The organism is Pseudomonas sp. Xaverov 259, from assembly GCF_019352915.1.
GTDB lineage: Bacteria > Pseudomonadota > Gammaproteobacteria > Pseudomonadales > Pseudomonadaceae > Aquipseudomonas.
This window is the reverse complement of record NZ_JAAAFV010000033.1, coordinates 110010-167680: the sequence shown is the minus strand read 5'-3', so window position 1 is coordinate 167680 and position 57671 is coordinate 110010. Positions and strand designations below refer to the sequence as shown.

The following is a 57671-nucleotide window of genomic DNA, read 5'->3' as shown; positions in this document are numbered from 1 at the left end:
CCCGACAGCGGCCACCACCACCAACGCCCAAACGGCAACGTGCCGGTGCCCATGCCGGCCGGTTGATCATGCTGCCAGGCCCAATCGGCGGCAGCGCGTTCGGCTTCGGTGAGGTTAAGCGCGGCGCCGGTTTCAACCTTCCAGTCGCCCTGGCCGTCACGGTTCAACAGGCACAGGTCCAGGTCGCTCCAGCCTTGCAGGTGATGGGCCGCCGCACTGATCACCGCCTGGCGATCGGTGGCCGCGGTGAGTTTGCGCGACAGGTCGAGCAATTCGCTGGTTTCTTCCTGGGTGTCGCGCAGGGCCTGCAACTGCCGACGCTGACGCGCCGCGAGGTTGCCGGTGAGCGCCGCCATCAGCAAGAAAAACAACAGGGTCAGCACGTCTTCTTCGCGCTGGATAGAAAAGGAGAAATTCGGCGGGATAAACAGAAAGTCATAGGCCAGGAACGACAGCGCCGCACACAGCAGCGACGGCCCCAGGCTGCTGCGCACGCCGACCAGCAGTACCGCCGCAAGAAACACCAACGAGATATTCGGCAGCGGCAACACACTGGCCACCGCCCAGGCCAATGCTGCCGCGACGATGGTTGCAACCACCGCCAGCCCGTAGTCGAACCACACCAGCCCGCGCACATCCGGCAAGCGTGGTGGTGCAGGCATATCGTCGCTGTCGAGGACGTTGATCTCCAAACCCCGCGCATTGCGCAGCAAGCGTGCTGCCAAGCCACCCCCGAACAACCGGCGCCGCCAGCGCATCCGCGACTGCCCTACCAATACCAGGCTGGCGCGGCGTTCGGCAGCATGCTGGATCAGCGTTTTGGCCACTTCGCCGGCGCGCAGCAACACCACCTCGCCGCCGAGCCGCTCAGCCAGTTGCTGGGCATTTTGCAGGCGCAGGCGCGATTGCTCGTCGCGTGCGCGGCCGTTATCGATGTGCACCAGGCTCCACGGCAAATGCCGGCGCTGGGCCACGCGGCTGGCGTGACGCACCAGGCGTTCGGCCTGCGCATCGCCATCCACGCCCACCAGCAAACGCCCGCGCACCGCCGGGGCAGCCTGGCCGAGCTGGCGGTAGCCTTGGGCCAAATCGTCATCGACGTGGGCAGCGGCGGTTTGCATGGCCAGCTCGCGCAGGGCCATGAGGTTGGTCTGGGTGAAGAATGCGTCGATGGCGGCGCGGGCCTGTTCCGGCACATACACCTTGCCGTCGCGCAGGCGCTCCAGCAATTCACGGGATGGCAGGTCGATCAGCAGCAGCTCGTCGGCCTCTTGCAGCACCCAATCCGGCAAGGTTTCACGCACTTGCACGCCGGTGATGCCTCGCACCTGATCGTTAAGGCTTTCCAGATGCTGGACGTTGACCGTGGTGAACACGTTGATGCCGGCGGCAAGCAGTTCCTGGATGTCTTGCCAGCGTTTTTCATGGCGGCTGCCGGGGGCGTTGCTGTGGGCCAGCTCATCCACCAGCACCAGCTTGGGCTTGGCGGCGAGCAGGCCGTCGAGGTCCATTTCTTCGAGCATCACGCCCCGGTATTCGCTGCGCAGCAAGGGTTGCTGCGGCAAGCCGCTGAGCAAGGCTTCGGTCTCGGCGCGGCCGTGGGTTTCAACCACGCCAGCGATCAGGCGCACGCCCTGGCGCAGTTGGGTGTGGGCGGCCTGGAGCATGGCGTAGGTCTTGCCCACACCGGGCGCGGCGCCGAGGAAGACTTTGAGCCGGCCACGGCCGTCCCGTGGCAGATCGGCTAACAGGGCATCGGCGCGGCCGGAGTCGCTCATGCTTTGGGGTTCCTTCAGGTGTTTATTTGGAGTCCTTCAGGCCCTCATCGCGGGCGAGCCCGCTCCCACATTTGGAATGCATTTCCCTGTGGGAGCCGGGCTTGCCCGCGATGAGGGCACCACGGCTTACAACTTTTCCAGCGCCATGTTCAGCGCCAGCACATTCACCACCGGCGGCCCCACCAGCGGGCTTTCGATGTGCTCATCGAGCAAGCGCTGCAGTGTAGACACCGGAACATTTCGCGCCGCCGCCACTCGCGCCAGTTGATAGGCAATCGCCGCCGGTGGCAAGTGCGGATCAAGGCCGCTGCCGGAGGTCGTCAGGGAAACCAAAGGCACCGGCCCCTGGCCTGGCACCAGTTGTTTATTGGCGTCATCAAAAATGCGCGTGGCCAATGCCGGGTTGCTTGGGCCCAGGTTGCTGGCGCTGCTGGAGACCGTGGCGAACGCGCCGGCCGATGGCCGTGGGTGGAACCAGCTGTCACCGGTAAAATCCTGGGCGATCAGGCTGGAGCCGCGCACTTTGCCCTCGGCGTCACGCACCAGGCTGCCGTTGGCCTGGTCGGGGAACGCAACTTGGGCGACGCCGGTGACCACCAGCGGGTAGGCAACGCCGGTGATCAGGGTCATGAGGACCAGCAGGCTCAGGGCCGGGCGGATCAGGGTGGACATTTCAAATTCCTCGATTCATTTATCAGCGCAGGACGCGGAGCGTCCGGGGCGGCATTCCCACGCGGAGCGTGGGAACGATCCAGTTACACCAGGTGCAGTGCGGTCAGGAGCATGTCGATCGCCTTGATGCCCACGAACGGCACCAGGAGCCCGCCCAGCCCGTAGATCAGCAGGTTGCGGCGTAGCAACGCCGCCGCACTCGCCGCCTGTACGCGCACACCGCGCAGTGCCAGGGGAATCAACACCACGATAATCAGCGCGTTGAAGACGATGGCCGAGAGAATCGCGCTCTGCGGGCTCTGCAAGTGCATCACGTTGAGCACGCCCAGTTGCGGGTAGATCGAGGCGAACAGCGCCGGCAAAATCGCGAAGTATTTGGCCACGTCGTTGGCGATGGAAAAGGTCGTCAACGCGCCGCGTGTCACCAGCAGTTCCTTGCCGATCTGCACCACGTCCAACAGCTTGGTCGGGTCGCTGTCGAGGTCGACCATATTGGCCGCTTCGCGAGCGGCCTGGGTGCCGTCGTTCATCGCCATGCCGACGTCGGCCTGGGCCAGCGCCGGGGCGTCGTTGGCGCCGTCGCCGCACATCGCAACCAGGCGACCGTCGTTCTGCTCGTGGCGGATGCGCGCGAGTTTTTTTTCTGGGGTGGCTTCGGCCAGCACGTCGTCCACACCCGCTTCAGCGGCAATTGCGGCGGCAGTCAGCGGGTTGTCGCCGGTGACCATCACGGTGCGAATCCCCAGTTTGCGCAATTCGGCAAAACGTTCGCGGATACCCGGCTTGACCACGTCTTTGAGGTGAATCGCGCCGAGCAGTTTGCCATCGGCGCATACCAGCAATGGCGTGCCGCCGCTCTGGGCGATCTTGTCGATTTCCCGCGAGAGTGCCGGTTGCAGGTCACCGCGTTGTTGGCCGATAAACGCCAGCAGTGAATCGACCGCGCCTTTGCGGAACACCCGGCCTTGATAGTCGACACCGGACAAGCGCGTTTCAGCACTGAACGGCACGGAGGTCAGCTCGTCCAGGGTTGGCTCGGCCTGAGGATGCAGCGCGCGCAGGTATTCAACGATTGATTTGCCTTCCGCCGTGTCGTCCGCCAGGGACGCCAGCAACGCGCCTTCAGCCAGGTCGCGACCACTGACGCCAGGCGCGGCGATCACGGCTGCACAACGACGGTTGCCGAAGGTGATGGTGCCGGTTTTATCCAGCAGCAACACATGCACGTCACCCGCTGCTTCCACGGCACGCCCGGATTTGGCGATGACGTTGAGGCGTACCAGGCGGTCCATACCGGCAATACCGATGGCCGACAACAGGCCGCCGATGGTGGTCGGAATCAGCGTCACCAGCAGCGCGACCAGGAACACCAGCGGCAAGCTGCCATTGGCGAAGTGGGCGAACGGCTGCAGGGTGACCACCACCAGCAGGAAGATCAGCGTAAGGCCGATCAGCAGGATATCCAGCGCCACTTCGTTGGGGGTTTTCTGGCGTTTGGCGCCTTCCACCAATGCAATCATGCGGTCCAGGGTGGACTCACCCGGGTTGACGGTGATGCGCACCAGCAACCAATCCGACACCAGCCGCGTGTTGCCGGTAACGGCCGAACGGTCGCCGCCGGATTCACGGATGACCGGCGCAGATTCGCCGGTGATTGCCGCCTCGTTGACGGCCGCAATACCTTCGATGACCTCGCCGTCACCGGGGATCATCTCCCCGGCGGCGACGCGCACCACATCGCCTTTGCGCAGGCTGGTGGCCGGCACGACTTTGAAGCTGCCGTCGGCCTCTTTGCGGCGTGCGCTGAGGCCTTCGCTGCCAGCCTTGAGGCTGTCGGCGCGGGCCTTGCCGCGACCTTCAGCCAAGGCTTCGGCGAAGTTGGCGAACAGCACGGTGAACCACAGCCATACGGCGATCTGTACGGCGACAAAGGTCGGCACCGCCGTGTCCGGCACAAAGCACAGCACGGTGGTGAGGATGGCGGTCAGTTCGACCACCAGCATCACCGGCGAGCGCTGCAGTTGGCGTGGGTCGAGCTTGACGAACGCCTGGACCAGCGCCGGGCGCCACAAGGCGGAGATCGCAGTTTTTGGCGGTTCCTGGGTGTTCACAGGAGCGGCGTTTTTTGCAGGCATATTCATTTTCATATCCCCTTTAGCTCTTTATTTAGGAGCAGCCATGCTCAAGTGTTCAGCAATGGGGCCCAGCGCCAGCGTTGGCAGGAAAGTCAGGCCGCCCACCAGCAAAATGGTCACGGTCAACAGGGTCACGAACAGCGGGCCATGGGTGGGGAAGCTGTTCTGGCCAATCGGTGCGGTTTTCTTCATCGCCAGGCTGCCGGCCAGGGCCAGTACCGGCAGGATGTAACCAAAGCGGCCGAGCAACATCGACAGGCTCATCATCAGGTTGTGAAAGGTGGTGTTGGCGCTGAAGCCGCCGAACGCCGAACCGTTGTTGGCACTGGCCGAGGTGTAGGCGTACAGCAACTGGCTGAAACCGTGCGGGCCAGGGTTACTGATGGCGCCGGCCGGGCCAGGCAGGCTGGCGGCAATGGCGCCGAGCACCAGCACGCCAACCGGCATCACCAAGAGAGTCACCACCAGCAATTGCACTTCCTTGGCCTGTAGCTTCTTGCCCAGGTATTCCGGGGTGCGGCCGATCATCAGGCCGGCGAGGAACACCGCGATCAACACGTTGAGCAACATGCCGTACATACCGGCGCCGACGCCGCCGAAGATCACTTCGCCGACCATCATGTTGACCAGCGACACCATCCCGGTCAGCGGGTTGAGGCTGTCTTGCATGCCATTGACCGAACCGTTGGACGCCGCTGTGGTGGCCACCGACCACAGCACCGTGCCGGTGGTACCGAAGCGCGCTTCTTTGCCTTCCAGCGGTGCGGTTTGTTCAACCGCCGGGTTATTCAGCGTCGGGTTGGGCTGGTATTCGGCCCACATCGACGTCGCGCCGCCGATCAGGAACAGCGCCAGCATGCAGCCGAGAATTGCGCGGCTCTGACGCAGGTCCTTCACGTAGTGGCCGAAGGTGAACACCAGCGCCACCGGGATCAGGATGATTGCCGACAGCTCGAACAGGTTGGCCCAGGCTGTCGGGTCTTCAAACGGGTGCGCCGAGTTGACGCCAAAGAAGCCGCCGCCATTGGTGCCCAGTTGTTTGATCGCAATCTGGCTGGCGGCCGGGCCGAGTGGGATCACTTGGTCCACGCCCTGCATCGTCACGGCATTCGCATAATGCGCGAAGGTTTGCGGCACGCCCTGCCACACCAGGAACAACGCGAACACCAGGCACATCGGCAGCAGGCCGTAGAGGGTGGCGCGGGTCATGTCGACCCAGAAGTTGCCCAGGGTCTTGGTGGACTTGCGCCCGATACCACGGCACAGCGCGACCAGCACAGCCAGGCCGGTGGCGGCGCTGACGAAGTTCTGCACGGTGAGGCCGATCATCTGGCTGAGGTAGCTCAGGGAGGCTTCACCGCTGTAGTTCTGCCAGTTGGTGTTGGTCATGAAACTGACCGCGGTGTTGAAGGCCAGCGTCCACTCCTGACCCGGCAATTTCTGCGGGTTGAGTGGCAGATATTCCTGGAACAACAGCACAGCAAACAGCAACACAAAACCGGCCAGGTTGAACGCCAGCAGCGCCAGCGCGTACTTCTGCCAGCTCTGTTCCTGGTGCTCGTCCACGCCGGACAGGCGATAACACGCGCGCTCGACCGGGCCGAGCACCGGCGAGAGCCAGGTGCGCTGGCCTTCCATCACCTTGTAGTAGAACCGCCCCAGGAACGGTGCCGGCACCAGCACCACGGCAAAGAAGGCGATGATCAGCCAATAGTCATAACTGTGCATAGCCTGCTCCTAGTTCCGATCCGCGCGTAACAGCGCAACCAGCAGATAAATGAACAGTGCCACGGCCAATAGCAGTGACACCCCGTCCAGAACGCTCATGGAAGTCTCTCCGTTTTGCGGCGATTGCCGCGTGTGAGGCAATTGTCGGCAGGAGTGGCGTAAAGGAACGAGAGCGAGGGTATGGGCGGGGCGTAAAGACGGCGTAAAGAGTGGGTTTATGCGGGGTTTACAGGGGGATTTTCAGCGTCTTGGCGGGCCTCATCGCGGGCAAGCCCGGCTCCCACCTTTGATCGCTGCCCACCAAGCCACCTCGGTCACCTGTGGGAGCCGGGCTTGCCCGCGATGGCGTCAACAAGGTCACCACTGCCCCCATCTGGTGCGATCCCGAAAAAATTCAAACGTCAAACCGTCCCCGTGGCGACAGTTCAGCGCCTTTACGACATGAGTTCCGGCGATGGCATGGCCGCTGCAACACCCACAACCATTCCAACCAGTTCAGGGAGCGCGACACGATGAACACACAACTCAAACCCACCTTGGGCACCCTGCATTTGTGGGGCATTGCCGTCGGGCTGGTGATTTCCGGCGAATACTTCGGCTGGAGCTATGGCTGGGGCGTGGCCGGTACGCTGGGTTTTCTGGTGACCTCGTTGATGGTCGCCGCCATGTACACCTGCTTTATATTCAGTTTCACCGAGCTGACGACTGCGATCCCCCACGCAGGCGGGCCGTTTGCCTACAGCCGTCGCGCCTTTGGCGAAAAAGGCGGCTTGATCGCCGGCCTGGCGACATTGATCGAATTTGTCTTCGCACCGCCCGCGATTGCCTTGGCCATTGGCGCTTACCTGAACGTGCAGTTCCCGGCACTCGACCCGAAACACGCGGCCGTGGGTGCCTACATCGTGTTCATGGGCCTGAATATTCTGGGGGTGAAGCTTGCCGCCACCTTTGAACTGGTGGTGTGCGTGCTCGCCGTTGCTGAATTGCTGGTGTTTATGGGCGTGGTTGCGCCGGCGTTCAGTTTCAGCAATTTCGCCCTGAACGGCTGGGCCGGCTCCGACACCTTTGGCGCGCCGGCCATTGCCGGGATGTTCGCCGCGATCCCTTTCGCCATCTGGTTCTTTCTCGCCATCGAAGGCGCGGCCATGGCGGCTGAAGAGGCGAAAGACCCCAAGCGCACCATTCCAAAAGCCTACATCAGCGGCATCCTGACCTTGGTGATCCTGGCCATGGGCGTGATGTTCTTCGCCGGTGGCGTGGGCGACTGGCGCACCCTGTCGAACATCAACGATCCGTTGCCGCAAGCGATGAAAAGCGTGGTGGGCACCGGTTCCGGCTGGCTGCACATGCTGGTGTGGATCGGCCTGTTTGGCCTGGTGGCGAGCTTTCACGGCATCATCCTCGGCTATTCGCGCCAGTTCTTTGCCCTGGCCCGCGCCGGTTACTTGCCGCCGTTCCTGGCCAAACTCTCGCGTTTTCAAACACCACATCGGGCAATCATTGCCGGCGGTGTGGTCGGCATCGCCGCGATCTACAGTGATGGCCTGATCAACCTGGGTGGCATGACGCTGACCGCAGCGATGATCACCATGGCGGTGTTCGGTGCCATTGTGATGTACATCATGAGCATGCTCAGCCTGTTCAAGCTGCGTAAGACCGAACCGCTGCTGGAGCGCACCTTCCGTGCGCCGGGCTACCCGATCGTGCCGGCTGTTGCGCTGGTATTGGCGCTGGTGTGCCTGGTGGCCATGGCCTGGTTCAATGCGCTGATCGGCCTGATATTCCTCGGTTTTATGCTGGCGGGGTTCATCTACTTCCAGCTGACCGCCCAAGACCGTGCCGATGCACCCGCTGACGCGATGTTGACCGGGCTCTAAGGTTAACGAGGCGGAACAGGCCTACAATGAACTACTCAGAAAGCCTGTTACTCAAAGCCGTTATTAGCGTGGGAACATCCTCCCACGTTAGTCCGCCTCAAGGAGAGCCTTATGCCGTGGTATGCGTGGTTGATTTTAGTGGTAGCGATCGGGTCGATCGTCGGTGGGCTGCTGATGCTGCGTGACAGCGCCAACAAGGTGGAACTCACCGACGACCAACGCAAACGCGTGGCCGAGCGCAACGCCCAGGCGGATGCCAAGGACGCGCAAGACCGCTGAAGCGGGTTATTCCCAGTCTGCCTTGGCAATATGCAAGCCGTGCTGCCCCTTGTAGGCAGCACGCTCTGGCTGGCTCCAGCCGTTGAGCAACTCATCCTCCAAGCGATAGATCTCTACGCCCAGCGGCCGGCACACGGTCAATGGGTCTTGTGCGTCCGGCCCCCACATCGGCAGCGACAGGTCCCCGCCCGGGCAGGTCGACAATGCACACAGCAAATCAATCTCGGCAAAAAACTCCAGGTAATCGCCCTTCTGCGCCGGGCAAGCTTTCATGAAGTACATATCGTCGTGATTAAGGCCGGTGCACTGGAAAATATTCAACACGTCGTGCACGTCAAACTCGGTCAGGCCATGGGGCAGCACGGCGCGGGTCAAATTGGAATGGCAGTGGTGATGGAAGTCTTCGCCGGTGAGCATGCGGTTCACATACGGATCACAACGGGTGCCGAGCAGATCGTGCAGGCGCCCACCGTGTTCATCGATGCCATAGCTCGCCAGGCTGTCATCGGTGATGGTCACCAAAGGCCGCAGGAACGGCAGGTTCGACCACAAGCGGTCGTGAGTGCTGACATGGGCGCCCTGCAACTGCCGCGTGCGTGCCGCCCATAGGCGTTCGCGCGGGTCATTGGCGTTCCACACGTTGAAATCGCCGACCTGTGGGCCGACCGGCGTCGTCACGCGAAACACATGCCCGGCCGGCACCTTCCAAGCCCTGCCCGTGCGAATCGGCACTTCGAACTGCTCGATCAATGTGCGTTTATCCGCCTGGTCGCGAATACGCGCGTAGAAGGCCGTGTCCACTTGCAGCGCCGAGCCTTTGCTGACCTGATAGGCGGCCGGGTAGTCTTTATACATGGGTGCAATCTCCATCAAGGGTAATCAAACAGCGCCAGGGACAGGCGTTCAGAGTCGTGCAGGTAAAGGCTCATCGCCTCCTGCGCAGCTGATTTATTGCCGTTTACCAGCAAGGTGTAGATCTCACGATCACGCTCCAGCCAGGGCGACTGAAAACGTTGCTCATCGGGCGCCGCGCAAAACACCAGGCGCAATTGAGCGATCACCTGGGCGAAGAACTCGTCGAATAATGGGCTGCGCATCAACCCGACAATCTGCTGGTGGAACACCAGGCTGTGAGTGGCAACGGCGCGCCAATCTTCACGCTCGCGCGCCAGCGTGGTGGCTTCGATGGCATTTTGCATGCGTACGTCGTGGTCGCCCGTCAGCGTGCCGCTCTGGGCGATGGCCTGCAGCTCAAGGGTACGGCGGACCACAAACAGATCACGCACTTCGTCGCGCGCCACACGCCGGACCATCACGCCTTTGTTGCGCACATAGCGGGTGAGCCCTTCCTGCCCCAAACGGTGCAGCGCTTCGCGAATGGTATTGCGCGAGACGTTATAGCGCTTGACCAGGTCCACTTCGACCAGCGCCATCCCCGGTAACAGCTGCCCACCCATGATGTCGGCGCGCAGTTCAAGGGCAATCTGATCGGCGAGAGACAAGTTGAGCGTCATCATTGCGCCTCGATTGTTGAACAATTCATGCAGCAGATGTAATCACTTTTCATGCCAAGCCGCTGAATCCTGTCTCTATGGGTAAACGGGCGCAACTCCGCTAAAATGCGCACTCGTTCTCGAGGCCGTCCTATGCGTTATTCAACAGACCACAAAGCCCAGACTCACCAACGCATCATCAAGGAAGCCTCCGTCCGATTTCGCCGCGACGGCATTGGTGCTACCGGCCTGCAGCCCTTGATGAAAGCGTTGAACCTGACACACGGCGGGTTCTATGCGCATTTCAACTCCAAGGATGAACTGGTGGACAAGGCCCTTCTGGCCGCCGCCGCAGAACTGGATGCACACTGCGCAATGTTGTTCGGCCAGGAACGGCCGCTGGATGCGTTCATCGACAGCTACCTGTCGCCATGGCACCAGACCTCACCGGGTGAAGGCTGCCCGCTGCCCACGATGTCGTCGGAGTTGGGCCTGCGAGGGCAGCATAGTCCGGTAACGGATGCGGTACTTGAAGCCAGGCTGACTCAGATCGATTCAGCATTGGCGCACCCAAAGGGTGATCACGAGAGCCTGGTACTGATGTCAACGTTGGTGGGCGCATTGGTGTTGGCCAGAAGCGTCGAAAGCCCGGAACTGGCAGCCCGCATCCTGGAAGTGGTACGCGGGAGTTTGAAAGAACAGGTCGCGGATAATCAAAAGGCCGGTCAATGACCGGCCTTCTGCACAGGGTTTATACCCTTAGTTGATTGCCAGCCTGTCGCGGTTTTTCTCCAGCAACGCCTTGCCGATACCTTTGACCTCCAGCAATTCGTCTACCGCGGTGAAAGGGCCATTGCTGTCGCGATAGGCGATGATCGCCTTGGCCTTGGCGGCGCCAATTCCGAACAGATCACGGCGCAGTGCCTCCGCGTCGGCGGTGTTGAGATTGACCTTGGTGGATTGTTCGGCGTTGGCCATCTGGGCCGTAATCGGCGCTGGGGCTTCGGGTTTTGCGGAGGGGGCTGCGGTAGTCGCTACGGAAATGCTGGTGAGAAAGGCAAAGATCAGGGAAGAGATGTAGGTGTTTTGCATTGCTGACGCTCCATGACATCGGTAGAAGAAAAGCAGCTTTCCAAAAGCTGCTTTCCTAACTTAGGCGATGTGGGCAGAGAGTCAAAAACGGGTGAGTAACAGGGTGTTAACTCACGGCTCCAAACGGCGCTGCTGGTAGATCCAATCGACGATTTCGCCGTCGGGAGAATAGCCACTGACTGTTTCGCGCAGGATCTGACGCACACGGGTGTAGTCGTCCTCACTCACCGCGCCAAGCAATTCGCTCAGTTTGCTCTTGAGTACGTCCCACGCCAGGTGATCCTCGTTGGCGCTCATAATCATCGGGTGCTGGGTAGCTACGACGTTGTTGCCGATCAGCAACTCCTCGTAAAGCTTTTCGCCTGGCCGCAATCCGGTAAACTCGATCGCGATATCCCCGTGAGGATTTTTATCCGTGCGCACACTCAGCCCGGACAAATGAATCATCTTTTCCGCAAGCTCTACAATTTTCACGGGTTCACCCATGTCCAGAACGAACACGTCCCCCCCCTGCCCCATGGAACCGGCCTGGATCACCAGTTGGGCAGCTTCGGGGATGGTCATGAAGTAACGCGTAATTTTTGGGTGTGTGACGGTCAATGGACCGCCTGCCTTGATCTGCCGGTGAAACAGCGGAATCACTGAGCCGGAAGAACCCAGTACATTGCCGAACCTCACCATCGTGAAGCGCGTTTTGTTTACGCGTGCCACCCCAGACTTGTCGCCAAACATCACCGGAGCTTTTTCAACGCTCAGAGCTTGCAGGGCTAATTCTGCAAGGCGCTTGGTACTCCCCATCACATTAGTGGGTCGAACAGCCTTGTCGGTGGAAATCAGCACAAAGTTCACCACACCGGCTTTCAAGGCTGCCTGGGCGGTATTCAAAGTACCAATGATGTTATTCAACACACCTTCGGCGATATTGTGTTCGACAATCGGCACATGCTTATACGCAGCCGCATGATAAACCGTGTCGACGTGCCAGCTCTTCATAACGTCGAGTAATTTATTCTCGTCGCGTACCGAACCCAGGATAGGCAATAACTTAACGGGCATTGACTCATGCGCAACGCGGTGCTCAAGTTCGGACAGAATACTGTAGAGGTTAAATTCGCTGTGTTCGAACAAGAGTAAGGTCTTGGGTTTCTGCGCCAAAATCTGCCGGCATAGCTCCGACCCAATCGAACCCCCTGCTCCAGTGACCAAGACAGACTGGCCAACGATACAACGTGCAAGCAGGTCTTCCTGGGCTGGTACTGCATCACGCCCCAGCAAGTCGGCAATATCGACTTCTTGAATATCGTCGACCTTGACGCGCCCACTGGCCAGGTCCATAAAATCAGGAACGCTGCGCACATGCAGCGGAAAACGCTCAAGGTTAGAGAGAATCTCACGCCTGCGCCCGCGGCCCGCGGAAGGCACTGCAAGCAATATCTGCTGAGCGCCCGTTGTGTCGATCATCTGCTGAATATGCTTTGGCTTGAACACCTGCAGCCCAGATATAACACGACCTGCGATACTCCCGTCGTCGTCGATAAAGGCCACCGGCCGCATGACACGCCCCATGCGCAACGCCGCGACCAACTGATTACCCGCCGAGCCGGCGCCGTAAATGGCAACTTTCGTCAACCCATCATCACGATTGGTAAAGGGAACATGCTGCGCTGCAGAGAACCAATCCCCCATGAAGTACTGGCGCATCGCTAGTCTCAGCCCGCCTACCGTAACCAGGCACAACCACCAATAATTGAAAATAACCGAGCGTGGGACAACGTATTGATGGTTGCTGTAAAGATAGACAGCCAAACCCAGAATAAGTGAAGAAAGGCTCACCGCTTTGATGATAGTAATAAGTGCATCGTTACCAAAGTAACGCATGACGGCGCGGTACATGCCAAAGCGAACAAACAGCGGAATAGCGATAACCGGAGCGCTCACGAACAGCCATAAGTATCGCTGGATCGGCTGCTCCATCTCGGCAATCCCAAGTCGTACGGCGAAGGCCATCCATAATGAAATCCACACCAATAAAATATCGACAAGCACCTGAAGAATGCGCTTGTGGCGGCGCGGGAGATTTAATAAAAAAACTCTCATCTTATCCATGCCCCTCTCCAACACTTTTTCACGCTCCTAGAATCAAAACCCTGCCCGCGAATAGACGAAAATAGCGATCCACAATGAATAACCGGCACCGAACAAAATTGTACAGGCGCGGCAATTGCATCAAAATCTCCTTTCAGAAAAATCGCACTCCTTTGACGATCTTTCCTTGGGTTAATAACCCCTATTCTGTACAGAAAACACCACGGTGTTACTCGACACCTACAGTAAGCACCTTGGATGGGATGATACCCTTGTTGTGTCAGAAATCCTTTGAAATCCTTTGTCAGCCCCCAAAAAAACCAGGATGGGTGAGCGTTGCCCCCTACAAAACCGCGGGGTTCGAGCGCTCACGAACAAAACATGGCGAACACCTGACAAGCTGCTAGGCTTGGCCCGAGACGTTGAATGGCAGTCACATCATTAGCTAGCATAGCAACAGTCCCGTATAGCAAAATGTAACAAAAATGGTCACCTTTAAAACAATACGAGAGAGGCTGATATCACTGTCGATGTTCATTAACGGTATAGCTGGGTTCTAAGTCCCGCCATCTAGAACGCCTCGCAAATGCCTTTGGAGAGCCAAGTCGAACAGCTGTTCCATTCCAATCTTGGAAAAAATGCGCCTAAAGAGGCTATACTCCGCAACGCGTTGATCTGCGCCGCTACAGCGGAAAGCGCTGTAGGAAAATTCTGCAAGCATCCACCACAACAAAAAAATAACTGGATCACCTGCGCTCGACGGTTGACTTTAATGATAAAGATGCTAGCCCATCATCATATTTTAACGAAACTAAACAGCTCCAATGCTAGCCAATTTGTGCCCTGGAGCCGAATGGCCGGGATACTTTAGAGTATGCGCACTACTTGCTGAGTGATCATTGCTGGTGTAGATACGCATTGCCAAACGGGACGAAAGGAGACTGCCAAAGAATCGTCACTAGACCCAGGCAACTGGCTTGGAATTCGCACGAACCTCAACACACGGGCATGCAACTGCCTGCGAGTGGAATTCCAAAAAATAACGTATGCGCAACTATCAGATGTCATGTTTCCACTATCTGATCGTGCTGTCCCGCGGCCCTGGGCCACGGCATAGCGTGTGCAAAAACGTATCACAACTGACGGGCACCCTAATCCGCGGATTATGACGTAAGCGTGCATTGATTTTTACTTTAAGTAGCGGTGTTGCGATGACTTTAAGAACCCTGTGTGTATTCGGCACACGACCTGAAGCAATCAAAATGGCTCCATTGGCGCTGAGCCTTGCAGCAGATGAGCGCTTCAATGCCAAGGTCTGCGTGACAGGACAGCACCGAGAAATGCTCGACCAAGTGCTCAGTCTCTTTGAAATCAAGCCTGATTTCGATTTGAACATCATGAAGTCCGGGCAGGATCTGACAGATGTCACCAGCGCAATCTTGCAGGGAATGAAGACTGTATTCGCAACGTTCAAACCGGATATTGTCCTGGTCCATGGCGACACAGCAACGACGTTCGCCGCCACTCTGGCTGCCTACTATCACCAAATTCCGGTTGCTCACGTCGAAGCCGGCCTGCGCACCGGAAATCTCTATTCACCGTGGCCCGAAGAGGCAAACCGCAAGCTGACTGGCGCTCTCGCGGCATTGCACTTCGCGCCGACTGAAACGTCCAGGCAGAACTTGCTGAGAGAGGGGGTCGCCAGCCAAAGCGTGCATGTGACCGGCAACACTGTCATTGACGCATTGCTGGATGTGGTGGGGCGAATCAAGACCCGCCCGGCCCTGCAACAGCAATTTCACCAGCAGTTCTCATTCCTGGGTGATTGCCAGCGAGTGATCCTGGTCACGGGTCATCGCCGCGAGAGTTTCGGCGGCGGCTTTGAGAATATCTGCCAGGCCTTGATCAATACCGCCAGGGAGTTCCCCGATGTCGAGATTGTGTACCCCGTACACCTGAATCCGAATGTACGCGAGCCCGTCAATCGCCTGCTCAGCGACATCCAGAATATCCATTTGATCGAACCCCTGGATTATCTGCCCTTTGTGTATTTGATGGATCGGTCTTATTTAATTTTGAGTGATTCAGGTGGCATTCAGGAAGAAGCCCCCTCTTTAGGCAAACCTGTACTGGTGATGCGTGACACCACTGAGCGTCCAGAGGCGGTCGACGCGGGCACAGTAAAACTTGTCGGCACCGAAATTGAGGCTATTACCTCTAACTTGAGAGTCCTGCTGACTGATGTTGAAGCCTATGGCCAGATGAGCTTCGCTCACAACCCCTATGGTGACGGAAAAGCATCCGCACGAATTCTCGATGCACTTTCACGAATTAAAAAGGCTAATTCATGAGCTTTGAAACTGTTTCTGTAGTCGGCCTCGGCTATATAGGGCTTCCAACGGCAGCCGTTTTCGCTGCACGTAAGAAAAAAGTCATTGGCGTCGACGTTAACCCGAACACTGTGGCAACCATCAACCGCGGCGAAATCCATATTATCGAACCGGATCTGGACATCGTCGTACGCGCCGCCGTCACCGAAGGCTATTTGCGAGCGACTGTAACCGCGGAGCCGGCCGACGCCTTCCTGATTGCCGTTCCGACACCTTTCAAGGGCGATCACGAACCTGATCTTTCCTACATCGAATCAGCCAGCCGAGCCATTGCCCCCGTCCTTAAAAAGGGTGACTTGGTCGTGCTGGAATCAACCTCTCCAGTCGGCGCTACCGAGCAAATATCTGCATGGCTGGCCGAAGCCCGTCCGGACCTGACATTTCCGCAAACCCATGGCACAGAGTCGGACATCCGCATTGCGCATTGCCCGGAGCGCGTGCTGCCGGGTCATGTACTGCGGGAGCTGATTGAAAACGATCGCATCATCGGCGGGCTTACCAGCAAATGTTCAGAGGCTGCGCGCTCTCTATATAAAACATTCGTTGAGGGTGAATGCATCATCACCGACGCCCGCACTGCCGAAATGTGCAAACTCACAGAAAACAGCTTTCGCGACGTGAATATCGCCTTTGCCAATGAACTGTCGATGATCTGCGACGAACTCAACATCAATGTATGGGAGCTGATCCGCCTTGCGAATCACCACCCTCGCGTTAATATCCTGCAACCCGGTCCAGGTGTGGGCGGCCACTGCATCGCTGTCGACCCCTGGTTCATTGTCAGCAAAACACCCGCCCGGGCGCGCCTGATCCGCACCGCAAGGGAAGTCAATGACAGCAAGCCAAAGTGGGTATTGGAGCAGGTCCAACTAGCCATTGGTCAATTCCTGCAGGAACACCCGTCGAAAACGGCCAAGGACGTTACGGTTGCATGCCTCGGGCTGGCCTTCAAGCCGGACATCGACGACTTGCGTGAGAGTCCATCCGTAGAGATCACCGCCCACATTGCCCAGTCCCATCCCGGTACTGTTCTGGCGATTGAACCGAACATCGTGCACCTGCCGGCTCGCCTTGAAGGTATTGCAACGTTGAGCGGAATCGATCAGGCGCTGTCATCTGCGCACGTAATTGTCCTGCTGGTCGATCACAGCGTATTCAAGAAAATCCCGGGCACACGCCTGTCCTCGCTCAAAGTCATCGACACACGCGGTGTGTGGGCTTGAAAAAAGCTTGATGAATCCCGCCTGGAAATCGACGCAAGCCGTTAGTATTGCGTCGGTTTCCGAGCACCGCGTTGGGCACGTTTGTTAAATGATCATGCAATTGCATTTGTCATGATGAGGTTCAAGAGGTTCTGGCATGGTCAACCTATTGATCCAGGTGCTGACACTGATAAGTGGCCTGGTTGTTAACTTTGTGATTCCCGGACTTTACGGTTTGGAAGCGTACGGCGCATTCATCAAGGCCAACGTGCTGGTATTTTTATTTCAAAAACTCTTGGATATCGTCAATGAGCAGCTGATTGCCACCGTGGAGGCCGAGTACATTCTGGTGACTTCATTATTTATGGCCGTACTGATTTTTGTACTGTTCAGCGCTGTGAACCTGATTGACCACATCGGCAACCCACTCCTGCTTGGGGTGATGCTCTTGAGCTCGGCATGCCTGTTATCGCTGTTCGGGCTGCGCCTGCAACGCTGGATTGTGGCGTACCTGGTGCTATTTCTTGGCGTATTTTTCACGCTCCTGTTTATCAGCTACCAACAGATAGTCCCGCTGACTATCGTCGACATTCTGATTCTGACCAACTTGATTCCGTGCGCATTTGCCGTAGCGGTGCTGTTTTTCAAAGGTGCAAAACTGCCTGTCGGCAAACAGCTGTTGCAGACCTGCCAAGGTGTGCTGTTGTTATTACCCAGAATGATATCCATCACCCTGGTGTTCAATCTGTTCACCAACATCTTGCCCTTCATTCTTTCCAAGAGCCTGCCGGTCCGCGACCTGGGATTGTTCAGGGTAATCGTCTCGATTATTCAATCCGCGACCAGCCTGTTCCCCATCAACGTCAGGGCAGTCTTTGTCGCCTTCGTCTCGGGCGGGCAACGTCAAGCGCAATATAGAATCATCACGTCGATCGCCATTTTTTACTTCGCGCTGATAGGTTTATCGGGGTACGCGGCGGTCTGGCTGCTCCCTCAGTACTCGAACTATCTGGTGATGCTGCCCTGCCTGCCAGTGCTGTATTGGGCAGTGGTGACAGAGCGCTATTTGGTCGCCTCCGGCCTGCACCGTAAAGTCATCGTGGCAAACCTTGTCATTGCCCCACTGGCCATAACGAGCATGGTTCTGTTCGTCAAAGACTTGAACCAGGCGCAGTTGTTCTACGCTATCGGGTTCTCGGCCTACTTGTTGTTCCTACATATAAGCTGCCGTCCAGGCATTCGCTTGCCGGTCGTTTTTTGGGTCGCCTTACTTTCACCCCTGACTATCTTTTTGACACACATCAGCCTGGTCTGGGCCGTGCTGTATATGTGCTCGCTCATGATCATTGCAGTGGGAGCACTCCAGCTTCGACCCGCCGATCTTCGCACGCTGAGGTTTTAACCGTGAACGCAGTAAAACTTTATCGAGTTGGAAACTGGCTACACCGGCATCGCGTGCCGTTATTACCAGGCCTTGTTCGAAATGTGATTTTCTTACTGTTCAACTCTTACATTCCGATCACCGCAACGATCGGAAGAGGCACGATATTCGCCTATGGCGCGATCGGCGTCGTACTGCACGCGAATGCCAAGGTTGGCGACGGTTGTGTGCTGGGCCAAGGCATCACCATCGGCGCCGCTGAGGGTTATGTCACCAGCGAGATCAATCGCTGCCCCGTCATCGGTGACAACTGCTACATAGGGGCCGGGGCAAAGATCATTGGCGACATCGTCATCGGAAATAACTGTCAAATTGGCGCTTCGGCGGTCGTATTGAAAGACGTGCCTGATAATTCAATCGTTGTGGGAATACCCGCAAAAGTGATTGGACAAACAGCCAGCGACTATAAAGCCATACGCCCTTGAACAATGGAGTACCGCAATGAGTCAACCTGTCTGCGTAAAAAACTCTATGGCGATCACGGCAGCAGCACTCATTGCCATTTTATTTATGCTGGATCCTGGCGTGCTTTTCTACATTGCCATTATCGGCAGCGCTTTACTGGTATTGACGGCCATCCTGTCACCTTGGCTGGGTTTATTGGCGCTGTTCCCATTGGCCTTTGCTCTACACCCCGCGCCTACTTCGATCGGCGCCCAGGAAATGGCGTTTGCTGCCCTGCTGATGGCGGTGTTCCTCAGCGCGTTGATCAAATTGCTCCGCTCTCTAGGTTTTACATCGGTCCTGCGCCTGTTCGCCGCGCCATTGCTAATAGGCCTGGGGTTTCTAGTGCTGAACCTGGTTGTAGCGATGTACCACCATGTTCCGATGGCTGATTGGATCAGAGGGGTTGTGCCCTTTCTGTTTATCTATGCACTGATCCCGGTCTGCGCACTGGTAGGTCGCGAAGAAAACAACATTCGTTGGCTCGGCGCTTCGGTGGGAACCCTGATTTTACTGACCGCAGGCTACATCGTTTTCTATTACTTCTATCACGGCTTGTGGCAGCCTTACTGGACCCTTCAGGTCAACGGGGAGATGGTAAAAATCCCTTATGAAGAAGCGCTGCGCAACGTTAACGCACTGGGCCCCATGCGTGACCGCATCACCATGGTGCTGGCGCAAGCGACAGATGCGATCCTGCCGCTGGGCATGGTGCTCGGGTATGTCGTCGGCACGTTGACGCCTGACCGAAGGGTTGCATGGATCAGTGGCTTGATATCGCTGCTTTGCACGGCCGCAGTGCTGATCACATTTACACGAAGCATGCTGATCAGTGCGCTTCTGGTCATTGGCTTGTTCGCGCTCTATACCTTTTTCGCGCATAAGCACTTACGGCTAAAAGTGATATCCGGCATTGTCATTCAAGCGCTGTTTAGCCTTGTGTTTATTTTTGCCACCGGCATGGAAGACGTATGGCTCGGGCGCATGAACTCCCTGGCGAATACTGCATTACCTATCGCAACCTCTTCCATTGCGTCTATGGGTGAGAAAAGCACGCAACCTGACGCTCCGGCACCTGCACTCTCCGAGCCCAAGCCCTCTGCCAACGAGAAGCAGGACTTCAACGTCTCTTCCCGGGTACAGGAATATAAAATCGCCTGGAGCATGTTTCAGGATCACCCCGTACTGGGCAATGGTATCGGGATCAAACACGAGATGCGCTGGGAGAGACCCGGCGGTGATTCATTCACGGAGTCAGTTGGCTATATCCATAACTGGCCACTGTACATGCTGATGGTCGGCGGCGTCTTAGGGCTGCTGATGTATATCACTGTCCTCGGTGCTCCCGTCCTATACCGGTTGTCCACTCTAAAATCCGACCCCGTTCACCTCACCGTGATTCGCACCGCGGTCATAACGCTGGCGATATACGGGTTGTTCTTCGCGGTGTTTCGCCTGATTTCTTTCAACTTACTGCTTGCAGCAGCTTGGGGCGTAATGCTGGCGCACAAGCATTCCAATCAGATGATGGGTACCGCCTTGCCTGACGGGCAGTCAGCGTCATTCTCCACCACCCGGCCGGGAACGGTCGCCAAAGACACCAGGGAGACGTCGGCATAATGTGCGGCCTCAGCTTTTTTGCAGTCAAAGATGGCGTGCCCGAGACCCAGGCCCAGATGGAAAAAAGCCTGGCGGTTACACGGCACCGAGGCCCGGACGCATCGGGCACCTATTTCGCCAGTGTCGCGAGCTATCAGGTAGGGCTTGGACACAACAGGCTGAGCATTCTGGATTTGTCACCGACTGGCAGCCAGCCGATGTTTGCCGACAATCATGGTGTAAGCATCGTGTTCAATGGTGAGGTGTTTAACCATCACGAATTGCGCCAGCAATTGATCGAAAAAGGCTATACCTTCAAAGGCACCTCCGATACCGAAGTTATCCTGCAATTGTACGTAGAACATCAAGAGCAGGCCTTTGCCCTGCTTCAAGGCATGTTCACATTTGTCATATTGGATGAGCCGCGCAAAAAAACGTTTCTGGTAAGGGACGTCGTTGGCATCAAGCCGGTGTATTGCTACACCGGCGCCGACGGCTTCTACGCCTGCTCAGAAATTCGCGGCCTGAAATGTTTCTCGCAGGTAAACACCGACATAGACCCGGATGATGTGTTTGAGTTTTTCAACAACGGCTTTCTCTACGAGCCGAACACCGGCTACACATCCATCAAGAAACTGATGCCCGGCAGTTACGTGGTGCTCGACCTGGCAACCGGCAAGATGACAACCCAGCGTTACCAGAGCGCGCTGAACTTCAAGACCGAGCAAAGCCTCGTGCAGGATGTGCGCTCTGCCGTGACGCGCCAATTGGAAGCAGACGTCCCGGTCGGAGTATTTTTCAGTGGTGGCGCAGACTCCAGCATCCTGGCAAGTTTCACCGGTGATGCTGATTTATTTTTTGCACAGTACGACGCAACGGACGACTCCATTGTGGATAAGGAGTTTTCCGCCAAGATCGCCGAACACCTTGGCAAAAAGCTGGTGGTCACAGAGATTCTTGACTCAGATATAGACCCGTTCGAGTCAATCGACTTCGTCGCTGCCAATACCGAAGAACTGGTATCCGACTATACGTTCTGGGCCACCTACCGCTTGTCCACCGAAGCCAGGAAAAGTGGATATACCGTCATGCTCAGTGGCATGGGCGGAGATGAAGCGTTTGCAGGTTACCCACGCTACACAGTACTCAAGCATCACACACTCATCAGGTTGCTGTATCCCGTATTAAGAACACTGCTGAAACTCAAGTTATTTCCAAAGCGACTCGACAAAAAATTTGAACGGTTGGTGTCCTATGCTCAGGAAAATTATTGGCCCTTGGCGTATTCGCGCATGCTGGGGTACTTCTCCCGCCAGGAGTTGCAGGGTTTTTTTCGTGACCACGTCGAGCTTGAACGACACTACAAACAACGCCTGGCCGGCGTCATGGATCAGTACATCGGGGCCGTGGAAGACAAGGTCAAATGTGCACAGCATTTTGACCAGACAGGCTTCTTGAGCCATAACCTGAGCGTCTCGGACAAGGCCAGTATGTTGGCCAGTATCGAACTGCGCGTTCCCTTGCTGGATGAGCGTGTGGTAGCCAGCGGTCTTGCAACTTCAAGTTCAGACTTGCTCAGGGGCGGAACGCCAAAGGCCCCACTCAAGAAGCTCCTGAAAAGCTTGCTTCCCGCCTCATTGGTTGATCGCCCCAAAACAGGCTTCAACCCACCTCTCGATGGCATTATTCAACGCATAGGCCAACAACGCCTGCTCGCCGAGTTCGAGCGCATCTACACCTATGTGGCCCGAGGAGAGGTGGAAAAATTAGTGAACAATCATTTTTCAGGCAGCGCAAACAACACCTACAAACTCTGGCAGGTGTTGTACTTCGAGCGCTGGCTGAAAATAAATTTCCCTTAACTGGCGTCAGTCAATACTCACTACGTTAACTTTCAAGTGACTGACCTAAGCAGGACGTTGATGCAACGAATAATCAAGCTCTACCACACCGTTAAAATGCTGCGATTGAAGCAGGTCGTTTACCGTCTTTACTATCGCTTCGCTAAAGTTCGGCCTTTTTCGGCGCAAGGCTTTACCCGGCGCCTCGGGATTGACCTGGCGAGGGCTCCCCAATGGAGCGCCTCGCGCTTTAGCGCCGACGAGCAGTTTGAGTTCATGGGGCTGACGGCGCCGATTGATTGGCACGATCAGACACGGCCGAAAATTTGGCAATACAACCTGCATTACCTGGATCACCTGGCAGCTTCAGGCGAGGATCGAAGAGACTTCGACAGGCGCTTGGTCAACAGCTGGATAGCAAACAATCCACCCTTTCATGGATGCGGCTGGGAGCCGTATACGTTATCTCTGCGCATCGTAAATCTGGTCAAGTGGCTTGAACAACAACCGACCTTGGAACCTCATTGGCTGGACAGCCTGGCGACACAGGCCCACGCGCTGTCCGAACAGATCGAATATCACATTCTCGCTAACCATTTGTTCGTGAATGGCAAGGCACTGGTGTTTGCCGGGAGCTTTCTGAACGGCGATCGGGCAGACAGCTGGCTGTCTAAAGGTTTGAAGATCCTTGATGAGGAAATCAAGGAGCAGTTTCTCGCGGACGGTGCCCACTTCGAACTTTCACCCATGTACCACGCGTCGCTTCTTTGGGACATCTGTGACCTGCTGAACTTGGCCACGCACTCCGAGCTGCCGGAACTTAACACTCGCAAACACCGATGGAAGCACCAGATTGAGCAAGGCCTGGTCTGGTTACGCAGCCTCCAGCACCCGGATGGTGGCATTCCGTTCTTTAATGACTCGGCCTTCGGCATTGCACCCACCCTGCTCGATATAGAAGCTTACGCGCTTGAATTGGGATGTTGCACACAGGATGGCATGCCCAGCGCCGCGCCGATTGCCGCTGTACACCAGGCTGAAAGTGGCTACGTGGCGATCAATTTTGGCGATCAGGGCAAAGCGTTGTTGAACCTTGCGCAGGTTGCGCCTGATTACCAGCCGGGTCACACCCATGCGGACACCCTCAGCTTCGAACTCAGCCTGTTTGGACAGCGCGTGTTCGTCAACTCGGGAACGTCTCAATACGGTGAAGGCGCAGAACGTCAACGCCAACGCAGTACGGCAGCGCACAACACAATAGAAGTGAACGGTGAAAACTCATCCGAAGTCTGGGCCGGATTCAGGGTCGCACGACGCGCACGCACCAGCGTAGGTAAGCTGGAACAAACAGTCGACACCGTACGTGTCAGTGGCAGCCATGACGGCTACCTGCGCCTACCGGGGAAAAACGTGCACGTTCGCGAGTGGGTTGCGATGGCCGGTGAATTACAGGTGATCGATTTCGTATCCGGCAAATTCGATCAAGCTGTATCAAGGCTATTTTTACACCCTGATATCCGCACCACTCAACAAGGCAATAAGGTAACGATCACCCTGCCCGGCGGTCAGGTCGCTGTCGCGACACTAGAGGGCGCAACCCGGATCAATGTGGTGTCTTCCACATGGCATCCGGAATTCGGCAAGTCTGTTCCCAATCAGTGCATCGTCGCTGAAATGTCGACAGACAAACTGACCACCCGCATAACCTGGTGAGGCTTACGTGAAACTTTTGATTTTGAGCTTTTACTACCAGCCTGATCTGTCAGCCGGTTCATTCCGCACGACGGCACTGGTAGACGCACTTCTGGAACAACTACCCACAGACGCCCATATTGAGTTGATCACAACCCTGCCGAATCGCTACAGCTCCTTCAGCAGTCAAGCCCCGGAACTGGAGACGCACCCCAGGCTTACCATCCGCCGAGTGGCCCTGCCTGGCCACAAGAGCGGGATGGTCGATCAAGCCAAAGCGTTTCTGGTGTATGCCAACGCCGCACGCAAGATTGTGCGAAATCAAGACTACGATCTTGTCTATGCGACGTCTTCACGCCTGATGACCGCTACGCTGGGAGCGGTGATCGCACGCACAAAACGAACGCCGCTCTACTTGGATATACGCGATATCTTTGTCGACACGATCAAGGATGTACTGTCCAAAGAAAAAGTCTGGTTGCTTAAACCCTTATTATCGCTGATTGAACGCTTTACCATTCACTCGGCGCAAAAGGTCAACCTGGTCTCTGAAGGTTTTCTTCCTTACTTCAAATCACGCTATCCCGATCAACGCTACTCCACCTATACGAATGGCATCGATGGCGAATTCCTGGATGCGCAACCGGTCGCTGAAGAAAAGCTGCCCAACCCGATTCTGGACATTGTCTATGCGGGAAATATCGGTGAAGGCCAGGGGCTGCACAACATTATCCCCCAACTGGCCAAACAGCTTGAAGGGAAGGTGCGATTCCGAGTGATCGGCGACGGAGGCCGGATCGGCCTGTTAAAGGAAGCCATTGCCACACACCACTGTACTAACGTTGAACTCTTGAAGCCGGTCAAGCGCGAACAATTGATCGAGGCTTATCAGTCGGCGGATGTGCTTTTCCTGCATTTGAACGACCACGACGCCTTCCGCAAGGTCTTGCCATCAAAAGTGTTTGAATACGCGGCACTGGGCAAACCCATCTGGGCGGGCATCTCGGGTTACGCGGCCGGTTTCGTCTCTGAACATATTGAAAACGCCGCAGTATTTGCGCCGTGTGACGCTAGCGCAGGGATCCAGTCCTTCGAGACTCTCAAAATTATGACGCGCCCGCGCCATGCCTTCGTCGAGCGTTTCGCACGTGGCCGCATCATGCGCGAAATGGCGAAAGATGTTCTTTCACTCACAGGAACCCCTTGATTATGCAAATCCTCCTGACGGGAGCGAGCGGCTTTGTCGGTAGCGGGTTAATCGCGCCACTGCTCAAACGCCAGCACTCGATTACCGCTGCTGTACGCGGGCTCAAGGCCGATCTCGATCCGCGCGTCAAACAAAGCCTCATAGGCGGCCTCTCCGGCGATCAGGATTGGCAGGTGTTGCTCAAGAGCCACGATACGGTGATCCACCTGGCCGCACGGGTCCATGTCATGAGTGACGCATCCACCGATCCACTTGCCGAATATCGGCGGGTCAATGTCGAAGGCACTCTAAACCTGGCCCGCCAAGCGGCGGCTGCCGGGGTTAAACGCTTTATATTTATCAGCTCGATCAAGGTCAATGGCGAGGGCACGGCCACTGGCGCGCCGTATACGGCTGACGGTCCGACAGCCCCTACCGACCCTTACGGCGTCTCCAAAAAGGAAGCAGAACAAGGCCTGCGAACACTGGCTTCTGAAACTGGCATGGAGGTGGTGATCATTCGTCCCGTATTGGTCTACGGACCCGGCGTTCAAGCGAACTTCCTGAGCATGATGCGCTGGTTGCATAAAGGCCTGCCCTTGCCCTTCGGTGCCGTGAACAATCGACGCAGCCTGGTTGCCCTGGACAACTTGGTTGATTTGATTGTGACGTGCACCGAGCACCCCGCTGCCGCCAACCAAACCTTCCTGGTCAGTGACGGGGAGGACCTCTCGACCACAGCGCTTTTGCGTCGAATGGGAACAGCACTGAACAAGCCCGCACGCTTGCTACCTGTGCCGAGTTGGTTGCTGCAAACCGGCGCCACGGCGCTTGGTCGCCGGGCACTCGCTCAAAGGCTATGCGGCTCCCTGCAGGTCGATATTGGCAAGACTCGCGAACTCCTGGGCTGGACACCGCCGAGCAGCGTTGATCAGGCACTGAGTAAAACAGGAAACCATTTTTTGGAACTGCAAACTAAATGAATATGTGGTGGTTATTACCGGCTGTGACGATTGTCGCACTCCTTTTAACCGGGGCCTTGCGTCATTACGCTTTGGCGCGAAGCCTGATCGACATCCCGAACGCGCGCAGCTCGCACGTGGTGCCTACGCCCAGGGGCGGTGGTGTCTCGATTGTCGTCAGCTTTCTGTTAGCGCTATTGCTGATGGCCAGCCTTGGCTTGATTGCATGGCCACTCACGTACGCATTGTTCGGTGCCGGGACCGGCATCGCGGTATTGGGTTTTTTGGACGACCATGGCCACATCAGCGCACGTTGGCGCCTGTTAGGGCATTTTATAGCTGCGGCATGGGCACTGTTCTGGATAGGTGGCCTGCCGCCGCTGGTGGTGGCGGGATTCGCCGTCGACTTGAGCTGGATCGGCCATATGCTGGCAGCGGTCTACTTGGTATGGCTGCTGAACTTGTATAACTTCATGGATGGAATTGATGGAATAGCCAGCATCGAGGCTATTTGCGTATGCCTTGGCAGTGCGTTGCTCTATTGGCTTACAGGTCACGAGTTGATCGCGTTTACGCCGTTGTTACTAGCGTTTGCAGTCGTTGGCTTCCTGTATTGGAACTTCCCGAAAGCTCGTATCTTCATGGGCGATGCGGGTAGCGGGTTTCTGGGCATCACGCTGGGGGTGCTGTCGCTACAGGCGGCGTGGGTCACGCCGCAGCTACTGTGGAGCTGGCTAATCCTGCTAGGTGTGTTTATCACTGACGCAACATGGACTTTGCTGCGCCGCCTGCTGAGAGGCGACAAAGTCTATGAGGCCCACCGCAGCCACGCCTACCAGTTTGCTTCTCGTCAGTTCGGTAAACATGCGCCTGTCACCCTGGCGGTAGCGGCAATCAACATTGGATGGCTGTTACCTATAGCGCTGCTCGTGGGCAACGGCATGGTGGATGGCTTTTTGGGACTGCTGGTGGCCTATCTGCCGCTGATGGCGCTGGCTGTAAAGTTCAAGGCTGGAGAGAAAGAACCAAATTGAATAAGTACAAAGGGGCGGCGATCGCCTCCCCTTCCTTCCACCCATGAAAAGTGGCCAGGATCAAACCCGAGTCTTACGCCGCGCCCTGGCAACCCACGCCATCAGTGGGCCAACAATCATTCCGACCAATAAAGCGACCACGACAAAAACAGAAACTGGCAACTGCGGCGCTGCCCAACCCAGAAACTGCAGAGAAACCGATTGTTGATTTTCCAGCACAAATGCCACGATGCACAGCAGCAGCACCAACACTACCAGCATTGCAATAACACGCTTAAATCTACTCATGACCCACTCCCGCACGAGTATCAAACCTCGTCTTCATCCTCATTAACTCGATCGCGCAATTCCTTGCCCGGCTTGAAGTGAGGCACAAACTTACCGTCAAGGCTGACGGACTGCCCGGTTTTCGGGTTGCGACCTACACGCGGCGCGCGGTAGTGCAGGGAGAAGCTGCCAAAACCACGGATCTCAATGCGGTCTCCGGTAGCCAGGCACTGGGACATCTGTTCAAGCATAGTCTTGATAGCCAGCTCTACATCCTTGGATGAAAGCAGCCCTTGATGGGTGACAATTCGTTCGATCAACTCCGACTTCGTCATATTTTTCCCTTCTTTTTCAAGCAGCTAGGAAAAGCGCTTCGAAGGTTTTAGCATGACTTGGTGAATTTGAACAGCCCACCCGCCAACTTATCTGCGGCACCCATGGGTGCCCACAACACATGCCTGACCCGCTCATTTACAGATCACCAGCATGGTGCGAGTGACAGCGCCAGCAGGGTTCCAGCCGAACAGGTAGTCGCCCTCCTCGTCCTTGGCGTCACTGGAACGGGTGATGACCTTGTAGCCCTGCATCTTGCACTCACGGGCGGCGCGCTTCTCACACTTGTCCCAGTTGCTGCCAAGCCCCGAACAGTCGATCTCGATGCCGCTGACGCCGCGCTTGGCGTGGGTTATGGCACTGGTGGCGGTGCAGCCTGCAAGCAGCGCTACTGCGAAGAATACGATGAGCCTGTTCATTCAAATCCTTATTGAAACAACGACACGGCGGAGCCTGTGTTAAGAACTCCTGTGTTAAGAACTATAGTCAGCTCTGACACTTGGCTGCACGCCTTGGTTCTAACTTGTTGATTCAACGAATTTCAGGCACAAAAAAGGGCGACCGAAGTCGCCCTTTTTCTATGGTCTGACAGAACTTAGTTCTGTTTTTCCATTTGTGCACGCAGCAGGTCGCCCAGAGTGGTAGGACCAGCAGAAGGCTCAGTGGAGGCTGGCTTGTCGCGCAGGCTCTGAATGGCTTCTTTCTCTTCGATCTCGTCTTTCGACTTGATGGAGAGCTGGATTACGCGGCTCTTGCGGTCAACGCTGATGATCTTGGCTTCTACTTCCTGGCCTTCTTTCAGAACGTTGCGCGCGTCTTCAACGCGGTCACGGCTGATTTCGGAGGCTTTCAGAGTCGCTTCGATATCGTCGGCCAGAGTGATGATGGCGCCTTTAGCGTCAACTTCTTTCACGATGCCCTTAACGATTGCGCCTTTGTCGTTCTCTTGAACGTACTCGGAGAACGGATCGCTTTCCAGTTGCTTGATACCCAGGGAGATGCGCTCGCGCTCTGGGTCAACCGACAGGATAACGGTGTCCAGCTCGTCGCCCTTCTTGAAACGACGAACAGCTTCTTCGCCAACTTCGTTCCAGGAGATGTCGGACAGGTGAACCAGGCCGTCGATGCCGCCGTCCAGACCAATGAAGATACCGAAATCGGTGATCGACTTGATGGTGCCGGAGATTTTATCGCCCTTGTTAAACTGGCCAGAGAAATCTTCCCATGGGTTAGATTTGCACTGCTTGATGCCCAGGGAGATACGACGACGCTCTTCGTCGATGTCCAGAACCATAACTTCCACTTCGTCGCCGACTTGTACGACTTTCGAAGGGTGGATGTTCTTGTTGGTCCAGTCCATTTCGGAAACGTGTACCAGGCCTTCCACGCCTTCTTCCAGCTCTGCGAAGCAGCCGTAGTCGGTCAGGTTGGTAACACGCGCGGTTACGCGAGTGCTTTCTGGGTAACGAGCTTTGATAGCAACCCATGGATCTTCGCCCAGCTGCTTCAAGCCCAGGGAAACACGGTTACGCTCACGATCGTACTTCAGAACCTTGACATCGATCTCGTCGCCAACGTTGACGATTTCGGAAGGATGCTTGATACGTTTCCAAGCCATGTCGGTAATGTGCAGCAGGCCATCGACGCCACCCAGATCGACGAATGCGCCGTAATCGGTGAGGTTCTTGACGATACCTTTGACTTGTTGGCCTTCCTGCAGGGATTCCAGCAGAGCTTCACGCTCGGCGGAGTTCTCTGCTTCCAGGACGCTGCGACGGGAAACGACAACGTTGTTGCGCTTCTGGTCGAGTTTGATGACCTTGAATTCGAGTTCTTTGCCTTCCAGGTGCGTGGTGTCGCGCACAGGACGAACGTCGACCAAAGAACCTGGCAGGAACGCACGGATGCCGTTAACGTCGACAGTGAAGCCGCCTTTAACCTTACCGTTGATAACGCCCTTGACCACTTCTTCAGCTGCGAAGGCTGCTTCGAGAACAATCCAGCATTCAGCGCGCTTGGCTTTTTCACGGGACAGCTTGGTTTCACCGAAACCGTCTTCAACCGAGTCCAGAGCAACGTGAACTTCGTCACCGACATTGATAGTCAGATCGCCAGCATCGTTGTAGAACTGTTCCAGCGGGATCAGAGCTTCAGACTTCAGACCAGCGTGAACGGTTACCCAGCGAGCTTGGTAATCGATATCAACGATAACACCGGTGATGATGGAGCCTGCCTGAAGGTTCAGGGTTTTTAGGCTTTCTTCAAAGAGTTCCGCAAAGCTTTCGCTCATTTTAATTCCTGTTGATAAGGGCGAAGAATACGCCCATCTCCACACCCCAGACGGTGTGGGTCAGTTTCAGTTAAAAGAAGCCACCGCAGGACTATGACTGGTCCCCTGCGGCCTTCTTGATCACCCGGCGATATCGCGAATGGCGATTTCACTCAAGATGCGTTCCAGCACCTGCTCGATGGACAACTCCGTGGAATCCAGCTGTATGGCGTCAGCCGCCGGCTTTAGCGGGGCTACCGCACGCTGGGTATCACGCTCATCGCGTGCACGGATCTCATCTAGCAGACTCGACAGACTAACACCATCGACTTTGCCCTTCAACTGCAAGTAACGGCGGCGAGCACGCTCCTCGGCGCTGGCGGTCAGGAAAATCTTCAGCGGCGCCTCGGGAAACACCACCGTACCCATGTCACGGCCATCGGCGACCAGGCCCGGCGGTTCCTGAAACGCCCGCTGGCGCTGCAGCAATGCGTCGCGCACGGCCGGCAGCGCGGCAACCTGGGAGGCCCAGGAGCCGACTTGTTCGTTGCGCAGATCATCGGTCACGTCATCACCTTCCAGGATGATGCGCTGCGGATGACCTTCCGTCGCGCCGACGAACTGCACATCAAGGTGCGCCGCCAGCAGCTTCAGAGATTCTTCGTTGGTCAGGTCGACGCCATGGTTGCGTGCGGCAAAGGCCAGCAGGCGGTACAGCGCGCCGGAGTCCAGCAGGCACCAGCCCAGGCGCTTGGCTAGAATGCCGGCGATCGTGCCTTTGCCCGAGCCGCTTGGCCCGTCGATGGTAATCACCGGTGCTTTGATATTCACAATTGAGCCTCTTGGGCAACACGGATGCCGACGTGGGCACACAGTGTAAGAAAGTTCGGAAAAGATGTAGCTACGTTGGCGCAGTCACGGATACGAATCGGCGCCGTCGCCCGTAGCGAAGCCACGCTGAACGCCATGGCGATGCGGTGATCACCATGAGATTGCACTTCGCCACCGCCCATTGGGCCGCCGTCAATGATAATCCCATCAGGTGTCGGTTCACACTTCACGCCGAGGGCCAACAGACCGTCGGCCATGACCTGGATGCGGTCGGACTCCTTGACCCGCAGTTCTTCGGCGCCACGCAACACGGTGCGCCCTTTGGCGCAGGCCGCCGCCACGAACAACACCGGGAATTCGTCGATCGCCAGCGGCACCAAGGCCTCAGGAATCTCGATGCCTTTTAACTCAGCGGCGCGTACGCGCAGGTCGGCAACCGGTTCACCGCCCACTTCACGCGGGTTTTCCAGGGTGATATCCGCGCCCATCAGCCGCAGGATATCGATCACGCCGGTGCGGGTCGGGTTGACGCCCACGTGCTCCAGCAACAACTCTGAGCCTTCGGCAATCGAAGCCGCCACCAGGAAGAACGCCGAAGAGGAAATATCCCCCGGCACTTCTATATGTGTCGCCGTCAATGCGTGGCCCGAGTCGACAGACGCGGTAGCCCCCGCCACGGCAACCGGATAACCAAAGCCGCGCAACATCCGCTCGGTATGATCACGGGTTGGGGCAGGCTCGGTCACTGAGGTCTTACCCTCGGCATACAACCCGGCCAGCAACAGGCAGGACTTAACCTGCGCACTGGCCATCGGCATCGAATAATCCAGGCCCTTGAGCGCCTGGCCACCGCGAATCGTCAGCGGTGGACGCCCTTCCGGCCCGGTCTCGATCACTGCCCCCATTTCCCGCAGCGGCTTGGCCACACGGTTCATCGGGCGCTTGGACAGCGACGCATCACCGGTCAACACACTGTCAAAGCGCTGCGCCGCGAGTAACCCGGACAGCAACCGCATCGACGTGCCGGAGTTACCCAGGTAGATCGGCCCCGGCGCTGGCTGCAAACCGTGCAAACCCACACCATGAATCGTCACGCGCCCATGGTGCGGCCCTTCAATGACCACGCCCATGTCACGAAACGCCTGCAAGGTTGCCAAGGCATCTTCGCCTTCGAGGAAACCTTCGACTTCGGTCACGCCGTCGGCCAATGAGCCCAGCATGATCGAGCGATGGGAGATCGACTTGTCGCCCGGCACCCGAATCTGCCCGCTCAAGCGGCCACCCGGGTTGGCGAGAAAGCTCTGCTCATCGGCGTTCACAGCGGTTTCCATGTAGGCCCGGCGCGCCAGGATCTTGCTGAAATGCTCACGCGCCACCCGCGCACGGGTGAACACGCCCAATAATTGATGGCCATCCCCCGCATCCACCGCATCGCGCAAGGCGTCGAGGTCACTGCGGAAGGTGTCCAGGGTGCGCAACACCGCTTCGCGATTGGCCAGGAAGATGTCGTGCCACATCACCGGGTCACTGCCGGCAATCCGCGTGAAATCACGGAAGCCGCCGGCGGCGTAACGGAAAATCTCAAGGTTTTCGTTGCGCTTGGCCAAAGAATCCACCAAGCCAAAGGCCAGCAAGTGCGGCAAATGGCTGGTCGCTGCCAACACTTCGTCGTGGCGCTCAACCTGCATGTGCTCGACATCGGCGCCCAACTCGCGCCAAAGGCGATCCACTACCGCCAAGGCCGCCGGATCGGTCTGCTCAAGCGGCGTCAGAATCACCTTATGGCGACGGAACAACTGCGCATTGGACGCCTCGACGCCGCTCTGCTCGGACCCGGCAATCGGATGGCCCGGCACAAAACGCGCCGGCATGCCGCCGAACGCGAGTTTGGCGGCGCGCACCACATTGCCTTTGGCACTGCCGACGTCCGTGAGGATCGCTTGCCCAAGGTCCATGTCCGCCAGCAAGGCCAGCAACTTCTCCATCGCCAGGATCGGTACCGCGAGCTGGATCACATCCGCGCCCTGGCACGCCAGCGCCAGGTCTGCCTCACAGCGGTCCACCACACCCAGCTCCACCGCCAGCTTGCGCGATTGCGGGTCCAGGTCCACACCGACCACCTCGCCACACAGCCCGCTTTCACGCAGGCCTTTGGCGAAGGAGCCGCCGATCAACCCCAGGCCGACCACCACCAGGCGACCGATCATAGGCACAGCAGGTTGCAATGCAGTGACATCAACCACGAGCCAGAACCTTGGCCAACGCCTCCAGGAAGCGGCTGTTTTCAGCCGGCAAACCAATGGTGATACGCAGGTGGTTCGGCATGCCGTAGTTGGCCACCGGGCGCACGATCACGCCTTCGCGCAGCAGCCCTTGGAACACAGGAGCTGCTACCTGGCCCAGATCGACACAAATGAAGTTGCCCTTGGAAGGAATCCAGCCCAGGCCCAGTTCACGGAAACCTTCCTGCAGCTGCAACATGCCGCTTTCGTTGATGCGCCGGCCTTCTTCCAGGTACTCGGCATCCTTGACCGCCGCACACGCCGCCGCCAACGCCAGGCTGTTGACGTTGAACGGCTGGCGCACACGGTTGAGCACATCAGCAACCACCGCGGTGGACAAGCCGTAGCCCACGCGCAGCGATGCCAGGCCGTAGGCCTTGGAGAAGGTGCGCGACACCAGCAGGTTCGGGTAAGCCGCCAGGAAGTCCAGGCCGTCCGGCAGGTCGCTGCCTTCGGCGTACTCGATGTAGGCTTCGTCCAGCACCACCAGCACGTGCTCGGGCACGTCTTGCAGGAAGTCGTTCAGCGCCTGGGCGTCGAACCAGGTACCGGTCGGGTTGTTCGGGTTGGCGATAAACACCACGCGGGTTTGCGCGTCGATGGCCGCCAGCATGGCCGGCAGGTCATGGCCCCAATCCTTGGCAGGAATGACGCGGGCGTCAGCCCCCACAGCCTGGGTCACGATCGGGTAGACGGCGAACGCGTGCTCACTGAACACCGCATTCAAGCCCGGCGCCAGGTACGCACGGCCAACCAGCTCAAGAATGTCGTTGGAACCGTTGCCCAAAGTGACTTGGTTCAGTTCGACGCGGCAGTTCTCGGCCAGCAGCGACTTGAGGGCGAAACCATTACCGTCCGGGTAGCGGGTCAGCTCGGTCAATTCTTCACGAATCGCCGCCAGCACCTTGGGGCTTGGGCCCAGCGGGTTTTCGTTGCTGGCCAGTTTTACGATCTTCGACGGGTCCAGGTTCAACTCACGCGCCAGCTCGTCCACAGGCTTGCCTGGAACGTAAGGCGACAGTTGTTGCACGCCCGGCTGAGCCAGGGCGAGGAAGTTGCCACTCATGTTAAAGCCTCACAAAACCGCTTTCGGGTAAGAGCCCAGCACCTTGAGTGCCACGGCTTCCTGACTGATTTTCTCCAGCACACCTTTGACCAGCGGGTCGCGGTGGTGGCCGATGAAGTCGATAAAGAACACATACGTCCATTTACCGCTGCGCGAAGGGCGAGTTTCGATGCGCGTCAGGTCAATCCCGTTATCGTGGAACGGCACCAGCAGTTCATGCAGAGCGCCGGGCTTGTTGCTCATGGAGACGATGATCGAAGTCTTGTCGTCGCCGGTGGGCGGCACTTCCTGGCTGCCGATCATCAAGAAGCGCGTAGAGTTGTCCGGGCGGTCTTCGATTTTTTCAGCCAGGCGCGTCAGGCCATACAGGCCCGCAGCCATGTCACCGGCAATAGCCGCCGAATTCCACTCACCCTTGACCCGCTTGGCCGCTTCGGCGTTGCTGGACACCGCCACGCGCTCGACATTCGGGTAATGCGCGTCCAACCACTTGCGGCACTGGGCCAGCGATTGGGCGTGGGAGTAGATACGGCTGATGCTGTCGGTCTTGGTGTTCTCGCCCACCAGCAGGTGGTGGTGGATACGCAGCTCAACTTCGCCGCAGATCACCATGTCGTGCTCAAGGAAGCTGTCCAGCGTGTGGTTGACCGCGCCTTCGGTGGAGTTTTCCACCGGCACCACGCCAAAATTCACCGCACCGGCCGCCACTTCGCGGAACACTTCGTCGATGGCCGCCATCGGCTTGCTGATCACCGCGTGGCCGAAGTGCTTCATGGCCGCCGCCTGGGTGAAAGTGCCTTCCGGGCCGAGGTACGCCACTTTCAGCGGCTGCTCCAGCGCCAGGCACGACGACATGATTTCACGGAACAACCGCGCCATCTCTTCGTTGCCCAACGGGCCTTTGTTGCGTTCCATCACACGCTTGAGCACCTGTGCCTCGCGCTCAGGCCGGTAGAACACCGGCACTTCGCCTTCGGCCAGGGAGGCCATCTTCACGCGGGCGACTTCCTGGGCGCAGCGCGCACGCTCACTGATCAGCTCCAGGACTTTCTCGTCCAGACTGTCGATGCGTACACGCAGGGCCTTGAGTTCTTGCTCAGACATTAGCCGTGTTCCTTTTCGAACTCTGCCATGTAGGCAACCAGCGCGTTGATCGCGTGGATGTCGACAGCGTTGTAGATGGAGGCGCGCATGCCACCGACCGAACGGTGGCCCTTGAGGTTCAACAGGCCGCGTGCGTCGGCACCGGCCAGGAACGGCTTGTCCAGGCGGTCATCGGCCAGACGGAACGGCACGTTCATCCACGAGCGGTCGGTGAGGTTGATCGGGTTGCTGTACAAACCGCTGGCGTCGATGAAGTCGTACAGGGTGCGCTTCTTCTCTTCGTTCAGCTTGCCCATGGCGGCGACACCGCCCTGCTCCTTCAGCCACTCGAACACCAGGCCGGAGAGGTACCAGGCGAACGCCGGCGGGGTGTTGTACATCGAGCCATTATCGGCCGCGACCTTGTAGTTGAGCATGGTCGGGCACAGCGAACGCGCACGACCCAGCAGGTCTTCGCGGATGATGTTGACCAGGATGCCGCTCGGGCCGATGTTTTTCTGCGCACCGGCGTAGATCATGCCGTATTTGGACACATCGATCGGGCGAGACAGAATGTCCGAAGACATGTCGCACACCAACGGCACGTCGCCCACTTGCGGTACCCAGTCAAACTCCAGGCCGCCGATGGTTTCGTTGGCGACGTAGTGAACGTAGGCCGCGTCTTTGGACAGCTTCCACTCGTTCTGACCGGGAATGGCGAAGTAATCGTAAGGCTTGGCGGTGCCGGCCACGTTGACGTGACCATAGCGCGAGGCTTCTTCAATCGCTTTCTGGCCCCAGATGCCGGTGTCGATGTAGTCGGCAGTGCCGTCTTCGGGCAACAGGTTCAGCGGAATCTGAGCAAACTGCTGGCTCGCGCCGCCTTGCAGAAACAGCACTTTGTAGTTGGAAGGGATGCCCAGCAAGTCGCGCAGATCCTGCTCGGCCTTGGTGGCGATGGACACAAACTCATCGCTGCGATGGCTCATTTCCATCACGGAGAGGCCTTTTCCATGCCAGTCGAGGAGTTCACCCTGCGCACGCTGCAGGACTGCTTCAGGAAGCGCCGCGGGACCGGCACAGAAGTTATAGGCTCTCTTGCTCACATCCAATCTCACTCTGATCTGGTGGTGGTCACGCAAACATATCAGCCGACACCCGATCCAATGTGGGTGCGGGCTTGCTCGCGAAAGCGATCCAACAGGCGACATCTCTGGTGAATGTCAGTCCGCTTTCGCGAGCAAGCCCGCTCCCACACTAGATCTCCATGGCTGTCGATATTTCCATACGGACAAACAACAAGGGGGCGAATCTTCATCCGCCCCCTGTGTGTCCGCTTATTCCTGCGGTTCTTCTTCGTCTGCGGCAGCATCGAGGGTTGGCTCGTCGACGTTGTCATCGCCGGCTGCGATCACCTCGCCATCGAACACCGCACCGTCTTCGCCTTCCAGCTCTTCGCCTTCGACTTCCGATGGCTCCTGAACGCGCTCCAGGCCTACCAGCGTTTCGTCGCTGGCCAGCTTGATCAGCGTCACGCCCTGGGTGTTACGGCCCAGGCTCGACACTTCAGCCACACGGGTACGCACCAGAGTGCCCTGGTCGGAAATCAGCATGATCTCCTCGCCATCGAGCACCTGTACCGCGCCGACCAGACGGCCGTTGCGGTCGTTGCTGACCATGGCGATCACGCCCTGGCCGCCACGCTTGTACTCCGGGAACTCGCTGATGGCGGTGCGCTTGCCATAACCACGCGCCGAAGCGGTGAGGATCTGGCTGCCTTCTTCCGGGATCAGCATCGAAATCAGCTTTTGCCCTTCCGGCAGACGCATGCCGCGTACACCGCGGGCGGTACGGCCCATGGCGCGAACGTCGGATTCCTTGAAGCGTGTCACTTTGCCGCCGTCGGAGAACAGCATGACTTCACGCTCGCCATCGGTGATGGCCGCAGAGATCAGTACGTCGCCTTCGTCCAGCTCCAGGGCGATCAGGCCCACGCTGCGCTGACGGCTGAAGGATTCCAGCGGGGTCTTCTTCACGGTGCCTTTGGCGGTGGCCATGAAGATGAAGTGACCTTCGGTGTATTCCTCGACTGGCAGCATGGTGGTGATGTATTCATCACTGTCCAGCGGCAGCAGGTTGACCAGCGGACGACCACGGGCAGCGCGGGAGGCTTCCGGAATCTCGTAGGTCTTGAGCCAGTACACCTTGCCTTTGCTGGAGAACAGCAGCAGCGTGGTGTGGCTGTTGGCAACCAGCAGGTGAGCGATGTAGTCCTCATCCTTCACGCCGGTAGCCGATTTACCCTTACCGCCACGACGCTGAGCCTGGTACGCAGCCAATGGCTGGGTCTTGGCGTAGCCACCGTGGGAGATGGTCACCACACGTTCTTCTTCCGGGATCATGTCACCCAGGGTCAGGTCCAGGCGCGCATCGAGGATTTCGGTGCGGCGCACGTCGCCGTATTCGGCGCGGATCACTTCCAGTTCTTCGCGGATCACTTCCATCAGGCGCACAGCGCTGTTGAGGATGCGGATCAGCTCGCCGATCTGGTTGAGAATCTCCTGGTACTCGGCCAGCAGTTTCTCGTGTTCCAGGCCGGTCAGACGGTGCAAACGCAGTTCCAGAATGGCCTGGGCCTGTTCCGGCGACAGGAAATACTTGCCGTCACGCAGGCCGTATTGCGGGTCCAGGGTTTCCGGACGGCACGAATCGGCACCGGCGCGTTCAACCATCGCCACGACGGCGCTGGATTCCCACGGCATCTTGATCAGGGCTTCCTTGGCTTCCGACGGCGTCGGCGAAGCCTTGATCAGCGCGATCACCGGGTCGATGTTCGACAGCGCTACCGCCTGGCCTTCCAGGATGTGGCCGCGCTCGCGGGCCTTGCGCAGTTCGAACACGGTGCGGCGGGTGACCACTTCGCGGCGGTGACGCACGAAGGCTTCGAGCAGGTCCTTGAGGTTCAGGATGCGCGGGCGGCCGTCGATCAGGGCCACCACGTTGATACCAAACACGCTTTGCAGCTGGGTCTGGGCGTAGAGGTTGTTGAGGATCACCTCTGGCACTTCGCCACGACGCAGCTCGATCACCACGCGCATACCGTCTTTGTCAGACTCGTCGCGCAGTTCGGTGATGCCTTCCAGCTTCTTCTCTTTAACCAGCTCGGCGATCTTCTCGATCAGACGCGCCTTGTTCAGCTGGTAAGGCAGTTCGGTGATAACGATCTGCTGGCGGCCACCGACCTTGTCGATGTCTTCGATCATCGAGCGGGCGCGCATATAAATGCGGCCACGGCCGGTGCGATAGGCTTCGATGATGCCGGCACGACCGTTGATGATCGCGGCGGTCGGGAAGTCCGGACCGGGGATGTATTGCATCAGCTCGTCGACGGTCAGCTCAGGGTTGTCGATGAGGGCCAGGCAACCGTCGATGACTTCACCGAGGTTGTGCGGCGGGATGTTGGTGGCCATGCCCACGGCGATACCGCTGGAGCCGTTGACCAGCAGGTTGGGAATACGGGTCGGCATGACGGCCGGGATCATTTCGGTGCCGTCGTAGTTCGGCACCCAGTCCACGGTTTCTTTGTGCAGGTCGGCCAGCAGCTCGTGCGCCAGCTTGGTCATGCGCACTTCGGTGTATCGCATGGCCGCGGCGTTGTCGCCGTCGACCGAACCGAAGTTGCCCTGGCCGTCTACCAGCAGGTAGCGCAGGGAAAACGGCTGGGCCATCCGAACGATGGTGTCGTACACCGCAGTGTCGCCGTGAGGGTGATACTTACCGATCACGTCACCGACAACACGGGCAGATTTCTTGTACGGCTTGTTCCAGTCGTTACCCAGTTCGCTCATCGCGAACAGCACACGCCGGTGCACGGGCTTCAAGCCATCGCGCGCATCAGGCAGTGCCCGACCGACAATTACGCTCATCGCGTAGTCGAGGTAGGACTGTTTCAGCTCGTCTTCGATATTGACCGGGAGGATTTCTTTGGCCAGTTCGCCCATGAGAAGCCTGATTCCTTTTTCGGGTGAAACCTCGTCGCATCCATATGGGACGAACGAAGCTCGCCGTTGCCGGCAGAGTGCCTGACAACGACTTACGACAAATCAACGAGTTATGACACGGATCTGCACGTTATAGGCCACCCCTTGGGGTGGCCCTGGAAACCGCCGGATGTTATCACAATCGCCGCCACGCACCTATCCCCCTGATGCGCAAGGTAAGTAGTTAGTTGACCAGTGACAGGCTTAATGGGGCCGAGAGGCGCTCTGAGGCTAACGACATACAAATTCAGGCGCGAATTCAGAGCATTTCGTTACGCGGAAGGCCCCTCGGGCAGACGCGGCGCGGAAAGGCTGATGTCCCATTCAATCTCCACATCGGGTCGAAACCCACCCCACAGGCCACTGCGCTGGCCAGGCGCCCTGACCACCGTGGGCTGACCCGCTTTGGCATTTTTGACTCTTACACCAAGCGCCCCCGTGAGCTCGGCAATCCCTGGAACGCCATCAGCGGTGTTCGTGTGCCTGGCCCCTACCCATGCTATCCACTTACCTCCGTCGACCGGGTGATATTTCTCAATCTGGCGCACAGCAAAGTAGTTCATCTCGTTCAGACGGACCGACATGTCTATAGAAGGCTGTAAAGTGTAACGATCCCTGTGCAGCGTCAAATAATCATCGTCCAGCCCCCGAACGTTCATTCCGCGAGACCGAGCCAACCTTTTTACTGTATTGCGACCAGTCGTGGACACAGACGGAATATAGAGCTGGGAGCGCCCAATGGCGTGACTGCCTTCAATATAGAGCGTGCGAAAACCCCGGTCATAGAGCGCCTGCATCTTATCTTTGAAAAACGCAATACTGGCTATTTCGTCGTGGTTTTCCCCCAGCACCAAGCCCACGACCTGTTCAGGCCAGGCGTCAAGCAAGTCATCCACCGTTGCCAACGGGGGTAAAGCGAGAAGGGCGGGGCGCGGAGGCAGCACTCGCGAATTGAAGAACCGTCGCCAATCCCGGGCAAACCAGGCGTCATAATATTCGATTGATGCCTGAGATAAACTCTCCCTACCATGGGCATTCCTTGAGTAGTCCCCGGTGAGCAAATACTCCTCACCGGGCAGATCAAGGGCCTGACGGGAAGCCCCCCTACCCCCACCCTTCACTCCGACCGGTCGCCACCGCCCATTACCGGCAGCATACAAAAAGCCGATCTCACGGCGCCCATGCGCATCGACGACCTGCACGGCCAAGCCTGCGCTCTCGTAAAGCTTGAAATCACCCTTGATGCGAAAGACCACTGCCTTGCCTTGAGCATCTACGGGTCGAATCAGGTATTCACCCGCTGATGTACGATAAATACCCCTGCTATTGGGCACCAATCCTCTTAGCAATCCAGCCGCTTCCTTCTCAGGCACAGCCGAAGCTTTCCAGGCCAGTGGAATGAGTGAGTCCAGCGTTTCCGGCGTGGGCAAGTGCAACAGAGGCCGCGTGCGCACAGCCAAATGTTCGAGAGACGAAGACCGTGACGCCAAGGGTTTGACCCCAAGAAGCTCGACGCTGTCTGTCGCCGATTGCATGCGCAGCCAACGCTTCCCAAGCCCTTCACGCACGAGCAACCCCGGAATAGCCTCCCCACGTTCACGAAAAGCCAGCAGCGACGTGTGCGACAAACGCCTCCAATAACCTGGAATCGAAGAGAGCCAATGCCAGCCCCACGGCAGCATATCCATCAGCGCCCCCACCACCTCTATCCCAAACATCACCTTATTAAATGTCGATTGAAGGCTGACTTGCTCGTTGGTGACGGAGCCCCGTTGCGCAAGCTCCATCAAACGTAAAATCTGCAAATAGTACATGCTCTGCAACAAGGATCCTTCACAGGTCACCCGCCGCACTATCAAAGGTGGCAGGCGCTCTTGAACCGGCGAGACATCGGACAAAAATAACGAGAGGATGGATTCGAGCCCCGTGAGGTATAAACCTAAACGGGCCACAGGCTCGATAACCTGCGGGGACCTGACACACAATCGCGCCAAAAAATAGGCTTGCCATTGCGGCATCCCGAGCAGCGCTATCAACTCAGCCTCGTTGCGCAGCTCACGCAAGTCCAGCCCGTCCGGCGCTTCGGGCGTGTAAAGTACCCATTCGGCTACTTCAGCGGCCGAAATCACGACCACCCCCTGTACCCATTGGCTTCCGCCCTGCTCCGGTGCAACATGAGGCGTTCCCAACATCAGGAAACTGGCCACGACCCCGCGCCCGTCCACCTGTGGCCGAGCTTGCGCCCTCCACGACCCCAGCACCGCCGCCACCCATTGTTCAGCGCGTTTTTTTGCAGAATCGTTGGCCGATACAACGCTATAGGCTGTCGGATTGAGGCGCGCCGATTCAGCGGCGTATTCCCACAACGCGGCATTGGCCGACATCCACGTCTGTGCCAACTGGCTGGCCTGTGCAGATATTGCAGGTGGCGCGAACGTTTTGTTGAGAATATCTCGGCAATAATGATGGCCGGCGTTGATATCCCGCACCCACAGCTCAATCGTTTCGCGTGACAGTTGAAGCGCCTCGCCACGTGCATCGACCACCCGCCGCCCGTCAGCATAAGTCACGTAGGCCCCAATACTGACACTCGAAGTCCATGAGAGGCTTCCCTCCCAAGGCTTGAGATTTTTCAGTGCCAGCTCAGTCAAGCTCATGCGTTCGATCGTGACGCGCTCAATAGGATCTATAACACCAGGGGCAGGCGCTTGGTTGACCCTTACCCTTTCCGAGCGAGTGACGATGACCGTGTCCGGATCAATCAACTCCACCGAGGTGCCTGGTAAACCTCGCGCTTCTAGAACGCTGCGCAACTTGCCCCGCAGCTTCTGCCGGGTATATGTGAGCAGTGAGGGAACCGCCCCAAGCAATACCGACAATGCCTGGTTTTTTTCCTGTACGACCAATGCCAACGCCTGCAAGCGCAGTTGATCCTGCGCAGACAGTGCTTTTTGCCACGGCGGCATCATCGACGCTTCCAACACCCGATTACGCGCCATGAAAGCCGTCGATGTATCCAGTTGAGGCGCCAGATCAATGGCCGTATTTACCACCCCGGGACGCAATTGATTTTTGGCGCTAAGCGCATGCCTCAGGTCTTGACGCTGTTTCGCCAACAGCGCTTGAGTTCCGTCAGCAACGAAGTCCCCCGCAATTGCATCAGGGGCAAGTGCAAACAGCGCGGCCCACTGATCTGTTTGCTTCTCACGTACTTCGACCGACAGATTGTCAGCCAGCAAGGCACCCTCCACGCCACCGTCATCAAGTCGCCGGGCGAGTTCGGCATAAAGCGCACCAAGTTCGCAAAACTCCTCAAACCCTTGAGTAATAGTCCATAGAACCAAAGGGCCCGTCGGTGGGCTGGCACTTTCAGGGCTCAATATGAACGCGGTGGCAAACCTTCCTCCATCAGTCAAAGCCAAACGGTAGACCTGGGGCCGCGCAGAGCCTGGAAACGCCAACGCACGGGCAGCAGAGGTAGGGAATTTCAATACATTGTCGATCAGCTCACGGCTGGCCGAGGTCAAAGTACCGTCTACTGTGCGCAGAGCCGACTCGGTCGCCAGCGTTTGTTTGCGCAATCGAGTCAGCAACTCCATGCGCAGCCCGCGACCTTTCTGAAACGTATTCCAGAACTCACTCAGCAACATCGGGAACTCTTGTTTCAGCGCCGTCGCCAGACCGCCCAGCGTGCCAACCTGATCAAGCCTGTACTCTTCACTCAAGGTGTCGGGCTCAACGTAATAATATTCCCCAACGCGATCATCGACGTCTGCCCCCACCCCCAATAACCTGCCAAGCCTCGACTCCAATGTGTGAGACTCGGACGGCTGCTCCACCCCCTGTTGATCAAGCCGGGAACGGGTGAAATAAATCCGTTGCGGACTGACAGGCCCAGTGAAACCTGGAAACAGTTTTCTCAACTGCTGCTGGAAGAACGCATCAAATTCAGGCACTCCCTCGAGCAACTTACCCACCAACGCGTTCAGCTTGGATAGTTGTCCAATCAAGTTGTGCTGCTGATCGCCGACCGAAAGGCCGACCGACGGCAAAACCGGCAACGTATCAGGGCGCAGCGGCCGGCTGAGCAAGTCCGCCGGCAAGCCTGTCGGCAGCGCCAGCACCTGCGAAACGCGGGCATTGATACCTGGCCGCAAGGGCAAGAAAGCTGCCCGCAAATTCACCTGTTGCTGGGCCAACTTCTCATCCAGAACCTGCCCCAGCAGAGAGCCGTGAGCATCGGACGACATTTCAACCAGTGTCCAACTTGCCTGCCCGCTCCTGCACAAAGCTTGCATAGACTCAAGATCGGGCATGGCAAGGTTCGCAAGGATTTCATCGCAACCTCCCGCAGTCCCCCATCGCACGCTGAGAGCATTGAGCAGCGTTATTGTGCTGGCAAACTCTTCCAGGCCACGCTGCGGGGTGTAAAGCAACAACGGCCGGCTGCCGGGCAACTCTCCCACCCCACCCAACACAAACGCGCCTGCCAGATTAATAGCCTGCTTCGCACCTTCGACCACCAATCGATATGCCGCCACTTGGGATACAGGGGAGGCGAGCTGCAACTGACTACCTACCAGACCGTGCACCAGCTCCACACCTGCGGCGGTGAGACCCGTGTCCGGATGCGCCAGGTTGTCGGCCCGACGCAACGCCGCTTCCTCGGCCAGTTCGCCACACCGATAACGAAGCCAGGTGTCGCGCATGGTCAATTCATTGCCTTGAAGAACAGGGTTGCGCCAGAAGCGGCTCAACCTTTGGCTGAAATTCTCGACCAACGCCTGAATGTGGCGATTAACTAAATCAGCAAAAAACCCAGGTTCAACGCCAGTCAGTCTCTGGGCAACTGCCGCGTCAGTAACCTGAGAAAAACCAGTTATACGCGTACTCTCCAGAACAGAGCCGGACTCCAGAACATCCCGCACAGCCTGCGTCATTGAGCGCTGCGCTGCACCGGGAGGCATGTCCTCAATCAGCAAAATCGTGTCTGGATCAAGGCGACGATCAACAAATACATAATCCAGCGCCTGCTGAAACGTTTCCCGACTGACGCGCTCCAGGGAAGGTTGACTGCGCACCAGGCGCTCGCTGAACGCGCATTCGGTTTGCAGTTGTTGGAGATGCCAGGCTCGGCTGGGAACGGGGAGAACGCCGATCAGCGCACGTTCGTCAATAAGCGGATAAATCGATGGTGGAGATAGCAGGGTAGACATGAATCAGCGTCCAAAAAGTGATCAATGGGCCATCTCCACATCGCTCTGCTCCACGACCAAGGCGCTCGCAATTCGATGTGCAATGACATTGACCACTAGCGTGCGCGAACCAGCCCCCCAGGCGGCATTAGCCTTGCACTACCCACACCGCCTCAATGCAGGCGCTTACGGCACATCAACTTGGCCAGCTTGGCGGTGTCGGGCCGTTCAACAACGCCCTTTTCAGTCACGATCACATCAATCAGGTCCGCCGGCGTCACATCGAAGACCGGATTAAACGCCGCAACCTCCAACCGCTGCCCGCCCACCTCCAGCAACTCCGCCGCATCACGCTCTTCCAGGCTGACATCCTCACCGGTAGCCATCATCAAATCGAGCGTCGAACTGGGCGCCACCACCATAAAACGCACGCCGTGGTGCATGGCACACACCGCCAATTGATAAGTGCCGATAGGGCCGATCACATCACCATTGGCCGCAATACAGTCGGCGCCGACCACCACCCAGGTCACGCCTTTGCTCTTGAGGATATGCGCGCCGGCCGAGTCCGCATTCACGGTGACCGGAATACCCTCACCCGCCAGCTCCCACGCCGTCAGCCGTGAACCTTGTAGCCACGGGCGGGTTTCGTTGGCGTAGACATGCTCGACCAAACCCTCCAGGAACGCCGCGCGGATCACCCCAAGGGCCGTGCCCACACCGCCGGTGGCCAAGGCGCCCGCATTGCCATGGGTGAGGATCGCCTGGGCGTTGCCCTGGTGCTTGCGAATGCGCTCGAGGCCTAATTGGGCCATGACCAGGTTGGCTTCGCGGTCGCTTTCATGGATCGCAATGGCTTCGGCTTCCAGCACCGCCAAGGGGTCGGCGTGCTTTTTGACCCGATCGAGGCGGTCACGCATGCGCTTCAAGGCCCAAAACAGGTTCGCGGCGGTCGGACGGCTATCGGCCAGCAATGCGTAGTCTTCTTCCCATGCCGCCTGCCAGTCACCGCCCTCGGCGATCCGCTCGCGGGCGGCCAGCACCAGGCCGTAGGCGGCGCTGATGCCGATGGCCGGTGCGCCACGCACGGTCATAGTGCGAATGGCCTGGGCGACTTCTGCCGCCGAGGTGCAGGCCACCCAGGTTTCCCGTGAGGGCAAGGCACGCTGATCGAGCAGGTGCAGTGCGCCATCACGCCAATCGATGGCCTTCACTTTCTCTGCAGCTAACAGTCGGTCGCGCATCCCTTACCCCGCACTCATGAACAAAAGCCGCCGATTATAGCGATCCGCCAGCCAGGACGCTCGGGTATACTTCGCCCTTCTTTTATAGCTGCCTGGGAAGAAGCCTGCGATGACCTCCACTGCCGCCCCGCTCGACTTATTGCTGCTGCCAACCTGGCTGGTACCTGTCGAACCCGCTGGCGTGGTGCTCAAGGAGCACGGCCTGGGCATCCGCGACGGGCGCATCGCGTTTATCGGGCCACGGGCGGCGGCCTTGAAGCTTGCGGCCACTGAGGTTCGCGAGCTGCCGGGCATGCTGCTCAGCCCCGGCTTGATCAACGCCCATGGCCACGCGGCGATGAGCCTGTTTCGCGGCCTGGCCGACGATCTGCCGCTGATGACCTGGCTGGAAAAACACATCTGGCCCGCCGAAGCCAAATGGGTCGATGAAGCCTTCGTGCGCGACGGCACCGACCTGGCCATCGCCGAACAGCTCAAGGGCGGTATCACCTGCTTCTCGGACATGTACTTCTACCCCAAGGTCGCCAGCGACTGCGTACACAACAGCGGCATGCGCGCGCAGATCGCGCTGCCGATCCTCGACTTCCCGATTCCCGGCGCCAGCAGCGCCGATGAGGCGATTCGCCAGGGCGTCGAGCTGTTCGGCGACCTCAAGCACCACCCGCGCATCAAGATCACCTTCGGCCCCCACGCGCCCTACACCGTCAGCGATGAGAACCTGGAAAAGATCCGGGTGATCGCCGAAGAGCTGGACGCCGCCATCCATATGCATGTGCACGAAACCGCCTTCGAAGTGCAACAAGCCGTAGAGAAGACCGGCGAACGCCCGCTGGCACGCCTGGGCCGCCTGGGCTTGCTCGGCCCACGCTTCCAGGCCGTTCATATGACCCAAATCAGCGAGGACGACCTGGCTTTGCTGGTAGAAAGCAATACCAGCATCATCCATTGCCCGGAATCGAACCTGAAACTGGCCAGCGGCTTTTGCCCGGTGGAGCGTCTGTGGCAGGCTGGCGTGAACGTGGCCATCGGCACCGACGGCGCGGCCAGCAACAATGACCTCGACCTGTTGGGCGAAACCCGCACGGCGGCGATGCTGGCCAAAGCCGTCGCCGGCTCGGCCACCGCCCTGGACGCCCACCGTGCCCTGCGCATGGCTACGCTCAATGGGGCACGCGCCATGGGCCTGGACAGCGAGATTGGCTCGCTCGAAGTCGGCAAGGCGGCGGATATCGTCGCCTTTGATCTTTCGGGGCTGGCGCAACAACCGATCTACGACCCGGTCTCAACGCTTATATATGCCACCGGACGCGAGTGTGTGAAACACCTTTGGGTCGCCGGCAAGCAGTTGCTCGACGACCGGCGATTGACCCGCATGGATGAACAACAGTTGACCGCCACGGCCATCGCCTGGGGCCAACGGATCAGCGGGCACAGCGAATAACGAAGGTCTTGAACCCAGCGTTCAGGGCTGAATAACCGATTTATCAGATTTAGAGGATTCACCATGAGCAACGTCGACCACGCCGAAATCGCCAAGTTTGAAGCCCTGGCCCACCGCTGGTGGGACCGCGAAAGCGAGTTCAAACCGCTGCACGACATCAACCCGTTGCGCGTCAACTGGATTGACGAGCGCGTCAACCTGGCGGGCAAGAAGGTGCTGGACGTCGGTTGCGGCGGCGGCATCCTCAGCGAAGCCATGGCCCAGCGCGGCGCTACCGTGATGGGCATCGACATGGGCGAGGCGCCGCTGGCCGTGGCTCAACTGCACCAGTTGGAATCCGGCGTGAGCGTCGAATACCGCCAGATCACCGCCGAAGCCCTGGCCGAAGAGATGCCTGAGCAGTTCGACGTGGTCACTTGCCTGGAGATGCTCGAGCACGTGCCAGACCCGTCCTCGGTGATCCGCGCGTGCTTCCGTATGGTCAAGCCGGGCGGCCAGGTGTTTTTCTCCACCATCAACCGCAACCCCAAGGCCTACCTGTTCGCGATCATCGGCGCCGAATACATCATGAAGTTGCTGCCGCGTGGCACCCACGACTTCAAGAAATTCATTCGCCCAAGCGAACTGGGCGCCTGGAGCCGTCAGGCCGGGCTGACCGTCAAAGACATCATCGGCCTGACCTACAACCCGCTGACCAAGCACTACAAGCTGGCCAGCGACGTTGACGTCAACTACATGATCCAGACCCTGCGCGAGGAGTAAGCCTGTGAAGTTGCGAGCAGTTCTCTTCGACATGGACGGCACCTTGCTGGACACCGCGCCGGACTTTATCGCCATCTGCCAGGCCATGCGCGCCGACCGAGGCCTGGAGCCGATCAACCCCCAGCATATCCGCGATGAAATTTCCGGTGGTGCGCGGGCGATGGTCGCCGTGACGTTCTCGATGGACCCGGAATCGCCTGGCTTTGAAGAGCTGCGCCAGGAGTTTCTGGAGCGCTACCTCAAAGGCTGCGCCATCCACAGCAAGCTGTTCGACGGCATGGCCGAACTGCTCGAAGACATCGAAAAGTCCAAACTGGTCTGGGGCGTGGTCACCAACAAGCCGTTGCGGTTTGCCGAACCGATCATGCAGCAACTGGGCCTGGCCGAGCGTTCGGCGCTGCTGATCTGCCCGGACCACGTGAAGAACAGCAAGCCCGACCCCGAGCCGCTGATTCTGGCGTGCAAGATGCTCGACCTGGACCCGGCCAGCGTGTTGTTCGTGGGCGATGACCTGCGCGACATCGAGTCTGGCCGCGACGCCGGCACCCGCACGGCGGCAGTCACCTTCGGCTACATCCACCCGGACGACAACCCACGCAACTGGGGCGCCGACGTGGTGGTGGACCACCCGCTGGAACTGCGCAAGGTGCTCGATAACGCGCTGTGCAGTTGCTGATTGTTCGCAGTTCTCACTAGCACTGAGATCACTGTGGGAGCTGGCTTGCCTGCGATAGCGGTCTGCCAGCTAGCACTTGCGGTGACTGATACTCCACCATCGCAGGCAAGCCAGCTCCCACATGAAATGGATTCCACTTCAAGAGCTGCATCAGCTTGAATTTTGTCGAGGTTTTTTATGTTTGATTACTCCGCACGTCCAGAACTGCTCAAAGACCGGGTGATCCTGGTGACCGGTGCCGGTCGCGGGATTGGCGCGGCAGCGGCAAAAACCTATGCCGCCCATGGCGCCACCGTGTTGCTGCTGGGCAAGACCGAAGCCAACCTGGCCCAGGTGTATGACGAGATCGAAGCGGCCGGGCAGCCTCAGCCGGTGGTGATCCCGTTCAACCTGGAAACCGCCCTGCCCCATCAATACGATGAGCTGGCAGCGATGATCGAAAAAGCATTCGGCCGCCTCGACGGCCTGCTGCACAACGCCTCGATCATCGGGCCGCGCACGCCGATCGAGCAGTTGTCCGGTGAGAACTTCATGCGCGTGATGCACGTAAACGTCAACGCGATGTTCATGCTGACCAGCACATTATTGCCACTGCTCAAGCTGTCCCAGGATGCGTCGGTGGTGTTCACCTCCAGCAGCGTCGGGCGCAAAGGCCGGGCGTATTGGGGCGCTTATGGGGTGTCGAAGTTTGCGACCGAAGGCTTGATGCAGACCCTGGCCGATGAGCTGGAAGATGTGGCATCGGTACGCGCCAACAGCATCAACCCGGGCGGCACACGCACCAGCATGCGTGCCCAGGCGTATCCGGGGGAAAACCCGATGGAAAGGCCTGCACCGGAAGAAATCATGCCGGTGTACCTGTACCTGATGGGGCCGGACAGTGCCGGGATCAGTGGGCAGGCGTTTGATGCGCAGTAAGCACTGACACTGTTCACCTGAAACAACATAGAACCCAATGTGGAATCGGGTTCATGTGGGAGCTGGCTTGCCTGCGATGCGGACAACTCGGTCTATCTGTTAAACCGAGGTGATGCCATCGCAGGCAAGCCAGCTCCCACACAAGCGCGCTCCCACATTTGTTTAGCGGTGACCGTTAGTTCTTCACCACTTCCTCAAGGGTAAAACGCCCCAGCGGGTTCTGCAGGAAGTTGCTCACATTCTTGCGTGAGATGTTGATGTACGGGCTGTAGTACAGGTCAATCCAGTTCACGTCCTGCTTCGCCAGCTTCTGCAACTCCACATACATCTGCTCACGCTTGACCGGGTCGGCCTCGATCCGCGCCTGCGCCACCAGTTCCTTGACCTTATCGTTCTTGTAGCGGGTCATGTAGTTCTGGTTAGTGTCATGGCCGAGCACGAAAGTGGTCTTCTGGTCCGGGTCGAGGATGTCGTTGGTCCAGTACATCACCGAAATATCGTACTCACCGTCCACCAGCATCTGCCAGCTTTGGGTCGGGTCGACCTTTTGCAGGTTGGCGGTCACGCCGACCTTGGCCAACTGGTCCTTGATGATCACCGCAATCTGCTCATCAGCTTCGTTGCCGGCGTTGACCACGTAGTTGAGTTTCAAGTCCTTGGCACCAGCCTCTTCCAGTAGCTTCTTGGCGGCGGTTGGGTCATACGGGCGTTGCAGGTTGTTGGCGTAGTGGTACAGCGAGCCTTTGGGGATGTAGGAATAGGCCACGGTGCCTTGGCCGTAAGTGGCAGTCTTGACCAGCGACTGTTTGTCGATGGCCATGTCCAGCGCCTCGCGAACCTGCGGCTTGGCCAGCAGGCCGTGGGCGTGGTTGATCAGCAGGTGATCTTCGCGGGTCGACGGGTCGGCGTGGATCACCACGTTTTTGTCTTTCTTCAGCTCTTCCACGCGGGAGAACGGTACGAAGATCGCCGTGTCCAGCTCGTTGTTCTGCACCATGCGCATGCGTGTGTTGTCGTCGGTGACCGAGACCCACTCCACACCATCCAGGCTCACGTTGTTGGCCTGCCAGAAGTTCGGGTTCTTCTTGAGGATCACGCGGTCACCCTTGCGCCACTCCTCCACGGTAAATGCGCCGGAGGTCACCGGGTTTTCCGAGTAGGCGTCTTCGCCCATCGTGGTCATGGCTTTTTGCGACAGGATCGATACCGTCGGCGAGGCCAGTTGCGAAAGGAAGGCCACAGCCGGGGTTTTCAGGGTGACCACCAGGGTCTGCGGGTCGCTGGCCTTGGCCGTGTTGATCAGGTTAAACGGATCTGCCCACAGCGACGCCTTGTTGTCGCGGATACGCAACAGGCTGAACGCCGCGTCATCGGCGGTGATCGCCGAACCGTCGGAGAACTTGGCGTCACGCAGCTTGAAGGTGTAGGTCAGGCCGTCCTTGGAAATCTCCCAGCTTTCGGCCAGGCCCGGTTCCATCTTGGTGCCCAAATTATCCACGCGCACCAGGGTGTCGTAGACGTTGGCGAACACCCACGTGTCGCGGTTCTGTGCGCTTTTGATCGGGTCGAACGTGGTGCTGTCTTCACGGCAGCCGATGGTCAGCACACCGGCGGCGTGGGCCAGCCCGGCAGTGAGGGACCAGGCGGTCAATGTCGCGGCGGCGAGCAACTTCAAGTGGCGCGATTGCATGTCATAACTCCTTGTTCATGAATGGCAGAAGTGGGTCAAAACAGAGGTTCTTCAAGCACGCAACTGTACCGATGCTCGTGCAGGTAATGGGTCGGCGGCAACACCACGGAACACATCGTTCGGGCATGTCGGCAGCGCGGGTGAAAGGCGCAGCCAGTGGGCAAATTCAGCGGGCTCGGCGGCTCACCCGGCAGCGGTTCTGCGGGCAACGGCCGATGTGGATCAATCTCGGGAATCGCCTCGATCAACGCCGCCGTATACGGGTGACGCGGCGCCGTAAACACCGCCTCCACCGGCCCTTCTTCGACGATTTTGCCCAGGTACATCACCGCCACGCGGTCGCACAGGCGCCGCACGATGGCCAGGTCATGGGCGATAAACAGGATCGCCAGGTTCATGCGCTGTTGCAGTTCCAGCAACAGGTTGATGATCTGGCCCTGGATCGACACATCCAGTGCCGCCACGCACTCATCGGCAATGATCAGGCGCGGTTCCACCGCCAAGGCGCGGGCGATGCCGACGCGCTGGCACTGGCCACCGCTGAGGGAGCCGGGTTTGCGGCTGGCGAGTTCAGGCCGCAGGCCCACCAGGTCAAGCAGCTCGACCACGCGAGCGGGTATCTGTTGCGGGGCGACCTTGCGCTGCACACGCAGCACTTCGGCAAGGGTTTCGCCGATGCTGTGGCGCGGGTTCAAGGCGGCGTAAGGGTCTTGGAAAATCATTGCGGTTTCATGCCGCAGGCGGGCAATGTCGATCGCGCTGCCCTGGGCCATGTCGACGCCATCGAACAACACCTGCCCGGCGCTGATCGGGTTGAGGTGCAGAATTGCCCGGCCCAGCGTGCTTTTGCCACTGCCGGACTCGCCGACCAAACCGAGGGTTTCGCCAGCGGCCAGGTTCAGCGAAACGCCGTTGACCGCCCTCACCCACCGCTTGTTCAGCCCGAATAAACCCGTGCCAGAGGCGGCAAACCGCACCTCCAGGTCCTTGATCTGCAACAGGCTCATGGGCGGCCTCCCAACGGATAGTGGCAAGCCACACGCGCACCTTCGGGTAACACCTCAGTACACAACGCCGCCACTTGCGGGCAGCGTGGGTTGAAGCGGCAACCGGCGGGCAACGCATCCAGTAACGGCGGCTGGCCGGGGATGGTGCGCAGCAAGGTGTGGCCGCTGCTGTGGGCGGGCTGGCAATTGATGAGGCCGGCGGTGTACGGGTGTTGCGGATGGGCCAGCACGTCGTATTTGCTGGCGTGCTCGCACAGGCGCCCGGCGTACATCACCGCGATGGAATCACAGGTTTGCGCCACCACGCCCAGGTCATGGGTGATCATGATGATCGCCAGGCCACGCTGGTCACGCAGCTCCAGCAACAGACGCAGGATCTGCGCCTGCACCGTCACATCCAGCGCCGTGGTCGGCTCGTCGGCAATCAGCACTTGCGGGTTGCAGCCCAGGGCCACGGCGATCATGGCGCGCTGGCGCATGCCGCCGGAGAACTCATGGGGGTAGTTGTCGACCCGCGCCTTGGGGTCGGGAATACCGACCTGGCGCAGCACCTCAATGGCTTGCAGGCGAGCGTCTTTTTTCGACGCGCCCTGATGCAAGCGGATGCCCTCGGCGATCTGCTCGCCGATGCGCATCAACGGGTCAAGGTGACTGCTGGGGTTCTGGAAAATCATGCCCAGTTGCCCACCGCGCACGGCACGCATGCCAGCCTCATCGAGTTGCAATAGATCGCGACCGGCCAGGCGCACGGCGCCGCCTTGCACCCGCAGGTTGGGCGACGGCAACAGCCGCATCAGGCCGCGACAGGCCAGGGTCTTGCCCGAGCCGCTTTCACCCACCAGGCCGAGGATTTCACCTTCGGCCAACGCGAAGGACACACGATCAACCAGCGTGACCTCACGCCCGCCATTGTTGGCGATCACGCTGAGGTCCTGCACGTGAAGCAGGCTCATGAACGATCCCCCAATACTTGCGCCACACCATCGGCGAGCAGGCTGAAGCCCATGGCCAGGGTCACAATGGCCAGGCCCGGGAAGGTGCAGAGCCACCAGGCGGTGGTGATAAACGCCTGCCCTTCGGCGACCATCGTGCCCCACTCCGCCGTCGGCGGTTGCACGCCCAGGCCCAGGTAGCTCACGGCGGCGCCGTTGAGCAGCACCAGCACGGCGTCGGACATCGAGAACACAATCGAGCCAAACATCGCGTTGGGCAGCAAATGCCGAAACAGAATGCGCCCATGGCCAAAGCCCAGGCTCTTGGCGGCCAGGGCGAAGTCGCTTTCCTTGAGCACCAGGATCTGCGAGCGGATCAACCGCGCATACGACACCCAGCCCACCAGCGCCATGGCGATATAAAAGCTCTGCAAGCCCGGCCCGAGGATGGCCATGATCGCCAGCATCAACACCAGGAACGGGAACGCCAGCACCACGTCGATTACGCGCATGCACACGCTGTCGAAACGCCCGCCGATATAACCGGAAACGGCGCCGATAAAGGTGCCGATCAGGAACGGGAAGATCACGCCGATAACGGCCAGTTGCAGGTCAATCCGCGCGCCCCATATCACCCTCGAAAGGATGTCTCTGCCGTAGTTATCGGTGCCAAATGGATGTGCCAGGCTGGGCGCCAGCAAACTCAGATCGGTATTCTGCGCAATCGGGTCATACGGCGCGATCCACGGCGCGAACAGCGCCAGGGCCAACCACGTCAACAGGATCAGCAAGCCCCATGCAGCCGTCAGCCGGCCGTTGCGAAAACCAAAGCGCAGGCGCAAACGCCACGGCGCAATCAGTGGGCGGCTGCTCATTGCATCTTCACTCGCGGGTCGAGCGCCACGGTCGCCACGTCCGCGACGAAGTTGACCACCACCGTCGCACACGCCAGCACCATGGCCACGCCCTGCACCACCATGTAGTCGCGGGTAAAAATGCCGCGCACCAGCAATTGGCCAATACCCGGAATCGCGAACAGGCTTTCGATCACTACTGTGCCGCTGATCAGCCAGCCGATATTCACCGCCAGCAGGTTGACCGCCGGCACCAGCGAGTTGGGCAACACATGCCGACGAAATACCGCCGCCTCCGATAAACCGCGTGCACGGGCGGCGGTGACATGGTCGGCCTGCAACTCCATCAGCATGCTCGCCCGCAGGTTGCGCACCAGCACCGCCGCCAGGGCCAACGCAATGGTCAAACATGGCAGGACCATATGGTGGGCCTTGTCTATAAACGTGCGCCCGTAGCCCGATACCGGGAACAACCCCCACTTCACACTCAGCAACAGAATCAGCATCAAGCCCAGCCAGAAGGCCGGCATGCCCAAGCCGACCGTGGTGAACACGCGGATCAGGTTATCCGCCCAGCCGCCTTTGTTGCGCGCCGCCACGGTGGCCAGCGGCACCGCGATCAACAGCGCCAGCAGCACACTGCCGAGCACCAGCACCAGCGTCGGTTCGATACGGGTGACGATCAGCTTCAAGGCGTCGACCTTATAGAGCAGTGACTGGCCGAGATCGCCCTTGAGCAGGTTCTTGAGGAAGTAGAAATATTGCAGCCACAAGGGCTGGTCCAGGCCGTATTGAGCGCGGATTTTCAGCAGCGCGTCCGGCGTGCTGCGCGAGCCCAGCAAGGCCCGCGCCGGGTCGCCGGGGATCGAGCGCACCAGCACAAAGGTGATCAGGCTGATGCCAAACAACACCGGCAGCAATTGCAGCGGCCGGGACAGCACAAAGCGGTAACGCGCAAGGTTCATCCGTCAGCCTCGATGGCGAGCGAGGAAGTCCAGCAGCACCGGAAAGTACGCGTGGGGTTCCTCATAAAACGGCATATGGCTGCTGTTGGGGAACACATGCAACTCGGCGTGTGTGGCCGCGAGTTTCATGCGATGGGCGCAAGCGGGCGTCAGTTCGTCGTGCTGGCCGGTGGTGATCAGCATCGGCATCTTGAAATCGGCCATCTCGGGGATGCGGTTCCAGTCCTTGAGGTTGCCGATATAGAGAAATTCGTTGGGGCCTTGCATGGTTTCGTAAGGCCCCATGTTCCAGTCGCCCAGAGAGCGCTTGACCGGCTCCGGCCATTCGTCCAGGCGGCAGACGTGGCGGTAGTTGAGCAAAGTGATAGCGGCCTGGTACTGCGGATGGTCGAGAGTGCCCATGGCTTCATGGCGCTGCATCATGGCCACGGTCTCGCTGCCGAGGGCGCCGCGCAGGCGTTCAAGCTCCTGGGACAGGTGCGGAATATCGCCGACGGTGTTTTCCAGGATCAGGCTTTTCAAGGCGTCGGGATAGTGGATGGCGTACTCGATACCCAACCAGCCGCCCCACGAATGCCCAAGCAGATGCACACGGCCCAGGCCCAGTGCCTGGCGCACGGTTTCAACTTCTTCGACATAACGGCCAATTTCCCACAGGGAAACATCTGATGGTCTGGCTGATGCGCCCGTGCCAAGCTGATCGAATGCAACCACTCGCAGGTTATGGTCTTTGAGCCAGCCATGGGCGTCGCGCAAGTAGTCACACGGCAGGCCCGGGCCGCCGTTGAGACACAAGAGCACCTCATCGCCGTCGCCAAAGCTGTAAACCACGAGGTTATGGCCATCGACTTGCACGTTGTACTGCTGGTCGGGGGCAATTTCACGCCACATGCATACATTCCTTGTGTTGTATCGGCCTGGCAGGTAGCGGCCGTTTACAGGGCCAACACTACCGAGGATGCCGCGCGTCCATAACCTAGTAGTTCTTATAGGTTTGGCCTGGCAGTCCTTCGCCGGGGCGTGGCATTCTACTTGCCGCAAGTCGAGATTCAAATGAATTCGGGAGCAGAACGGATGCTGTCCAAACTTACTGCCTTCAACAACCGCCTCATGCCCGGCAGGAGCCTGGATGAACAGATGGACAACACGTTTATCCTCGCCCAGCAGTTGGGCTTTGATGCGTTGGTGTATGACTACACGCCGGTGCCTATCGACCAGGACGGTTCGCTAATCACCCCTTCAGTGCTGGAGTCGCGCAACACCCCGTCGGACTGGCACGCGTTATGGTGCCGCGAAGGGTTTTACCAGATCGACCCGGTGCAGCATCTGGCCTTGAGCACGGTGTCGCCGTTCGTGTGGTCCTATGAGGCCAAAGCCGACACCGCGCTGCAAAAGATCATCGACCCCTGCCATGCGCCCGTGTCCTCTTACCTGCATGAACGCCAACTAACCTGCGGCGTCACCGTGCCCATCCACCTGCCGCGTGGCGGCTTCGCGTCGCTGACCGGCCTGCGCACCGGCAAGGCCAGCACGGTGCTGGAGGATGCCCAGCAGACCCTGGCGGACTTCAGCCTGATCACCCATGCCTTGCAAGAAGCGGCCTACCCGTTGCTGAGTAAAGAGCTACGCACCTACCCGCACATCCATCTGACCAAACGCGAACGCGAGTGCCTGAAATGGGCCGCCGAGGGCCTGACCGCCGCCGAAATCGCCACGCAGTTAAGCCGCTCATTGGCGGTGGTCACCCTGCACCTGGCCTCGGCCATGCACAAGCTGGGCGCCAAGAACCGCGTACAAGCGGTGGTGCGCGCCACCCATTACCGCCTGCTGGAAGATTGATCCGTCGGTAAAACCTAGCTGTTTTGCTAGTTACTTAAACGCCGCGTGCCGACTATCGTAGCCCTGATCCTTTTTTTCAGAGCAGGGTACGAAATGGAATTCATCGAGAAAGTCCGCGAAGGCTACGCGGCCTTCGGCGCCTACCAGACCTGGTACCGCGTCACCGGCGACCTGAGCACCGGCCGCACGCCTTTGGTGATCCTCCATGGCGGCCCCGGTTGCACCCATGACTATGTAGACGCGTTCAAGGACGTCGCCGCCAGCGGCCATGCGGTAATTCACTACGACCAAATCGGCAATGGCCGCTCCACGCACTTGCCGGACAAAGACCCGTCTTTCTGGACCATCGAGCTGTTCCTCGACGAGCTGAACAACCTGCTGGACCACCTGCAGATCAGTGACAACTACGCGATCCTCGGTCAATCCTGGGGCGGCATGCTCGGCAGCGAACACGCGATTTTGCGACCCAAGGGCCTGCGCGCGTTTATCCCGGCCAACTCGCCCACCTGCATGCGCACCTGGGTCAGCGAAGCCAACCGCCTGCGCCAGCTGTTGCCCGAAGGCGTGCACCAAACCCTGTTCAAACACGAACAGGCCGGCACTTACCAAGACCCGGAATACCTGGCGGCGGCGCGGATCTTCTATGACCAGCACGTGTGCCGAGTGAACCCGTGGCCGGAAGAAGTGGCCCGCACCTTTGCAGCCGTGGACGCCGACCCGACGGTGTACCACGCCATGAGCGGCCCGACCGAATTTCACATCATCGGCAGCTTGAAGGATTGGAGTGTGGTGGGGCGCCTGTCGGCGATCAACGTGCCGACACTGGTGATATCAGGGCGGCACGACGAGGCCACGCCCTTGGTGGTCAAGCCGTTCCTGGATGAAATCACTGACGTGCGCTGGGCGCTGTTTGAAGACTCCAGCCACATGCCCCACGTGGAAGAACGCCAGGCGTGCATGGGGACGGTGGTGAAGTTTCTGGACGAGGCGTGTTCGCTGCCGAACAAAGTCCTCAAGGCCGGCTGAGATCAACTGTGGGAGCTGGCT

Annotated in this window: 46 protein-coding genes (1 of these 46 only partly in view); 19 read left to right on the top strand and 27 right to left on the bottom strand. The window is 58.7% G+C overall.

Going from position 1 to position 57671, the window contains the following annotated elements; translation table 11 throughout:
• From K0H48_RS14870 to kdpF, 5 genes are all read right to left on the bottom strand, one after another.
• Positions 1 to 1778, bottom strand: the 5' portion of a protein-coding gene (locus tag K0H48_RS14870; protein WP_219268057.1) for a sensor histidine kinase KdpD. The gene continues 874 nt to the left of window position 1, outside the view; 1778 of the gene's 2652 nt are visible here — the first part of the coding sequence; its start codon is at positions 1776 to 1778; its stop codon lies beyond the left edge, outside the window.
• Between the two features lie 126 nt (positions 1779 to 1904).
• Positions 1905 to 2450, bottom strand: a complete 546-nt coding sequence (gene kdpC / locus K0H48_RS14865; protein ID WP_219268056.1) for a potassium-transporting ATPase subunit KdpC — start codon at positions 2448 to 2450, stop codon at positions 1905 to 1907.
• An 83-nt stretch (positions 2451 to 2533) separates the two neighbouring features.
• Entirely contained in the window at positions 2534 to 4597 is a 2064-nt protein-coding gene (gene kdpB / locus K0H48_RS14860; protein WP_219268055.1) for a potassium-transporting ATPase subunit KdpB, read from the bottom strand.
• Positions 4598 to 4612: 15 nt separating this feature from the next.
• A complete protein-coding gene (gene kdpA, locus K0H48_RS14855) occupies positions 4613 to 6313 on the bottom strand; it encodes a potassium-transporting ATPase subunit KdpA (protein ID WP_219268054.1) in 1701 nt (566 codons plus the stop codon).
• Between the two features lie 9 nt (positions 6314 to 6322).
• A complete protein-coding gene (gene kdpF, locus K0H48_RS14850) occupies positions 6323 to 6412 on the bottom strand; it encodes a K(+)-transporting ATPase subunit F (RefSeq protein ID WP_003218754.1) in 90 nt (29 codons plus the stop codon).
• 413 nt (positions 6413 to 6825) lie between these two features.
• On the opposite strand from kdpF, the gene eat reads away from it, so the two are divergent.
• Both eat and K0H48_RS14840 read left to right on the top strand, forming a co-directional pair.
• Positions 6826 to 8190, top strand: a complete 1365-nt coding sequence (gene eat, locus K0H48_RS14845) for an ethanolamine permease (protein ID WP_138816125.1) — start codon at positions 6826 to 6828, stop codon at positions 8188 to 8190.
• A 111-nt stretch (positions 8191 to 8301) separates the two neighbouring features.
• Positions 8302 to 8469, top strand: coding sequence for a DUF2897 family protein (locus K0H48_RS14840; RefSeq protein ID WP_065911946.1), 168 nt, complete (start codon positions 8302 to 8304; stop codon positions 8467 to 8469).
• Between the two features lie 6 nt (positions 8470 to 8475).
• Here the strand turns inward: K0H48_RS14840 and K0H48_RS14835 are convergent, their stop codons facing one another.
• Both K0H48_RS14835 and K0H48_RS14830 read right to left on the bottom strand, forming a co-directional pair.
• Complete coding sequence (locus K0H48_RS14835) at positions 8476 to 9324, bottom strand: DUF1989 domain-containing protein (RefSeq protein ID WP_138816126.1); 849 nt, start codon at positions 9322 to 9324, stop codon at positions 8476 to 8478.
• A gap of 14 nt (positions 9325 to 9338) precedes the next feature.
• Positions 9339 to 9983 (bottom strand): GntR family transcriptional regulator, encoded by a 645-nt coding sequence (locus tag K0H48_RS14830; RefSeq protein ID WP_219268204.1) that lies wholly within the window; start codon positions 9981 to 9983, stop codon positions 9339 to 9341.
• Positions 9984 to 10115: 132 nt separating this feature from the next.
• Between K0H48_RS14830 and K0H48_RS14825 the strand changes: the two genes are divergently transcribed.
• The gene (locus tag K0H48_RS14825) at positions 10116 to 10694 is read left to right on the top strand and encodes a TetR/AcrR family transcriptional regulator (protein ID WP_219268053.1); all 579 of its coding nucleotides are present in this window, start codon (positions 10116 to 10118) and stop codon (positions 10692 to 10694) included.
• 27 nt (positions 10695 to 10721) lie between these two features.
• On the opposite strand, the gene K0H48_RS14820 is transcribed toward K0H48_RS14825, so the two are convergent.
• Both K0H48_RS14820 and K0H48_RS14815 read right to left on the bottom strand, forming a co-directional pair.
• Complete coding sequence (locus K0H48_RS14820) at positions 10722 to 11054, bottom strand: helix-hairpin-helix domain-containing protein (RefSeq protein WP_219268052.1); 333 nt, start codon at positions 11052 to 11054, stop codon at positions 10722 to 10724.
• Between the two features lie 111 nt (positions 11055 to 11165).
• On the bottom strand, positions 11166 to 13160 hold the full coding sequence (locus K0H48_RS14815) for a nucleoside-diphosphate sugar epimerase/dehydratase (protein WP_219268051.1): 1995 nt from the start codon (positions 13158 to 13160) through the stop codon (positions 11166 to 11168).
• 1190 nt (positions 13161 to 14350) lie between these two features.
• Between K0H48_RS14815 and wecB the strand changes: the two genes are divergently transcribed.
• From wecB to K0H48_RS14765, 10 genes are all read left to right on the top strand, one after another.
• Entirely contained in the window at positions 14351 to 15490 is a 1140-nt protein-coding gene (wecB, locus tag K0H48_RS14810) for a non-hydrolyzing UDP-N-acetylglucosamine 2-epimerase (protein WP_219268050.1), read from the top strand.
• A complete protein-coding gene (gene wecC, locus K0H48_RS14805) occupies positions 15487 to 16752 on the top strand; it encodes a UDP-N-acetyl-D-mannosamine dehydrogenase (protein ID WP_219268049.1) in 1266 nt (421 codons plus the stop codon). The genes wecB and wecC overlap by 4 nt, the downstream gene beginning before the upstream one ends.
• Before the next feature lie 136 nt (positions 16753 to 16888).
• Positions 16889 to 18133 (top strand): hypothetical protein, encoded by a 1245-nt coding sequence (locus tag K0H48_RS14800; RefSeq protein WP_219268048.1) that lies wholly within the window; start codon positions 16889 to 16891, stop codon positions 18131 to 18133.
• A 2-nt stretch (positions 18134 to 18135) separates the two neighbouring features.
• Positions 18136 to 18597: a serine O-acetyltransferase gene (locus K0H48_RS14795; protein ID WP_056857221.1), complete on the top strand. Its 462-nt coding sequence runs from the start codon at positions 18136 to 18138 to the stop codon at positions 18595 to 18597.
• A 16-nt stretch (positions 18598 to 18613) separates the two neighbouring features.
• A complete protein-coding gene (locus tag K0H48_RS14790) occupies positions 18614 to 20236 on the top strand; it encodes an O-antigen ligase (protein ID WP_219268047.1) in 1623 nt (540 codons plus the stop codon).
• Positions 20236 to 22077, top strand: a complete 1842-nt coding sequence (gene asnB / locus K0H48_RS14785; RefSeq protein WP_219268046.1) for an asparagine synthase (glutamine-hydrolyzing) — start codon at positions 20236 to 20238, stop codon at positions 22075 to 22077. Before K0H48_RS14790 ends, asnB begins: the two co-directional genes overlap by 1 nt.
• Positions 22078 to 22137: 60 nt before the next feature.
• Entirely contained in the window at positions 22138 to 23769 is a 1632-nt protein-coding gene (locus K0H48_RS14780) for a heparinase II/III family protein (protein WP_219268045.1), read from the top strand.
• 7 nt (positions 23770 to 23776) lie between these two features.
• On the top strand, positions 23777 to 24955 hold the full coding sequence (locus K0H48_RS14775) for a glycosyltransferase family 4 protein (RefSeq protein WP_219268044.1): 1179 nt from the start codon (positions 23777 to 23779) through the stop codon (positions 24953 to 24955).
• A gap of 2 nt (positions 24956 to 24957) precedes the next feature.
• On the top strand, positions 24958 to 25917 hold the full coding sequence (locus K0H48_RS14770; RefSeq protein WP_219268203.1) for an SDR family oxidoreductase: 960 nt from the start codon (positions 24958 to 24960) through the stop codon (positions 25915 to 25917).
• Entirely contained in the window at positions 25914 to 26930 is a 1017-nt protein-coding gene (locus tag K0H48_RS14765) for a glycosyltransferase family 4 protein (RefSeq protein WP_219268043.1), read from the top strand. Before K0H48_RS14770 ends, K0H48_RS14765 begins: the two co-directional genes overlap by 4 nt.
• A gap of 60 nt (positions 26931 to 26990) precedes the next feature.
• Here the strand turns inward: K0H48_RS14765 and K0H48_RS14760 are convergent, their stop codons facing one another.
• The 12 genes from K0H48_RS14760 to mtnA form a co-directional block, all read right to left on the bottom strand.
• Entirely contained in the window at positions 26991 to 27218 is a 228-nt protein-coding gene (locus K0H48_RS14760) for a LapA family protein (protein ID WP_219268042.1), read from the bottom strand.
• Between the two features lie 20 nt (positions 27219 to 27238).
• The gene (ihfB, locus tag K0H48_RS14755) at positions 27239 to 27532 is read right to left on the bottom strand and encodes an integration host factor subunit beta (protein ID WP_003172657.1); all 294 of its coding nucleotides are present in this window, start codon (positions 27530 to 27532) and stop codon (positions 27239 to 27241) included.
• 132 nt (positions 27533 to 27664) lie between these two features.
• Complete coding sequence (locus K0H48_RS14750; RefSeq protein ID WP_138816140.1) at positions 27665 to 27949, bottom strand: hypothetical protein; 285 nt, start codon at positions 27947 to 27949, stop codon at positions 27665 to 27667.
• Between the two features lie 176 nt (positions 27950 to 28125).
• Entirely contained in the window at positions 28126 to 29820 is a 1695-nt protein-coding gene (gene rpsA / locus K0H48_RS14745) for a 30S ribosomal protein S1 (protein ID WP_138816141.1), read from the bottom strand.
• A 120-nt stretch (positions 29821 to 29940) separates the two neighbouring features.
• Complete coding sequence (gene cmk / locus K0H48_RS14740; protein ID WP_003172653.1) at positions 29941 to 30630, bottom strand: (d)CMP kinase; 690 nt, start codon at positions 30628 to 30630, stop codon at positions 29941 to 29943.
• The gene (locus tag K0H48_RS14735; RefSeq protein WP_257626981.1) at positions 30627 to 32837 is read right to left on the bottom strand and encodes a bifunctional prephenate dehydrogenase/3-phosphoshikimate 1-carboxyvinyltransferase; all 2211 of its coding nucleotides are present in this window, start codon (positions 32835 to 32837) and stop codon (positions 30627 to 30629) included. Before K0H48_RS14735 ends, cmk begins: the two co-directional genes overlap by 4 nt.
• A 28-nt stretch (positions 32838 to 32865) precedes the next feature.
• Positions 32866 to 33978, bottom strand: a complete 1113-nt coding sequence (gene hisC, locus K0H48_RS14730) for a histidinol-phosphate transaminase (protein ID WP_138449030.1) — start codon at positions 33976 to 33978, stop codon at positions 32866 to 32868.
• A 9-nt stretch (positions 33979 to 33987) separates the two neighbouring features.
• A complete protein-coding gene (gene pheA, locus K0H48_RS14725; protein ID WP_003172650.1) occupies positions 33988 to 35082 on the bottom strand; it encodes a prephenate dehydratase in 1095 nt (364 codons plus the stop codon).
• Entirely contained in the window at positions 35082 to 36167 is a 1086-nt protein-coding gene (gene serC, locus K0H48_RS14720) for a 3-phosphoserine/phosphohydroxythreonine transaminase (protein WP_065929271.1), read from the bottom strand. Before serC ends, pheA begins: the two co-directional genes overlap by 1 nt.
• A 231-nt stretch (positions 36168 to 36398) precedes the next feature.
• Positions 36399 to 39062 carry a DNA gyrase subunit A gene (gene gyrA / locus K0H48_RS14715; protein WP_138816146.1) on the bottom strand — a complete coding sequence of 888 codons (2664 nt, stop codon included), beginning with the start codon at positions 39060 to 39062 and terminating at the stop codon, positions 36399 to 36401.
• 311 nt (positions 39063 to 39373) lie between these two features.
• A complete protein-coding gene (locus K0H48_RS14710; protein ID WP_219268040.1) occupies positions 39374 to 44317 on the bottom strand; it encodes a membrane-targeted effector domain-containing toxin in 4944 nt (1647 codons plus the stop codon).
• Positions 44318 to 44469: 152 nt separating this feature from the next.
• Positions 44470 to 45540, bottom strand: a complete 1071-nt coding sequence (mtnA, locus tag K0H48_RS14705; protein ID WP_219268039.1) for an S-methyl-5-thioribose-1-phosphate isomerase — start codon at positions 45538 to 45540, stop codon at positions 44470 to 44472.
• Between the two features lie 109 nt (positions 45541 to 45649).
• On the opposite strand from mtnA, the gene K0H48_RS14700 reads away from it, so the two are divergent.
• From K0H48_RS14700 to K0H48_RS14685, 4 genes are all read left to right on the top strand, one after another.
• A complete protein-coding gene (locus tag K0H48_RS14700) occupies positions 45650 to 46981 on the top strand; it encodes a TRZ/ATZ family hydrolase (RefSeq protein ID WP_219268038.1) in 1332 nt (443 codons plus the stop codon).
• A 63-nt stretch (positions 46982 to 47044) separates the two neighbouring features.
• Positions 47045 to 47743, top strand: a complete 699-nt coding sequence (ubiG, locus tag K0H48_RS14695; protein ID WP_003172645.1) for a bifunctional 2-polyprenyl-6-hydroxyphenol methylase/3-demethylubiquinol 3-O-methyltransferase UbiG — start codon at positions 47045 to 47047, stop codon at positions 47741 to 47743.
• 4 nt (positions 47744 to 47747) lie between these two features.
• On the top strand, positions 47748 to 48419 hold the full coding sequence (mupP, locus tag K0H48_RS14690; RefSeq protein ID WP_219268037.1) for an N-acetylmuramic acid 6-phosphate phosphatase MupP: 672 nt from the start codon (positions 47748 to 47750) through the stop codon (positions 48417 to 48419).
• Positions 48420 to 48596: 177 nt separating this feature from the next.
• Positions 48597 to 49337, top strand: a complete 741-nt coding sequence (locus K0H48_RS14685; protein ID WP_219268036.1) for a YciK family oxidoreductase — start codon at positions 48597 to 48599, stop codon at positions 49335 to 49337.
• A gap of 175 nt (positions 49338 to 49512) precedes the next feature.
• Here the strand turns inward: K0H48_RS14685 and K0H48_RS14680 are convergent, their stop codons facing one another.
• Genes K0H48_RS14680 through K0H48_RS14655 form a run of 6 tightly spaced genes read right to left on the bottom strand, consistent with a single transcriptional unit; the run spans position 49513 to position 55676 of the window.
• Positions 49513 to 51027 (bottom strand): ABC transporter substrate-binding protein, encoded by a 1515-nt coding sequence (locus K0H48_RS14680; RefSeq protein WP_138816152.1) that lies wholly within the window; start codon positions 51025 to 51027, stop codon positions 49513 to 49515.
• A gap of 35 nt (positions 51028 to 51062) precedes the next feature.
• Complete coding sequence (locus K0H48_RS14675) at positions 51063 to 52034, bottom strand: ABC transporter ATP-binding protein (RefSeq protein ID WP_219268035.1); 972 nt, start codon at positions 52032 to 52034, stop codon at positions 51063 to 51065.
• Entirely contained in the window at positions 52031 to 52987 is a 957-nt protein-coding gene (locus K0H48_RS14670; protein WP_219268034.1) for an ABC transporter ATP-binding protein, read from the bottom strand. The genes K0H48_RS14675 and K0H48_RS14670 overlap by 4 nt, the downstream gene beginning before the upstream one ends.
• Positions 52984 to 53841, bottom strand: coding sequence for an ABC transporter permease (locus tag K0H48_RS14665; RefSeq protein ID WP_219268033.1), 858 nt, complete (start codon positions 53839 to 53841; stop codon positions 52984 to 52986). The genes K0H48_RS14670 and K0H48_RS14665 overlap by 4 nt, the downstream gene beginning before the upstream one ends.
• Positions 53838 to 54785 carry an ABC transporter permease gene (locus tag K0H48_RS14660; protein ID WP_138816156.1) on the bottom strand — a complete coding sequence of 316 codons (948 nt, stop codon included), beginning with the start codon at positions 54783 to 54785 and terminating at the stop codon, positions 53838 to 53840. The genes K0H48_RS14665 and K0H48_RS14660 overlap by 4 nt, the downstream gene beginning before the upstream one ends.
• A gap of 3 nt (positions 54786 to 54788) precedes the next feature.
• The gene (locus K0H48_RS14655) at positions 54789 to 55676 is read right to left on the bottom strand and encodes a proline iminopeptidase-family hydrolase (protein WP_138816157.1); all 888 of its coding nucleotides are present in this window, start codon (positions 55674 to 55676) and stop codon (positions 54789 to 54791) included.
• Positions 55677 to 55859: 183 nt separating this feature from the next.
• Here K0H48_RS14655 and K0H48_RS14650 point away from each other — a divergent pair, with 183 nt between their 5' ends.
• Together K0H48_RS14650 and K0H48_RS14645 are read left to right on the top strand one after the other, a co-directional pair.
• Entirely contained in the window at positions 55860 to 56624 is a 765-nt protein-coding gene (locus tag K0H48_RS14650) for a LuxR family transcriptional regulator (protein WP_138816158.1), read from the top strand.
• Positions 56625 to 56717: 93 nt separating this feature from the next.
• Positions 56718 to 57650, top strand: a complete 933-nt coding sequence (locus K0H48_RS14645; protein ID WP_219268032.1) for a proline iminopeptidase-family hydrolase — start codon at positions 56718 to 56720, stop codon at positions 57648 to 57650.
• The last annotated feature ends 21 nt before the right edge of the window (positions 57651 to 57671 follow it).

Excerpts from the sequence above, each read along its gene's own strand:
- gyrA (WP_138816146.1), bottom strand. The coding sequence starts at position 39,062 with ATGGGCGAACTGGCCAAAGAAATCCTCCCGGTCAATATCGAAGACGAG.
- K0H48_RS14650 (WP_138816158.1), top strand. The coding sequence starts at position 55,860 with ATGCTGTCCAAACTTACTGCCTTCAACAACCGCCTCATGCCCGGCAGG.
- K0H48_RS14815 (WP_219268051.1), bottom strand. The coding sequence starts at position 13,160 with ATGGATAAGATGAGAGTTTTTTTATTAAATCTCCCGCGCCGCCACAAG.
- K0H48_RS14660 (WP_138816156.1), bottom strand. The coding sequence starts at position 54,785 with ATGAACCTTGCGCGTTACCGCTTTGTGCTGTCCCGGCCGCTGCAATTG.
- K0H48_RS14790 (WP_219268047.1), top strand. The coding sequence starts at position 18,614 with ATGAGTCAACCTGTCTGCGTAAAAAACTCTATGGCGATCACGGCAGCA.
- eat (WP_138816125.1), top strand. The coding sequence starts at position 6,826 with ATGAACACACAACTCAAACCCACCTTGGGCACCCTGCATTTGTGGGGC.
- K0H48_RS14675 (WP_219268035.1), bottom strand. The coding sequence starts at position 52,034 with ATGAGCCTGTTGCAGATCAAGGACCTGGAGGTGCGGTTTGCCGCCTCT.
- K0H48_RS14830 (WP_219268204.1), bottom strand. The coding sequence starts at position 9,983 with ATGACGCTCAACTTGTCTCTCGCCGATCAGATTGCCCTTGAACTGCGC.
- K0H48_RS14780 (WP_219268045.1), top strand. The coding sequence starts at position 22,138 with ATGCAACGAATAATCAAGCTCTACCACACCGTTAAAATGCTGCGATTG.
- K0H48_RS14825 (WP_219268053.1), top strand. The coding sequence starts at position 10,116 with ATGCGTTATTCAACAGACCACAAAGCCCAGACTCACCAACGCATCATC.
- K0H48_RS14750 (WP_138816140.1), bottom strand. The coding sequence starts at position 27,949 with ATGAACAGGCTCATCGTATTCTTCGCAGTAGCGCTGCTTGCAGGCTGC.
- ihfB (WP_003172657.1), bottom strand. The coding sequence starts at position 27,532 with ATGACGAAGTCGGAGTTGATCGAACGAATTGTCACCCATCAAGGGCTG.
- wecC (WP_219268049.1), top strand. The coding sequence starts at position 15,487 with ATGAGCTTTGAAACTGTTTCTGTAGTCGGCCTCGGCTATATAGGGCTT.
- K0H48_RS14735 (WP_257626981.1), bottom strand. The coding sequence starts at position 32,837 with ATGATCGGTCGCCTGGTGGTGGTCGGCCTGGGGTTGATCGGCGGCTCC.
- K0H48_RS14820 (WP_219268052.1), bottom strand. The coding sequence starts at position 11,054 with ATGCAAAACACCTACATCTCTTCCCTGATCTTTGCCTTTCTCACCAGC.
- mtnA (WP_219268039.1), bottom strand. The coding sequence starts at position 45,540 with ATGCGCGACCGACTGTTAGCTGCAGAGAAAGTGAAGGCCATCGATTGG.
- pheA (WP_003172650.1), bottom strand. The coding sequence starts at position 35,082 with ATGTCTGAGCAAGAACTCAAGGCCCTGCGTGTACGCATCGACAGTCTG.
- K0H48_RS14680 (WP_138816152.1), bottom strand. The coding sequence starts at position 51,027 with ATGCAATCGCGCCACTTGAAGTTGCTCGCCGCCGCGACATTGACCGCC.
- K0H48_RS14665 (WP_219268033.1), bottom strand. The coding sequence starts at position 53,841 with ATGAGCAGCCGCCCACTGATTGCGCCGTGGCGTTTGCGCCTGCGCTTT.
- asnB (WP_219268046.1), top strand. The coding sequence starts at position 20,236 with ATGTGCGGCCTCAGCTTTTTTGCAGTCAAAGATGGCGTGCCCGAGACC.
- rpsA (WP_138816141.1), bottom strand. The coding sequence starts at position 29,820 with ATGAGCGAAAGCTTTGCGGAACTCTTTGAAGAAAGCCTAAAAACCCTG.
- wecB (WP_219268050.1), top strand. The coding sequence starts at position 14,351 with ATGACTTTAAGAACCCTGTGTGTATTCGGCACACGACCTGAAGCAATC.
- kdpC (WP_219268056.1), bottom strand. The coding sequence starts at position 2,450 with ATGTCCACCCTGATCCGCCCGGCCCTGAGCCTGCTGGTCCTCATGACC.
- K0H48_RS14800 (WP_219268048.1), top strand. The coding sequence starts at position 16,889 with ATGGTCAACCTATTGATCCAGGTGCTGACACTGATAAGTGGCCTGGTT.
- K0H48_RS14760 (WP_219268042.1), bottom strand. The coding sequence starts at position 27,218 with ATGAGTAGATTTAAGCGTGTTATTGCAATGCTGGTAGTGTTGGTGCTG.
- kdpA (WP_219268054.1), bottom strand. The coding sequence starts at position 6,313 with ATGCACAGTTATGACTATTGGCTGATCATCGCCTTCTTTGCCGTGGTG.
- kdpF (WP_003218754.1), bottom strand. The coding sequence starts at position 6,412 with ATGAGCGTTCTGGACGGGGTGTCACTGCTATTGGCCGTGGCACTGTTC.
- K0H48_RS14645 (WP_219268032.1), top strand. The coding sequence starts at position 56,718 with ATGGAATTCATCGAGAAAGTCCGCGAAGGCTACGCGGCCTTCGGCGCC.
- K0H48_RS14770 (WP_219268203.1), top strand. The coding sequence starts at position 24,958 with ATGCAAATCCTCCTGACGGGAGCGAGCGGCTTTGTCGGTAGCGGGTTA.
- K0H48_RS14835 (WP_138816126.1), bottom strand. The coding sequence starts at position 9,324 with ATGTATAAAGACTACCCGGCCGCCTATCAGGTCAGCAAAGGCTCGGCG.
- hisC (WP_138449030.1), bottom strand. The coding sequence starts at position 33,978 with ATGAGTGGCAACTTCCTCGCCCTGGCTCAGCCGGGCGTGCAACAACTG.
- K0H48_RS14840 (WP_065911946.1), top strand. The coding sequence starts at position 8,302 with ATGCCGTGGTATGCGTGGTTGATTTTAGTGGTAGCGATCGGGTCGATC.
- K0H48_RS14670 (WP_219268034.1), bottom strand. The coding sequence starts at position 52,987 with ATGAGCCTGCTTCACGTGCAGGACCTCAGCGTGATCGCCAACAATGGC.
- K0H48_RS14700 (WP_219268038.1), top strand. The coding sequence starts at position 45,650 with ATGACCTCCACTGCCGCCCCGCTCGACTTATTGCTGCTGCCAACCTGG.
- kdpB (WP_219268055.1), bottom strand. The coding sequence starts at position 4,597 with ATGAAAATGAATATGCCTGCAAAAAACGCCGCTCCTGTGAACACCCAG.
- K0H48_RS14685 (WP_219268036.1), top strand. The coding sequence starts at position 48,597 with ATGTTTGATTACTCCGCACGTCCAGAACTGCTCAAAGACCGGGTGATC.
- K0H48_RS14655 (WP_138816157.1), bottom strand. The coding sequence starts at position 55,676 with ATGTGGCGTGAAATTGCCCCCGACCAGCAGTACAACGTGCAAGTCGAT.
- K0H48_RS14765 (WP_219268043.1), top strand. The coding sequence starts at position 25,914 with ATGAATATGTGGTGGTTATTACCGGCTGTGACGATTGTCGCACTCCTT.
- ubiG (WP_003172645.1), top strand. The coding sequence starts at position 47,045 with ATGAGCAACGTCGACCACGCCGAAATCGCCAAGTTTGAAGCCCTGGCC.
- K0H48_RS14710 (WP_219268040.1), bottom strand. The coding sequence starts at position 44,317 with ATGTCTACCCTGCTATCTCCACCATCGATTTATCCGCTTATTGACGAA.